Source organism: Streptomyces chattanoogensis (assembly GCF_001294335.1).
Lineage (GTDB): Bacteria > Actinomycetota > Actinomycetes > Streptomycetales > Streptomycetaceae > Streptomyces > Streptomyces chattanoogensis.
This window is the reverse complement of sequence record NZ_LGKG01000001.1, coordinates 567,878-624,826: the sequence shown is the minus strand read 5'-3', so window position 1 is coordinate 624,826 and position 56,949 is coordinate 567,878. Positions and strand designations below refer to the sequence as shown.

Annotated in this window: 50 protein-coding genes, 1 pseudogene and 2 riboswitches (2 of these 53 only partly in view); of the genes and pseudogenes, 14 read left to right on the top strand and 37 right to left on the bottom strand. The window is 71.2% G+C overall.

Annotated features, from left to right (window positions below):
* The 4 genes from ADL29_RS02745 to ADL29_RS02730 all read right to left on the bottom strand — a co-directional run.
* Positions 1-187, bottom strand: the 5' portion of a protein-coding gene (locus ADL29_RS02745; RefSeq protein WP_046925866.1) for a hypothetical protein. The gene continues 2 nt to the left of window position 1, outside the view; the window shows 187 of its 189 coding nt (coding positions 1-187); the start codon lies at positions 185-187; its stop codon straddles the left edge of the window (only 1 of its three bases is visible, at position 1).
* A 214-nt stretch (positions 188-401) separates the two neighbouring features.
* Positions 402-995, bottom strand: coding sequence for a hypothetical protein (locus ADL29_RS02740; RefSeq protein ID WP_053922128.1), 594 nt, complete (start codon positions 993-995; stop codon positions 402-404).
* 97 nt (positions 996-1,092) lie between these two features.
* Complete coding sequence (locus ADL29_RS02735) at positions 1,093-3,399, bottom strand: MMPL family transporter (protein WP_053922127.1); 2,307 nt, start codon at positions 3,397-3,399, stop codon at positions 1,093-1,095.
* A 226-nt stretch (positions 3,400-3,625) separates the two neighbouring features.
* The gene (locus tag ADL29_RS02730) at positions 3,626-4,102 is read right to left on the bottom strand and encodes an ATP-binding protein (RefSeq protein WP_053922126.1); all 477 of its coding nucleotides are present in this window, start codon (positions 4,100-4,102) and stop codon (positions 3,626-3,628) included.
* A gap of 112 nt (positions 4,103-4,214) precedes the next feature.
* Here ADL29_RS02730 and ADL29_RS02725 point away from each other — a divergent pair, with 112 nt between their 5' ends.
* The 3 genes from ADL29_RS02725 to ADL29_RS02715 are packed head-to-tail and all read left to right on the top strand — an operon-like array spanning position 4,215 to position 5,932.
* Entirely contained in the window at positions 4,215-5,036 is an 822-nt protein-coding gene (locus ADL29_RS02725; RefSeq protein WP_053922125.1) for a helix-turn-helix domain-containing protein, read from the top strand.
* Positions 5,033-5,257 carry a DUF397 domain-containing protein gene (locus tag ADL29_RS02720; protein WP_053922124.1) on the top strand — a complete coding sequence of 75 codons (225 nt, stop codon included), beginning with the start codon at positions 5,033-5,035 and terminating at the stop codon, positions 5,255-5,257. Before ADL29_RS02725 ends, ADL29_RS02720 begins: the two co-directional genes overlap by 4 nt.
* A 39-nt stretch (positions 5,258-5,296) precedes the next feature.
* On the top strand, positions 5,297-5,932 hold the full coding sequence (locus tag ADL29_RS02715; protein WP_053922123.1) for a TIGR03086 family metal-binding protein: 636 nt from the start codon (positions 5,297-5,299) through the stop codon (positions 5,930-5,932).
* Between the two features lie 19 nt (positions 5,933-5,951).
* Here ADL29_RS02715 and ADL29_RS02710 read toward each other — a convergent pair whose 3' ends face one another.
* The 13 genes and pseudogenes from ADL29_RS02710 to gdhA all read right to left on the bottom strand — a co-directional run bounded on the left by ADL29_RS02710 (position 5,952) and on the right by gdhA (position 21,526).
* Positions 5,952-6,857, bottom strand: coding sequence for an LLM class F420-dependent oxidoreductase (locus ADL29_RS02710; protein ID WP_078970670.1), 906 nt, complete (start codon positions 6,855-6,857; stop codon positions 5,952-5,954).
* Between the two features lie 133 nt (positions 6,858-6,990).
* Entirely contained in the window at positions 6,991-8,499 is a 1,509-nt protein-coding gene (gatB, locus tag ADL29_RS02705) for an Asp-tRNA(Asn)/Glu-tRNA(Gln) amidotransferase subunit GatB (RefSeq protein ID WP_053922121.1), read from the bottom strand.
* Between the two features lie 32 nt (positions 8,500-8,531).
* Positions 8,532-8,774, bottom strand: a complete 243-nt coding sequence (locus ADL29_RS02700) for a membrane protein (RefSeq protein ID WP_046925874.1) — start codon at positions 8,772-8,774, stop codon at positions 8,532-8,534.
* A complete protein-coding gene (gatA, locus tag ADL29_RS02695; protein ID WP_053922120.1) occupies positions 8,771-10,264 on the bottom strand; it encodes an Asp-tRNA(Asn)/Glu-tRNA(Gln) amidotransferase subunit GatA in 1,494 nt (497 codons plus the stop codon). The genes ADL29_RS02700 and gatA overlap by 4 nt, the downstream gene beginning before the upstream one ends.
* 5 nt (positions 10,265-10,269) lie before the next feature.
* The gene (gatC, locus tag ADL29_RS02690) at positions 10,270-10,566 is read right to left on the bottom strand and encodes an Asp-tRNA(Asn)/Glu-tRNA(Gln) amidotransferase subunit GatC (protein WP_006602950.1); all 297 of its coding nucleotides are present in this window, start codon (positions 10,564-10,566) and stop codon (positions 10,270-10,272) included.
* Positions 10,567-11,023: 457 nt separating this feature from the next.
* Positions 11,024-13,131 (bottom strand): annotated as a pseudogene (locus ADL29_RS02685) (putative bifunctional diguanylate cyclase/phosphodiesterase).
* 156 nt (positions 13,132-13,287) lie between these two features.
* Positions 13,288-15,504, bottom strand: coding sequence for an NAD-dependent DNA ligase LigA (ligA, locus tag ADL29_RS02680; RefSeq protein WP_053922119.1), 2,217 nt, complete (start codon positions 15,502-15,504; stop codon positions 13,288-13,290).
* 31 nt (positions 15,505-15,535) lie between these two features.
* On the bottom strand, positions 15,536-16,549 hold the full coding sequence (locus ADL29_RS02675) for a methionine synthase (protein ID WP_053922118.1): 1,014 nt from the start codon (positions 16,547-16,549) through the stop codon (positions 15,536-15,538).
* Between the two features lie 121 nt (positions 16,550-16,670).
* The gene (locus tag ADL29_RS02670) at positions 16,671-18,083 is read right to left on the bottom strand and encodes an MFS transporter (RefSeq protein WP_078970668.1); all 1,413 of its coding nucleotides are present in this window, start codon (positions 18,081-18,083) and stop codon (positions 16,671-16,673) included.
* 144 nt (positions 18,084-18,227) lie between these two features.
* Positions 18,228-18,605 carry a MarR family winged helix-turn-helix transcriptional regulator gene (locus ADL29_RS02665; protein ID WP_053922251.1) on the bottom strand — a complete coding sequence of 126 codons (378 nt, stop codon included), beginning with the start codon at positions 18,603-18,605 and terminating at the stop codon, positions 18,228-18,230.
* A gap of 130 nt (positions 18,606-18,735) precedes the next feature.
* Positions 18,736-19,425, bottom strand: coding sequence for an SDR family oxidoreductase (locus ADL29_RS02660; RefSeq protein WP_053922117.1), 690 nt, complete (start codon positions 19,423-19,425; stop codon positions 18,736-18,738).
* Between the two features lie 55 nt (positions 19,426-19,480).
* Complete coding sequence (locus tag ADL29_RS02655; protein ID WP_053922116.1) at positions 19,481-20,023, bottom strand: LOG family protein; 543 nt, start codon at positions 20,021-20,023, stop codon at positions 19,481-19,483.
* Positions 20,024-20,149: 126 nt separating this feature from the next.
* Positions 20,150-21,526: an NADP-specific glutamate dehydrogenase gene (gene gdhA, locus ADL29_RS02650; protein ID WP_211274229.1), complete on the bottom strand. Its 1,377-nt coding sequence runs from the start codon at positions 21,524-21,526 to the stop codon at positions 20,150-20,152.
* A gap of 496 nt (positions 21,527-22,022) precedes the next feature.
* On the opposite strand from gdhA, the gene ADL29_RS02645 reads away from it, so the two are divergent.
* Positions 22,023-23,216: a Cmx/CmrA family chloramphenicol efflux MFS transporter gene (locus tag ADL29_RS02645; RefSeq protein WP_053922249.1), complete on the top strand. Its 1,194-nt coding sequence runs from the start codon at positions 22,023-22,025 to the stop codon at positions 23,214-23,216.
* Positions 23,217-23,256: 40 nt separating this feature from the next.
* On the opposite strand, the gene ADL29_RS02640 is transcribed toward ADL29_RS02645, so the two are convergent.
* Positions 23,257-23,952 carry a VC0807 family protein gene (locus ADL29_RS02640; protein ID WP_053922248.1) on the bottom strand — a complete coding sequence of 232 codons (696 nt, stop codon included), beginning with the start codon at positions 23,950-23,952 and terminating at the stop codon, positions 23,257-23,259.
* A 521-nt stretch (positions 23,953-24,473) separates the two neighbouring features.
* Between ADL29_RS02640 and ADL29_RS02635 the strand changes: the two genes are divergently transcribed.
* The 3 genes from ADL29_RS02635 (at position 24,474) to ADL29_RS02625 (ending at position 26,086) form a co-directional block, all read left to right on the top strand.
* Positions 24,474-25,031 (top strand): GntR family transcriptional regulator, encoded by a 558-nt coding sequence (locus ADL29_RS02635; protein WP_063788371.1) that lies wholly within the window; start codon positions 24,474-24,476, stop codon positions 25,029-25,031.
* Positions 25,032-25,361: 330 nt separating this feature from the next.
* A complete protein-coding gene (locus tag ADL29_RS02630) occupies positions 25,362-25,661 on the top strand; it encodes a hypothetical protein (RefSeq protein WP_245689101.1) in 300 nt (99 codons plus the stop codon).
* Positions 25,658-26,086: a type II toxin-antitoxin system VapC family toxin gene (locus tag ADL29_RS02625; RefSeq protein WP_053922114.1), complete on the top strand. Its 429-nt coding sequence runs from the start codon at positions 25,658-25,660 to the stop codon at positions 26,084-26,086. The genes ADL29_RS02630 and ADL29_RS02625 overlap by 4 nt, the downstream gene beginning before the upstream one ends.
* 39 nt (positions 26,087-26,125) lie before the next feature.
* On the opposite strand, the gene mnmA is transcribed toward ADL29_RS02625, so the two are convergent.
* Complete coding sequence (gene mnmA / locus ADL29_RS02620; RefSeq protein WP_053922113.1) at positions 26,126-27,256, bottom strand: tRNA 2-thiouridine(34) synthase MnmA; 1,131 nt, start codon at positions 27,254-27,256, stop codon at positions 26,126-26,128.
* 45 nt (positions 27,257-27,301) lie between these two features.
* Here mnmA and ADL29_RS02615 point away from each other — a divergent pair, with 45 nt between their 5' ends.
* Complete coding sequence (locus ADL29_RS02615) at positions 27,302-28,117, top strand: N-acetylmuramoyl-L-alanine amidase (RefSeq protein WP_078970699.1); 816 nt, start codon at positions 27,302-27,304, stop codon at positions 28,115-28,117.
* 31 nt (positions 28,118-28,148) lie between these two features.
* Here ADL29_RS02615 and ADL29_RS02610 read toward each other — a convergent pair whose 3' ends face one another.
* The gene (locus ADL29_RS02610) at positions 28,149-29,318 is read right to left on the bottom strand and encodes a cysteine desulfurase family protein (protein ID WP_053922112.1); all 1,170 of its coding nucleotides are present in this window, start codon (positions 29,316-29,318) and stop codon (positions 28,149-28,151) included.
* Between the two features lie 140 nt (positions 29,319-29,458).
* On the opposite strand from ADL29_RS02610, the gene ADL29_RS02605 reads away from it, so the two are divergent.
* Positions 29,459-30,307 (top strand): alpha/beta fold hydrolase, encoded by an 849-nt coding sequence (locus ADL29_RS02605; protein ID WP_053922247.1) that lies wholly within the window; start codon positions 29,459-29,461, stop codon positions 30,305-30,307.
* A gap of 21 nt (positions 30,308-30,328) precedes the next feature.
* On the opposite strand, the gene ADL29_RS02600 is transcribed toward ADL29_RS02605, so the two are convergent.
* The 5 genes from ADL29_RS02600 to ADL29_RS02580 all read right to left on the bottom strand — a co-directional run bounded on the left by ADL29_RS02600 (position 30,329) and on the right by ADL29_RS02580 (position 38,892).
* Positions 30,329-34,303 (bottom strand): SAV_2336 N-terminal domain-related protein, encoded by a 3,975-nt coding sequence (locus ADL29_RS02600; protein ID WP_053922111.1) that lies wholly within the window; start codon positions 34,301-34,303, stop codon positions 30,329-30,331.
* A complete protein-coding gene (locus tag ADL29_RS02595) occupies positions 34,300-35,322 on the bottom strand; it encodes an AAA family ATPase (RefSeq protein ID WP_078970666.1) in 1,023 nt (340 codons plus the stop codon). The genes ADL29_RS02600 and ADL29_RS02595 overlap by 4 nt, the downstream gene beginning before the upstream one ends.
* Before the next feature lie 43 nt (positions 35,323-35,365).
* Complete coding sequence (locus ADL29_RS02590) at positions 35,366-37,486, bottom strand: VMAP-C domain-containing protein (RefSeq protein ID WP_245689100.1); 2,121 nt, start codon at positions 37,484-37,486, stop codon at positions 35,366-35,368.
* Positions 37,487-37,494: 8 nt separating this feature from the next.
* On the bottom strand, positions 37,495-37,920 hold the full coding sequence (locus ADL29_RS02585; protein WP_053922108.1) for a CU044_2847 family protein: 426 nt from the start codon (positions 37,918-37,920) through the stop codon (positions 37,495-37,497).
* 123 nt (positions 37,921-38,043) lie between these two features.
* Positions 38,044-38,892 carry a thioesterase family protein gene (locus ADL29_RS02580; RefSeq protein ID WP_053922246.1) on the bottom strand — a complete coding sequence of 283 codons (849 nt, stop codon included), beginning with the start codon at positions 38,890-38,892 and terminating at the stop codon, positions 38,044-38,046.
* A gap of 115 nt (positions 38,893-39,007) precedes the next feature.
* Here ADL29_RS02580 and ADL29_RS02575 point away from each other — a divergent pair, with 115 nt between their 5' ends.
* A complete protein-coding gene (locus ADL29_RS02575) occupies positions 39,008-39,634 on the top strand; it encodes a trimeric intracellular cation channel family protein (protein ID WP_053922107.1) in 627 nt (208 codons plus the stop codon).
* Positions 39,635-39,666: 32 nt separating this feature from the next.
* On the opposite strand, the gene ADL29_RS02570 is transcribed toward ADL29_RS02575, so the two are convergent.
* The 9 genes from ADL29_RS02570 to ADL29_RS02530 form a co-directional block, all read right to left on the bottom strand.
* Positions 39,667-41,094, bottom strand: coding sequence for a M1 family metallopeptidase (locus ADL29_RS02570; protein ID WP_053922106.1), 1,428 nt, complete (start codon positions 41,092-41,094; stop codon positions 39,667-39,669).
* Positions 41,095-41,205: 111 nt separating this feature from the next.
* On the bottom strand, positions 41,206-42,258 hold the full coding sequence (locus ADL29_RS02565; RefSeq protein ID WP_053922245.1) for an ABC transporter ATP-binding protein: 1,053 nt from the start codon (positions 42,256-42,258) through the stop codon (positions 41,206-41,208).
* Between the two features lie 29 nt (positions 42,259-42,287).
* A complete protein-coding gene (locus ADL29_RS02560; RefSeq protein ID WP_053922244.1) occupies positions 42,288-43,370 on the bottom strand; it encodes an ABC transporter ATP-binding protein in 1,083 nt (360 codons plus the stop codon).
* 74 nt (positions 43,371-43,444) lie between these two features.
* Entirely contained in the window at positions 43,445-44,455 is a 1,011-nt protein-coding gene (locus tag ADL29_RS02555; RefSeq protein WP_053922105.1) for an ABC transporter permease, read from the bottom strand.
* 78 nt (positions 44,456-44,533) lie between these two features.
* Complete coding sequence (locus tag ADL29_RS02550) at positions 44,534-46,282, bottom strand: ABC transporter substrate-binding protein (protein ID WP_046925893.1); 1,749 nt, start codon at positions 46,280-46,282, stop codon at positions 44,534-44,536.
* Positions 46,283-46,395: 113 nt separating this feature from the next.
* Positions 46,396-47,394, bottom strand: coding sequence for an ABC transporter permease (locus ADL29_RS02545; protein ID WP_046925894.1), 999 nt, complete (start codon positions 47,392-47,394; stop codon positions 46,396-46,398).
* Positions 47,395-47,833: 439 nt separating this feature from the next.
* Positions 47,834-48,673, bottom strand: a complete 840-nt coding sequence (locus ADL29_RS02540; protein ID WP_078970665.1) for an enhanced serine sensitivity protein SseB C-terminal domain-containing protein — start codon at positions 48,671-48,673, stop codon at positions 47,834-47,836.
* A gap of 60 nt (positions 48,674-48,733) precedes the next feature.
* Positions 48,734-49,606, bottom strand: a complete 873-nt coding sequence (locus tag ADL29_RS02535) for an enhanced serine sensitivity protein SseB (protein WP_053922242.1) — start codon at positions 49,604-49,606, stop codon at positions 48,734-48,736.
* An 86-nt stretch (positions 49,607-49,692) separates the two neighbouring features.
* Positions 49,693-50,397 (bottom strand): AAA family ATPase, encoded by a 705-nt coding sequence (locus ADL29_RS02530; RefSeq protein WP_053922104.1) that lies wholly within the window; start codon positions 50,395-50,397, stop codon positions 49,693-49,695.
* A gap of 221 nt (positions 50,398-50,618) precedes the next feature.
* Positions 50,619-50,714, top strand: a riboswitch (glycine riboswitch).
* Positions 50,715-50,832: riboswitch (glycine riboswitch) on the top strand.
* A gap of 33 nt (positions 50,833-50,865) precedes the next feature.
* On the opposite strand from ADL29_RS02530, the gene gcvT reads away from it, so the two are divergent.
* The 4 genes from gcvT (at position 50,866) to ADL29_RS02510 (ending at position 55,582) form a co-directional block, all read left to right on the top strand.
* Positions 50,866-51,993: a glycine cleavage system aminomethyltransferase GcvT gene (gcvT, locus tag ADL29_RS02525; protein ID WP_053922103.1), complete on the top strand. Its 1,128-nt coding sequence runs from the start codon at positions 50,866-50,868 to the stop codon at positions 51,991-51,993.
* Between the two features lie 108 nt (positions 51,994-52,101).
* Positions 52,102-52,479 (top strand): glycine cleavage system protein GcvH, encoded by a 378-nt coding sequence (gcvH, locus tag ADL29_RS02520; RefSeq protein ID WP_053922102.1) that lies wholly within the window; start codon positions 52,102-52,104, stop codon positions 52,477-52,479.
* A gap of 49 nt (positions 52,480-52,528) precedes the next feature.
* On the top strand, positions 52,529-53,788 hold the full coding sequence (gene glyA / locus ADL29_RS02515; protein ID WP_046925898.1) for a serine hydroxymethyltransferase: 1,260 nt from the start codon (positions 52,529-52,531) through the stop codon (positions 53,786-53,788).
* Between the two features lie 411 nt (positions 53,789-54,199).
* Positions 54,200-55,582, top strand: coding sequence for an L-serine ammonia-lyase (locus tag ADL29_RS02510; RefSeq protein WP_053922101.1), 1,383 nt, complete (start codon positions 54,200-54,202; stop codon positions 55,580-55,582).
* A gap of 67 nt (positions 55,583-55,649) precedes the next feature.
* Here the strand turns inward: ADL29_RS02510 and ADL29_RS02505 are convergent, their stop codons facing one another.
* The 3 genes from ADL29_RS02505 to ADL29_RS02495 all read right to left on the bottom strand — a co-directional run.
* Entirely contained in the window at positions 55,650-56,120 is a 471-nt protein-coding gene (locus ADL29_RS02505; protein WP_053922100.1) for a nuclear transport factor 2 family protein, read from the bottom strand.
* A gap of 88 nt (positions 56,121-56,208) precedes the next feature.
* The gene (locus tag ADL29_RS02500) at positions 56,209-56,514 is read right to left on the bottom strand and encodes a hypothetical protein (RefSeq protein WP_053922099.1); all 306 of its coding nucleotides are present in this window, start codon (positions 56,512-56,514) and stop codon (positions 56,209-56,211) included.
* Positions 56,515-56,690: 176 nt separating this feature from the next.
* Positions 56,691-56,949 carry the final stretch of a phosphatase PAP2 family protein gene (locus ADL29_RS02495; protein WP_245689099.1) on the bottom strand. 437 nt of this gene lie beyond the right edge of the window, so 259 of the gene's 696 nt are visible here — the last part of the coding sequence; its start codon lies off the right edge, out of view; the stop codon is at positions 56,691-56,693.

Below are 56,949 nucleotides of genomic sequence, written 5' to 3'. Positions count from 1 at the left end.
AGACGGCGGCGCGGCGTACCCGCAGCCACCGGCCCCGCCGACTACTCACCCGCCCTTCGGGTTCGTTCTCCCCGGAACGGGCACCGGCCGGGCGCCCCTCGACCGCCTGGCGGACCAGCCGCTGCCGGTCGGCCTCGCGGCGCAGTTCCTCGTAACGGACCCTCAGTTCCAGCTCGGAACGGAACATGGTGTCTCTCCTGACGACTCGGTGGAACGGCTTGCTGACGCTTGCTGACGTCCTCAAGCCTCGTCGCCAAGGGGGGTCCACCGCATCGGGAGAGTTCCCGATCTTCGTGCCCGTACGAGACTCAGAAACCCGCGGGGCGGCCCGCGCGGTCCTTAGAAACCGTTGGGGCCGCCCTTACGGGCCTTAGATTCCGGCACCGTCATGCGTACGGGGCTCAGGCACCGGGCGCGGCGCCCTTAGGGATGGCGGGCATGCTCGCGAACAGGTCGAGGTACATCCCCGCCGCGATGAACAGGCCGAGGACGCCGAGCACCAGTCCGCCCCAGGCGACGGCCCGTACCCAGGTGGTGCGCGCCTGGGTCAGCGCCACACCGGCGACGATCATGGCGAGCAGCGCGAAGACGCCGTTGACCAGGGCGGTGGTGTGCCAGGGGGTGCCGTAGGCGGCGGCGATCGGGTCGGTGACCTTGCCCGACTGGAGCCCGATCTGCCCGACCAGCTTCTGCCGCTCGGACATCAGCGTCCCGAGCCAGGTGCCGGTGACGGAGGCGAGGCCGAGCCCCGCGGCCACCACGGCCCCGGCGCCGGCCGCGACGCCGGTGGGCCGGGCGGTTTCCGGAGAGTCCTCGGTGTCGTCCTGGGTGTCGTCGGTGGTGTCCTGGAGATCGCCGGAGCCCTCGGCGGGGCCCCCGTCCTCCGGTTCGGTGCTCGTGCCGGTGGCGGCGGTTTCCTGGGCCGCGTCCGCCTCAGGGGCGGTCTCGTCGTCGGCGCGCTTGTCCGTGGTCGTCGTTCCAGTCGTCGTTCCCATGGGCGCGACCGTAGGTGCCGTGTCTGAGAGTCCGATGAGAACGACGGCGAACGGCCGGCGACGCACCCGCGACACGCCCTGGGGCGGGCCCTTGGCCCTACGCTCTCACCAGCGGGTTCTCGCCGTCCCGCGGGCCGGGCCCGGCGGCCGGACGCTCCCCCTCCGGCGGCGGTTCGATGCTGATCCGGGGCAGCCGGCGGTCCAGCCAGGAGGGCAGCCACCAGTTGGCTCCGCCGAGGAGATGCATCAGGGCGGGGACCAGCAGCGTACGCAGCACGAAGGCGTCCAGGGCGACGGCCGCAGCCAGCCCGATCCCGAACATCGCGATGATCCGGTCGCCGCTGAGGATGAACGCCGCGAACACCGCGATCATGATGACCGCCGCGGAGTTGATCACCCGGCTGGTCTCGGCGAGGCCGACCCGTACCGCCCGGCGGTTGTCCCGGGTCAGCTGCCACTCCTCGTACATCCGGGACACCAGGAACACCTGGTAGTCCATGGACAGTCCGAAGAGCACCGACACCATGATGACCGGCAGGAACGGCTCGATCGGCCCGGCGCTGCCCAGCCCCAGCAGTTCGCTCCCCCACCCCCACTGGAAGATCGCGACCACGATCCCGAAGGACGAGGCGACCGCCGCGACGTTCATCAGCGCGGCCTTGACCGGGATGCCGATGCTGCGGAAGGCGAGCAGCAGCAGGACCGAGCCGAGCGCGATGACGACGCCGACGAAGAGCGGCAGCTTGCCGACGATGACGGCGGCGAAGTCGTCGTAGCCGGCGGTGATGCCGCCGACGTACACCCGCATCGTCGTACCGTCCGCGGCCTCCGGGAGGACGTCGGAGCGCAGCCGCTGTACCAGGTCGGAGGTCTGCCGGGACTGCGGGGAGCCGTCCGGTACGACCGTGATCACGCCGGTGCTGCGGCTGCCGTCGAACTCCGGCCCGCCGACCTGGGCGACGCCGGGCGTCTGCCGCAGCCGGTGCGGCAGTTCGTCGAACGCCAGCCGGTCCTTGGAGCCGTCCAGACTGCCGACCAGCGTCAGCGGCCCGTTGAACCCGGGCCCGAAGCCGCTCGCCTTGTTGTTCCCCTTGTTGCCCCCCTCCGCACCGTCGCCCGCCAGCAGGTCGTACGCCTTACGGGTCGTCGAGGTGGCCGGATTGTTGCCCTGGTCGGAGGTGCCCAGGTGGAGGCCCAGCGTCGGCAGCGCGAGGACGATCATGACGGCGGCCGCGGCCATCCCCAGCAGCTTGGGGTGCCGTTCGACGAAGGAGGACCAGCGGGCGGCGATCCCGGCGGGGTGTTCGGGCCGCGGTCCGCGCTCCGCCAGCCGCCGGCGCTCGCGGCGGCTGAGGGCCCTGTTCCCGATCAGTCCGAGCAGGGCGGGCAGCAAGGTGACGGAGGCGGCGACCGTCAGGACGACGGTGAGCGAGGCGGCGAGGGCGACACCGTTGAGGAAGCTCAGCCGCAGGACCAGCATGCCGAGCAGCGCGATGCAGACGGTGGCGCCGGCGAAGACGACGGCGCGCCCGGACACCGATACGGCCCGTTCGGCGGCCTCCTGGACGGACAGTCCCGACCGCAGGCCCTTGCGGTGCCGGGTGACGATGAACAGCGCATAGTCGATGCCGACACCGAGGCCGATGAGCATGCCCAGCATGGGGGCGAAGTCGGCGACGGTCATGACGTGGCCGAGCAGGGTGATTCCGGCCGAGGCGGTGCCGACGGCGGCCAGCGCGGTGATGATCGGCAGCACCGTTGCGGCGAGCGAGCCGAAGGCGAGGAACAGCACCACGGCCGCCGCGCACAACCCGATGATCTCCGGCAGCTGGGCGCGTGGCGCCTCGGTCAGCGCGATCCCGGCGCCGCCCAGCTCCACCTGGAGCCCGTCCCCGGAGGCGGCCTGCGCGGTGTCCACGACCTTTCTGACCTGGCCCGCGTGCAGCTCGTCGGTCGGCCGGTCGAAGACGACGGAGGCGTAGGCGGTGTGCCCGTCCTCGCTGATCTGCCGCGCGCGCTGCGCCGCGTCACCCGGCACGTCACCCCTTGCGCCGTCACCCCGCGCGCCGTCTGCGACCCGCCCGTAGGGGCTGTGCACCTCGGAGACCCCCGGCAGCCCGGCGACCTCCCGCAGCGCATGCGTCATCCGCTTCTTGACCGCCTTGGCCCGCACCGACCCCGCGTCCGTGTGCCACACGATGGTGTCGCTGTCCCCGGACTGCCCGGGGAACGCCTTCGCCAGCAGCGCACCGGCCCGCCCGGACTCGGTCCCGGGGACCTCGTAATCGGTCGAGTACGCCGATCCCGCCACCCCCGCGGCCACCGCGACCCCCGCAAAGGCGGCGAGCCAGAGAACGATCACCACGATGCGGCGCCTGAAGCACCAGCGAGCCAGAGCGGTCACGGACCTCGTCGTCTGCTTCCCGGGTTGGGCGTCGATAACTCCCGGGGTGACGGGTGGTGCCGAGCGCGGATGTGCGGATGTGCGGATGTGCGGATGTAGGGGACGGGGGCCCAACGGTCTGCCGGGCCCGCCTCGGGGAGCAGGGTGCCAGCCCGAAAAGATCCTTAGGTCGGTTTGTGGACTTCCCCACAAGGGACTGGAGGCGAGAACTGCCTTTAATTCCCCCCTAATTGATACTAACCGGAACAAAATCGAGAAACTCCCCCAAATCCACCCAACTGGCACCGTCTCGCGGCGGCCACCACTCGCACCACACGATCTTCCCCGGCCCGCGCTCCTCGACTCCCCACTTGTCCGCGAGCGCGGACACCAGCATCAGCCCCCGCCCGGACTCCTCACTCGCCGCACCGCCCCACTCCGGCACCCGCGGCACCCCGTCACCACTGTCGTGCACCTCGACCCGCAACGGCCCCTCCGCCACCCCCATCGCCAGCCACAGCCGGTAGCCACGCCCCGGCGGGGCACCGTGCAGCAGGGCGTTGGTGGCCAGTTCGCTCACGCAGAGCACGACATCGTCCGCCGTGTACGGGAAGTCCCAGTCGGCGAGCGCGGTACGGGCGAACTCCCTGGCCAGCCGCACGGTTCGGCGGTCGCGCCGGTAGAACGCCGTGCGGATCCGGACGGCCTGAATCTCCTTTTGCATGGCGCCACTGTCACACCCTGTCATTACGCTGGACCACAGCGTGAAGTCGTACAGATCCGTTGTACGACTTCGCGCCGCATCAGACCGTCACGACGGGGGGAAGGCAACGCGCATGCACCCGGCGAACAAACCGAAGAGGATCACGTCCTGGCATGTGATCGGAGCCCAGCTGAGCCACTTCCGGAAGGCGGCCCGGCTGACGCAACCGGCGCTGGCGGAGGCGGTGGGGCTGCACGACGACACCATCGGCTCGATCGAGCAGGGGCGCCGGCCCCTGAAGATCGATCTGGCCGAGACGTTGGATGAACTCCTCGACACCAAGGGGGTGTTGGCGGTTGCGGTGTCGAAGGTGCCGGAGCGGGAGAAGCTGCCGGCGTTCGTTCATGACCTGGTGGAGCATGAGGAGGAGGCGCTCACCCTGCTCTGGTACGAGAGTCAGGTTGTGCCGGGGCTGCTCCAGACCGAGGCCTACGCGCGGGCGCTCTTCTCCTATCTGTACCCGCCGATCAGCAATGGGTTGGCAGAGGAACGACTCTCGGCACGCCTCAGCCGCCAGAAGGTCCTGGAACGCGATCCCGCGCCGCCGATGATGAACTTCGTCTTGGAAGAGGTGATCCTGCATCGCCCCGTCGGCGGCCCTGAGGTAATGCGCGAGCAGATCCGACACTTGCAGAGGTGCGCCGAACTGCCCTTCCTCGGGCTACAGATCATGGCGACCAGACGAACCCATGCAGGGCTCGCTGGACCGATGATTGTGCTGGAAACACCGGAGCACGATCACGTCGCCTACATCGAGACGCAACGCGTCAGCTTCCTGGTCGATGACCCAGATGAGGTCAGTGTGTACCAACAGAAGTATGGGATGCTGCGTTCACAGGCCCTGACCCCCGACGAAAGCATGGGTCTGCTGGACGATCTGCTAGGAGAGTCATGACCAACGCAGCGGCCCCGAAAGCTGTCGTCGACACCCTCGTTTGGTTCAAGTCCAGCTACAGCAGCGATGAAGGCGGCGCCTGCATCGAGGTCGCCACCTGCTCCTCCCCCCACCCCACCATCCACATCCGCGACTCCAAGAACCCCAACGGCCCGACGCTCACCCTGGGCGCCACCGCCTGGGCCGCCTTCGTCGCAGACATACAGCACGGCGTCCGATAGCCGCCAGCCCTGCCCGCCGCTCCCGGACATGCTGGGCACATGATCGATTCCACCGAAGGGCTCATCGACCGGTTCCTCCTGTCCAGCGCCGGGTTCGAACGGCGGCTGCGAGCAGTGCAGTCCGGGCAATGGATCCGGCCAACTCCCTGCTCGGAGTGGAACGTTCGGGACCTGGCCAACCACATGACCCGCGGCAACCTCAACTACATCGGTCTGCTGCAGGGCGGCACCCGTACGGACTTCCTGCGCCTGCGGGACGTCGACGCGCTGGGCGACGATCCGGTGGGCGCGTACGCCCGGTCCGTACGGGACTGCGCCGCGGCGTTCGACGAACCCGGTGCCTTGCAGCGGGTTCTCGACTACCCCCTGGGGCGGGTGACCGGGCGGCAGGCGCTTGCCGTACGGCTCACGGACAGCACCGTGCACACCTGGGATCTGGCGCGGGCCCTCGGCACGGACGACACCCTCGACGCCGGTCTGGTCGCATGGATCGACGACCATCTCGCCGAGATCTACGCAGGCCTGGCGGTGTTTCCCACCGCGGCCGAAACCACCCACCGGTTCTTCGCCGCTCCCGAGGGCGTACCCGATCAGGACACATCGCGGCAGGACCGGCTGTTGCACCGGATGGGCAGGCGAGCCGACTGGCCCCACGCGCCTGAACACCGTCACTGAGGCCCGCACACCGCGCCGGTCACCCCTCCAGCAACGCCGGTGCCAGCTCCCGGAGTTGGCCGAGGCCCAGGCCGCGGTTGGCGGCCACCGGCTGGATGGCCACATGGTCGGCGCCCGCGTCGTGGTGTTCCTGCACCCGGCGCCGGATCGCGTCCGCGTCGCCCCAGGCCACGATCGCGTCGACCAGCCGGTCGCTGCCGCCGCCGGTGAAGTCGTCGTCCTCGAAGCCGAGTCGGCGCAGGCTGTTCACGTAATTCGGCAGGGCGAGATAGAAGCCGAGGTGGTGCTCCCGGGCCAGCGCACGGGCCGCCGTCGGGTCGGACTCCAGCAGCACGGCCTGTTCGGGGGCGAGCAGCGGCCCGGCTCCAAGGACCTCGCGGGCCTGAGCCGTGTGCGCCGGGGACACGAAGTACGAGTGGACGCCCGCGGCCCGCTCGGCGGCCAGTTCCAGCATCTTGGGGCCGAGCGCCGCCAGGACGCGCGCGAACGGCCGCTCGCCCACGGGAGCGCCGTACGGGGCCGCGTCCATCGCGCCGAGATAGTCCCGCATCGCGGCGAGCGGCTTGGCGTACGCATGGCCGCGTCCGTTCACCTGCGGGGCGTGGCTGGCCCCGAGGCCCAGCAGGAAGCGGCCGTCGTACGCCTCGGCCAGGGTGTGCGCGGCGGCGTTCATCGCCGTGGCGTCCCGTACCCAGATGTTGGCGATACCGGTGGCGACGGTGATCCGCTCGGTGGCCGCCAGGAGCAGACCGGCGTGACTGAACGCCTCCTTGGTCGCCTGGGCCTCGCCGAACCACAGGGCGCCGTAGCCCAGTTGCTCGATCTCGGCCGCCGCCTGACGTGCCGTGGCGGCCGAAACCAGGCCGAGTCCGCCGTGCCAGACGCCGACCCGGCCGATCTGCGAAGCGAGAGCGTGCTGCTGCACCGTTCCTCCAGTGTCCCGGGGATGAAGATCCATCCCCCTTCACAGCGCTGGGTACCGGCACGGCATTCCCGTACGACAGAGCGGCCGCCCCTCCGAGGAGGGACGGCCGCTCGGCGCAACAGGGAGGCGAGGGTCAGCCCTCGACCCCCAGCTTCTCCAGGATCAGCTCGCGCACCCGCGCCGCGTCCGCCTGGCCGCGCGTGGCCTTCATGACCGCGCCGACCAGGGCGCCGGCCGCGGCGACCTTGCCGCCGCGGATCTTGTCGGCGATGGCGGCGTTGGCCGCGATGGCCTCGTCGACGGCGGTGCCCAGGGCACCCTCGTCGGAGACGACCTTCAGGCCGCGCTTCTCGACGACGGTGTCCGGGTCGCCCTCGCCGGCGAGCACGCCCTCGAAGGTCTGGCGGGCCAGCTTGTCGTTGAGGGAACCCTCGGCGACCAGCGCGGCGATCCGCGCGACCTGCTCCGGCGTGATCGCCAGCGCGGCCAGTTCCACGCCGTCCTCGTTGGCGCGGCGGGCCAGCTCGCCCATCCACCACTTACGGGCCGCGGCGGAGTCCGCACCGGCGTCGACGGTGGCGGTGATCAGGTCGACCGCGCCCGCGTTGAGGATGGACTGCATGTCATGCTCGCTGATCCCCCACTCCTCGCGGAGCCGGTTGCGGCGGAGGCGCGGCAGCTCGGGCAGGGTCGCGCGCAGTTCCTCGACCCACTCACGGGAGGGGGCCACCGGCACCAGGTCCGGCTCGGGGAAGTAGCGGTAGTCCTCGGCCTCTTCCTTGACGCGGCCGGACGTCGTGGAGCCGTCCTCCTCGTGGAAGTGGCGGGTCTCCTGGATGATCGTGCCGCCGGACGACAGCACCGCGGCGTGGCGCTGGATCTCGAAGCGGGCGGCGCGCTCCACGGAGCGCAGGGAATTGACGTTCTTGGTCTCCGAGCGCGTACCGAACTTCTGGGTGCCGTTCGGGCGCAGCGACAGGTTCACGTCGCAGCGCATCTGGCCCATTTCCATCCGGGCCTCGGAGACGCCCAGCGCCTTGATGAGCTCGCGCAGCTCGGCGACGTACGCCTTGGCGACCTCGGGGGCCCGCTCGCCCGCGCCCTCGATGGGCTTGGTGACGATCTCGATGAGCGGGATGCCGGCGCGGTTGTAGTCCAGGAGGGAGTGCCGGGCACCGTGGATACGGCCGGTGGCACCGCCGACGTGCGTCGACTTGCCGGTGTCCTCCTCCATGTGGGCGCGCTCGATCTCGACGCGGAAGACCTCCCCATCCTCGAGCTGTACGTCGAGGTAGCCGTCGAAGGCGATCGGCTCGTCGTACTGCGAGGTCTGGAAGTTCTTCGGCATGTCCGGATAGAAGTAGTTCTTCCGGGCGAAACGGCACCACTCGGCGATGGTGCAGTTCAGGGCCAGGCCGATCTTGATGGCGGACTCGACGCCGGTCGCGTTGACGACGGGCAGCGAGCCGGGCAGGCCCAGGCAGGTGGGGCAGGTCTGCGAGTTGGCGTCCTGCTTGAGCTCGGTGGAGCAGCCGCAGAACATCTTGGTCTTGGTGCCGAGTTCGACGTGCACCTCGAGCCCCATGACGGGGTCGTAGGCGGCCAGCGCGTCCTCGTACGACACCAGGTCGGTGACAGTCACGGTGAAACTAACCTCTCAGGTCCGGCGCCGGGTCAGTCCGCGAGGACGTCGTCGTCGCTGAGACGGCGCAGTTCGCGGATGAGCAGGGCGACACCGGTGACGATGGCGGCGGCGGAGACGACGGCGTCGACCAGCTGGAGCGTGTCCTGCTCCGTCCTGGCCTTCTTCGCCTGCTTGACGACGCTCACCGCGCCGAACAGCGTGGTGCCGATGGACAGATACGTACCGGGCTTGGACTTCTTGAAGCCCTTGGCCTTGGCAAGCTTTCCACTCACAGTGCAGGTGCCTCCTCGAGCAGCGGGTGGCCCCAGCGCTCGGTGAACGCGGCCTCGACCGCGGCACCGACCTTGTAGAGCCGGTCGTCCTTCATGGCAGGGGCAATGATCTGGAGACCCACCGGCAGCCCGTCCTCGGGAGCCAGGCCGCAGGGCAGCGACATGGCTGCGTTGCCGGCCAGGTTGGTGGGGATCGTGCACACATCGGCGAGGTACATCGCCATCGGGTCGTCGGTGCGCTCGCCGATCGGGAAGGCGGTGGTCGGCGTGGTCGGCGAAACGATCACATCGACCTGCTCGAAGGCCTTCTCGAAGTCGCGGGTGATCAGCGTCCGCACCTTCTGGGCGCTGCCGTAGTACGCGTCGTAGTAGCCGGAGCTGAGCGCGTACGTACCGAGCATGATGCGGCGCTTGACCTCGGGGCCGAAGCCGGCCTCACGGGTGAGCGCGGTGACGTCCTCGGCGGACTTCGTGCCGTCGTCGCCGACCCGCAGGCCGTAGCGCATGGCGTCGAAGCGGGCCAGGTTGGAGGAGCACTCGGACGGCGCGATCAGGTAGTACGCGGACAGCGCCAGGTCGAAGGACGGGCAGTCCAGCTCGACGATCTCGGCGCCCAGCTCCTTCAGCAGCGCGACCGACTCGTCGAAGCGCTGGATCACGCCGGCCTGGTAACCCTCGCCGCGGAACTGCTTGACGACGCCGACCCGCATGCCCTCGACGCTGCCGTTGCGGGCCGCCTCGACGACCGGCGGTACGGGGGCGTCGATGGAGGTGGAGTCGAGGGGGTCGTGTCCGGCGATCGCCTCGTGGAGCAGCGCCGCGTCCAGGACCGTACGGGCGCAGGGGCCGCCCTGGTCCAGGGAGGACGAGAAGGCGACCATGCCGTAGCGGGAGACGCCGCCGTAGGTGGGCTTGACGCCGACGGTGCCGGTGACGGCGGCGGGCTGGCGGATGGAGCCGCCGGTGTCGGTGCCGATGGCGAGCGGGGCCTGGAAGGAGGCGAGGGCGGCGCTGGAGCCGCCGCCCGACCCGCCGGGGATCTTGGTCAGGTCCCAGGGGTTGCCGGTCGGCCCGTAGGCGCTGTTCTCGGTGGAGGACCCCATGGCGAACTCGTCCATGTTGGTCTTGCCGAGGATGATGACGTCGGCGGCCTTGAGCTTCTTGGTCAGGGTCGCGTCGTACGGGGGGAGCCAGCCCTCGAGGATCTTGGAACCCACGGTGGTGGGCACGCCCTCGGTCGTGAAGATGTCCTTGAGCGCGAGCGGGACGCCGGCCAGCGGGCCGAGCTTCTCGCCGCGGGCCTTCTTCTCGTCCACGGCGCGGGCCTGCGCGAGCGCGCCCTCGCGGTCGATGTGCAGGAAGGCGTGCACCTTCTCGTCGACGGCCTCGATGCGGGCCAGGTGGGCCTCGGTCACCTCGACGGCGGTGAGCTCGCCGGAGGCGATCTTCGCCGCGATCTCGGCGGCGGTGAGCTTGATCAGGTCTGCCATGTCGGTCACTCCTCGCCCAGGATCTGCGGCACCTTGAAACGCTGCTGCTCCTGGGCCGGGGCGCCGGAGAGCGCCTGCTCGGGGGTCAGCGACGGACGGACCTCGTCCGGCCGCATGACATTGGTCAGGGGCAGCGGGTGGGAGGTCGGCGGTACGTCTTGGTCGGCGACCTCGGAGACGCGGGCGACCGCGCCGATGATGTCGTCGAGCTGTCCGGCGAAGTGGTCGAGCTCTTCTGCCTTCAGCTCCAGACGTGCCAGCCGGGCGAGGTGGGCGACCTCCTCGCGCGTGATGCCAGGCATGCAGCGATCCTCTGGTGTTCTGGGCGGAGTGTTCCGGGCGGAGCGTTCCAGGAGTGTTCCGCGTGGAGTGGCGGAACGTCCGGGCGACTGCTCCCGTGCTCCGCTGCTCCGCTTACTCCTGTGAACGTTTTCCGGCCCAATCCTATGGCGTGCGGGAGAGCGGTCCGAAACGCATTACGTGCGGCGGTGCGGAAAGCATGGGCGCGCCCGTACGGGGCCTAGGCGCCCTCGGGCGCCGGAGGGCCGGGCTCGGCCGCCGGAGGGCCGGGCTCGGCCGCCGGTGGGCCGGCCTCGGTGGGGTCGTCGGACCCGTCGGACCCGGCGTCCGTGGTGCCGGGGTCGGCGGACCCATCGGCCGGGTCCTGCGGAGGCTGGTCCTGCTCAGGCTGTTCCTGCTCAGGCTGTTCCTGCGAGGTTTCTTCGGAGCGGGGACACGGGACGGCCGATGGCCGGGTCGTCAGTTCAGGACCTGTCCCGAAGGGCTTTGTGCTGCCTTCTCCGCCGCCAGGGCGGCCGTCTCCGATTCGCGCTGCCAGCCGCGCTCGCCGCGGGCCCGTAGCCACGCCGTGGTTTCGTCCGGTGGCATCGCGGCGGCCACCAGCCAGCCCTGTACGGCGTCACAGCCCAGGTCCCGCAGCCGCTCCCAGGTCTCGTCGTCCTCGACGCCCTCGGCGACGACCAGGAGGCCGAGGGAATGGGCGAGGTCGAGGGTGCAGCGGACGATCTCGGCGTCCTCGGTGTCGACGGCCAGCCGGGCCACGAACGAGCGGTCGATCTTGAGCTCGCTGACCGGGAGGCGCCGCAGATGGACGAGGGAGGAGTAGCCGGTGCCGAAGTCGTCCAGAGACATCTTCACGCCGTGGGCGGTGAGGCCGGCGAGGGTGTCGGCGGCGCGCTGCGGGTCCTCCAGGAGGACATGTTCGGTTATCTCCAGCTGGAGCGCACCCGGTGGGACGCGATGTCGGGCCAGCCGGGCGGCGACCGCCCCGGCGAAGCCCGGGGAGTGCACATCGCGCGGGGAGACATTGACCGCGACCGGCACCTCGAGGCCCATCGCGCGCCAGCGCGCCACCTGGGCGAGGGCCGTCTCCAGGACGTACTCCGTCAGCCGGGGCATCAGCCCGGAGGACTCGGCGATGGCGATGAATTCGTCCGGCGGGACTCTGCCGCGGTCCGGGTGTACCCAGCGGACCAGTGCCTCCAGCCCGGCGACATGCCCGTCGAAGCCGACCTTGGGCTGGTAGTGCAGCTCGACGTCGCCGGCGTCCAGGGCGCGGCGCAGATCACCCAACAGGCCGAGCCGGTCGGGGGTGTTGCCGTCCCGCTTGGCCTCGTACAGCTCGACGCCGCTGCGGTCCCGCTTGGCCTGGTACATCGCCACGTCGGCGCGGCGCAGCAGCCCTTCGGCGTCCAGGGCGTGGTCGGGGAAGACGGCGACCCCCGCGCTGGCTTCCAGGACGAGGGTCAGGCCGTCGAGGTCCAGCGGGGACCCCAGGGCGGCCACGAGATGGCGGGCCACGCGCTGGGAGCTGGTGAGGGAGTCGGTGGTGGGCAGGAGGACGGCGAATTCGTCGCCGCCGAGCCGGGCCGCCTCGGAGCCGCGGGGCAGGGCGTGCCGCAGCCGGTCGGCGATCTGCAGGAGCAGGCGGTCGCCGGCGAGGTGGCCGAGGGTGTCGTTGACGGAGCGGAAGCGGTCCAGGTCGATCAGGACGAGGGCGGAGCGGGCACCGATGCGCTCGGCGTCGTCCAGCGCGGACCAGGTGCGCTCCAGGAGCCACTGGCGGTTGGGCAGTTTGGTGAGCGGGTCGCGCAGCTGTTCCTCGGCGCGGGCGCGGGCGATCCACAGGGTGGAGTCCAGGGCGATCAGCGGTACGGCGAAGAGCGGCAGCAGCAGCGGTGCGTGGACGGCGCAGACGGCGATCAGCGGGGAGATGCCGAGCAGCGCGATGCCGACGAGGACCTGGCGCACTACGGCCGTTCGGGCGACGGTGGGCAGCCCGCCGGTGCGCGGCGCCAGCGTGAACCAGAGCAGGGCGCGGCTGACGAGGAGGTAGACCCCGGCCGCGGTGAGCACTTCGGGCAGGACGCTCAGGTTCCATGCCTCGGGGTCCAGGGGCGGCGGACGGTGGCGTCGATGCCGAACACGGCCAGGCCGAGCGCGGCGGCGCCGATGCCGAGGATGTCCACGGCGCCGTGCAGCACGGCCTGCCGCCAGCGGTGCCGGCGGGCGGCGCCCACCAGGACGACGACCGCGAGGCTGACGAGGGTGGCGGGCACCCAGCCGTACAGGAGCAGCACGGCAAGGGCGAGGGCGGCGCCGGAGCCGGTGCCGCCCCACCAGCGGTCCCGGCCGAGGGCGACCAGGTGGCCGACGATGATGCCGGTGAGGATCGCCAGCGACCAGCCGACGGATCCTCCCGGGAACAGCGCATCACCGTCGCCGAGGGTACTGATGACGCCCGCGGCGAGCGCGAGGCCCGCCACGACGAGGATGCCCGCGGGCAGCGCGGGCACGACGAACCGCTGGAGCCGCGACGCCGGAGCGGCGCTGTCGGTCGGTTTCATTCCGATCCCTCTCACAGCCGGCTGTGCCCGCGCCACGGCAGGCGCACACCTCAACAGTAGGCCGCCTAAGGCCGCAACGGGCAGCGATCGGCAGCGGTTGCCCGAATGCGACCTGGCATCCCGGCGGGATCTGGTATGCGCCAGTGGGGTGATTTCTCACTCCTCCTCAGGCGGCGTGACTGCTACCGCTCGTGCGGCCTCGGGACCCTGTTCCAGCAGCACCGCGAAGCCGTCATCGTCCAGTACAGGCACCTTCAACTGCATGGCCTTGTCGTACTTCGAACCCGGGTTGTCACCCACCACCACGAAACCGGTCTTCTTCGAAACAGAACCGGTCACCTTCGCTCCGAGAGCCTGGAGGGTTTCTTTCGCGCCATCTCTGGTGTGTGACTGGAGTGTGCCCGTTACCACGACGGTGACGCCTTCCAGCGGACGCGGGCCCTCCTCACCCGTTTGCTCCTCCTCCATCCGGACACCGGCCGCCCGCCACTTCTCGATGATCTGCTGGTGCCATTCCTCGGCGAACCATTCCTTGAGCGCGGCCGCGATGGTCGGTCCGACGCCCTCGGTGGCGGCCAGCTCCTCCTCGGTGGCCTGCTCGATCCGCTCCAGGGAACGGAATTCGCGGGCGAGGGCCTGGGCGGCGACCGGGCCGACATGACGGATCGACAGGCCGTTGATGATCCGGGCCAGGGGCCTGTCCTTGGCCTTCGCGATGTTCTCCAGCATCGCGAGGGCGTTCTTCTTCGGTTCGCCCTTCTGGTTGGCGAAGACCGTGACGACCTTCTCGTTGCCCGTCTTGGGGTCGCGCTTGGGCAGTCCGCTGTCCTTGTCGAGGACGTATGCCTTGATGGGCAGCAGGTCCTCGATGGTCAGGTCGAAGAGGTCGCCCTCGTCGGCCAGCGGAGGGGTGGCGGGCTCCAGCGGTCCGGTGAGCGCCGCGGCGGCGACCTCGCCGAAGTTCTCGATGTCCAGGCACTCCCGGCCGGCGAGATAGGAGACCCGCTCCCTCAACTGGGCAGGGCAGGTACGCGCGTTGGGACAGCGCAGGTCGATATCGCCTTCCTTCATGGCCCGCAGCGGCGTACCGCACTCGGGGCATTCGGTGGGCATCACGAACTCGCGCTCGCTGCCGTCCCGCAGGTCGACGACCGGGCCGAGGATCTCCGGGATCACGTCACCGGCCTTGCGCAGCACCACCGTGTCCCCGATGAGCACGCCCTTGGCCTTGACGACCTCCTGGTTGTGCAGCGTGGCGAACTCGACCTCGGAGCCCGCGACGGTGACCGGCTCGACCTGTGCGTACGGCGTCACGCGGCCCGTGCGGCCGACGCCCACCTTGATGTCGACCAGCTTGGTGTTGACCTCCTCCGGCGGATACTTCCAGGCGATCGCCCAGCGCGGCGCGCGCGCCGTGGAGCCGAGCCGGCCCTGAAGCGGGATCTCGTCGAGCTTGACGACCACACCGTCGATCTCGTGCTCGACAGCCGTGCTGCGGGTCACCGGGTCGCCGTAGTGGGCGATGAACGCGCGCACCGCCTCCAGGGAGTCGACGACCTGGGCGTGCGCCGCCGTCGGCAGGCCCCATTCGTGCAGCAGCTCATAGGCCTGCGACTGGCGGTCGATGACGAAGCCCTCGCGGGCGCCGACGCCGTGGACGACCATGTGGAGCGGGCGGGTCGCCGTGACCTTGGGGTCCTTCTGGCGGAGCGAACCGGCCGCGGCGTTACGGGGGTTGGCGAACGGCGGCTTGCCGTCGGCCACCAGGCGGGCGTTGAGCTCGAGGAACTTCTCCATCGGGAAGTAGACCTCCCCGCGCACCTCGACCAGCTCGGGGATCCGGTCGCCCTTCAGGCGGTGCGGGATCTCGGCGATGGTGCGGACGTTGGGGGTGATGTCCTCGCCGGTGCGGCCGTCACCGCGGGTCGCGGCGCGGGTGAGCCGGCCGTGTTCGTAGGTGAGGTTGACCGCCAGGCCGTCGACCTTCAGCTCGCACAGGAAGTGGTATCCGGCGCTCTTGGGGGCGCCGCCCAGCTCGGTCGCGATCCGCTCGGCCCAGGCCGCCAACTCGTCGTTGTCGAAGGCGTTGTCCAGGGAGAGCATCCGCTCGCGGTGTGCGACCTCGGTGAATTCCGTGGCGTACGAGCCGGCCACCTTCTGCGTCGGCGAATCCGGCGTGCGCAGCGCGGGGTGCTCGTCCTCCATCGCCTCCAGGGCGCGCAGCAGCTTGTCGAACTCCGCGTCGCTGATGACCGGGGCGTCCTTCACGTAGTAACGGAAGCGGTGCTCCTCGATCTGCTCAGCGAGCTGCGCGTGCTTCTCCCGCGCCGCTGCGGGCACATCGGATACCGCTGCGTGCTGTTCGCCAGCCACCGTCTTGTCCTCCCGTGGTCCGTGAGTGCCGTCACTCAGGGTTGTCTGCGAGCGATCTCGCCGCCCGGACGCAGTGAGCGAGGACCGAGCGGGCATATGCGGGTGAAGCGCCCGCGAGCCCGCACGACGGAGTGACGACCACGGACTCGGCGAGAGTCCCCGGTGTCAGCCCCAGCCTGCGCCACAGCGTCCTGACACCCATGACGCTACCGGCAGGGTCTGACAATCGGCCGTCCACACCCGGCACCACGCCCGCGAACAGCGCCGTACCGCCCTCGACGGCCTCCCCGATCGCCTCCTCCTCACGCTCGGTGAGCAGTGCGAAATCGAACGAGATGCCCGCGGCACCGGCCCGCCGCAGCAGGGCGAACGGCACCTGAGGCGCACATGAGTGGACGACGACCGGCCCGCCCCCGGCGGCCCCGACAAGATCACGCAGCGCGCCCTCGACCACGGCCCGGTCCACGGCCCGGTGGGTGCGATAGCCGCTGGCGGTCTTCACCCGCCCCTGGAGCACCGCGGTCAGCGACGGCTCGTCCAGCTGCAGCACGACCTCGGCACCGGGCACCCGCCGCCGTACGTCCGCCAGATGCGCGCGCAGCCCCTCCGCGAGGGACGCCGCGAGATCCCGGCAGGCTCCGGGGTCGCCGAGCGCCGCCTCGCCGTTGCGCAGCTCCAGGGCGGTGGCCAGCGTCCACGGGCCGACCGCCGAGACCTTCAGCGGCCCCTCGTACCCCTGGGTGAACTCCTCCAGGGCGTCGAGGTCTTCGCCGAGCCAGGCGCGGGCGCGGCGGGTGTCGCGCCCCGGCCGGTCACTGATCCGCCAGCCGCTGGGCTCCACATGGGCGTAGACCTCGACGAGCATCCCGATGGTCCGCCCGATCATGTCGGCGCCGGGCCCCCGGGCCGGCAGCTCCGGCAGGTACGGGAAGGCCTCCAGCGACCCGGTGACGGTCTTCGCCGCTTCCCGCGCGTCGCCGCCCGGCATCGAGCCGATGCCGGTCGCCGCGCCGGCGGCCCACTTGTGCGTGCTGTTCGTGCTCACCCAGAGAGGGTATGCGGCGGGGCGGGGTGGGTGAGGAGGGGCGGGTGGGGCGGGGTGCTGCTCCCAGGCGGTCCGGTGCGCCGCCGGGCGACCCGCCCCCGCCCCGTACGCCGCCGGGCGCTCAGCCCCGCTCTCGTACGCCCAGCCACCCCACGACCGCCGCGGCCCCCAGCGCGACCGCCGTCAGCGCGAAGGCGACGGTCGCGCCCCGATAGCCGCCGCCCGCCCCGGTGAGCACCGCACCCATACCGGCGATGCCGACCAGCGAGCCGACCTGGCGGTTGGCGTTCAGCGTCGCACTGGCGATATCGGCGTGTTCCCGGCCGGCGGCAGCCATCAGGGCGCCGGTCATCGCCGGGGAGCTGATGCCGCTGCCGATGTTGGTGAGGGCCAGGACCACCGCGAGCGCCCAGTACGGCAGACCGGGCGAGAGGACCAGGAACAGCACCGTGTACCCCGCGGCGGAGACCGCCAGGGAGGCGGCGAGCGCCGTCCGGTTGCCGATGCGCAGCCCGAAGCGGGCGTAGAGCATGTTGCCGAGCGGGATGACCAGGACGGCCGGCAGCATCTGCGCCCCGGCCGTGACCGGGTCGGCGCCCCGGGCCGTCTGGAGGAACAGGCCGAGGACGAACAGCGCCCCGTAGAAGGCGAAGTTGAAGAGGAAGCCGATGGCGTTGGCGGCGGCGAAGCGCCCGTCCGCGAAGAGTGCGACCGGCAGGATCGGGGTCCGTGCGGCCCGTTCCCGTACGGCGAATCCGGCCGCGGCCAGCACCGCTACCGCGAACGCCGCCAGCACCCAGACCGAGGTCCAGCCCCGCTCGGGCCCCTCGATGAGCCCGTAGCTGAGCGAGCCGAGCGCCAGCAGCCCCAGGACGTGTCCGCCGGCGCCCAGCGCGGAGCGGCGTCCCGGTACGGCCGCGATCACCCGCGGGGTGAGCAGCAGCGCGACGATGCCGATGGGCAGGTTGACCAGGAAGATGCTGCGCCAGCCGAGGGTGCCGACCAGGAGGCCGCCGATGGAGGGGGCCAGCCCGATGGACGTCGAGACGATCGCCGACCAGATGCCCAGGATCTTCGCCCGGCGGGCCGGCTCGGGGAAAGCGTTCATCAGCAGGGACAGCGAGCTGGGCATGAAGAGCGCCGCACCCACCCCCTGGGCGAAGCGGGCCGCCACCAGGACGGCACCGTTGGGCGCGGCGGCGCCCAGCAGGGACGCGGCGGTGAACGCCGCGAGCCCGACGAGATAGATCCGCCGGGCCCCGAACCGCTTGGCCAGCGACCCGGCGAGCAGCAGCAGCGCCGCGAAGGCCAGCACATAGCCGTCGACGACCCAGGTCAGGTCCGACATGGACAGGCCGAGGCGGGCGCCCAGGTCGTGCGAGGCGACGTTCATGATGCCGGTGTCCAGGCTCGCCATCACGAACCCGAGGGCCAGGACGAGGAGTTGGAGTCCGCCGCGGGGCGTTTCGCGGGCCGGTCGGGAGGGGTGCGCCTGGGTCGCCGCCGTGCGCGCGGCCGCCGTCTTGGTGATCATGTATTTAGTTAAAGCTGTAGCTATCTCCGCCCGCAATAATTACAGCTATAACTTTACTGAACCCATACGAAAGGAACCCATACGAAAGAGGCCCCGGGGCGCACCCCCAGGGCCTCCGTCGGTCACACCGTCACCGTCGGCGGGTCACTCGCCCCGCCCCAACGCCTTCAGCAGGTCATCGCGCAGCGCGGCGCGCTCCTCGTGCGAAAGATGATCGAGCGGCGACTCCGTACCCATCCGCCGCAGCAGATCCAGCCGCAACTCCCGCCCCGCCTCGGTCAGTACGAGCTGCTTGGCCCGCCCGTCCAGCGGATGCGGCCGGCGCTCCACCATGCCCTGTTTCTCCAGCTTGGAGATGACATAGGTGACATTGGGAGGCTCACAGCACAGCACCCCGGCCAGCTCCCGCGCGGTCCTCGGTTCACCGAGCTCCTCCAGCGCCTTCGCCTGCGTCGGCGTCAGATCGAGCTCGGCGATCCGGCTGCGCTGATGGGCGTCCAGCCGGCGGCTCAGCTCCGTCACGAGCCCCCGGATCTCCCGGAACCCGCACCCCGCCGCCGCGGTCGCCTTCGCTTCTTCGGTCACCCATGCAGCGTACGTCGCCGCGCGCGGAAAGCGACGGGGCCGGCCGCCGGGACCGGCCCCGCGGGGCTCAGCGCCCCGGCCGCACCGTCACATCGTTGATCTCCGCATCCCGCGGCAGGTCGATGGCGGTAAGGATGGTCGTCGCCACCGACTCCGGGTCGATCCACCGGGACGGGTCGTACTCCTTGCCCTCCTGCTGGTGGACGCTCCCCTGCATCGGCGTCGCCGTACGACCCGGATAGACCGAGGTCACCCGCACGCCGTTGCCGTGCTCCTCCGCGCGCAGCGAGTCGGCCAGCGCCTTGAGGCCGTGCTTGCTCGCCGCGTACCCGCCCCACTGGGCATGCGCATTCAGCCCGGCACCGGAGTTGACGAAGACGACATGCCCCTTGGCGATCCGCACCATCGGCAGCAGCAGCCGGGTGATCTCGGCGGGCGCGACGAGGTTGACCGCGAGCTGACGCTGCCAGGCCTTGGGCGGAAGGTCGCCGACCGCGCCCAGCTCCACGACGCCCGCGATGTGCTGGAGGGAGTCGATACGGTCCGGGAGCGGCTGGTGGCCGAAGGCCCAGGCGAGCTTCTCGGGGTTGGTGAGGTCACCGACGAGCGTGCGGGCACCGGGGAACTGCCCGGCCAGCTCCTTGGCCCGTACGGCGTCCCGCGCCAGCAGCCACAGGTCCTCCCCGCGCTCCGCGAGCCGCCGTGCGACCGCCGCTCCGATGCCCGACCCTGCGCCCGTGATCAAGTGCGTACCCATGGGGCCGATCCTAACGAGGGCCGGGCAAACCGGGCCGGCTGCGGGGCTCGGGCGCTCAGCCCTGTACGCCCGCCTTCTCCTCCAGGTACGCGAGCGCGCCCACGCCGTCCTCCGCGAAGAACACGAGATCGGTGAGCGGAAGGGGCAGGAACCCCTCCGACTCCATCCGCAGGAACTGCTCCTTCAACCCGTCGTAGAAACCGGCGGTGTTCAGCAGGACGACGGGCTTGTCGGTCATACCGTGCTTGCGCAGCTCGAGTATCTCGGTGGCCTCGTCCAGCGTGCCCGTACCGCCGACCATGATGACGATGGCATCGGCACGCGCCAGCAGCTGCGCCTTCCGCTCGGCCAGGTCCTTGGTGACGACCATCTCATCCGCGCCCTCGTAGGCCTTGTGCGCCAGGAACTCCACCGAGACCCCGATCAGCTTCCCGCCCGCCCCGCGCACGCCGTCGGCCATGACCTTCATCAGCCCGGTGTCCGAGCCGCCCCAGACCAGCGCATGGCCGCCCTTGCCGATCAGCTCGGCGAACTGGCGGGCGGGCGTGACATAACGGTCGTCGAGATCGGCGGCGGAGCAGAAAACGCAGATGTTCATACGGTCACGATACGGATCGGGTGGCGGGCGCGGGGCGGTGGACGGGGGCGGTCGTCGGTGGTCGGGGGCGGTGGTCGGTAGTCGGTGGTCGGTGGTCATCCAGATCGGGCCGTTGGGTCAGCCTCCTCAGATCAGTCCCTGGTCCAGCATCGCGTCCGCGACCCGCTCGAACCCGGCGATGTTCGCGCCCGCGACATAGTCACCGGGCCGCCCGAACCGCTCGGCCGTCTCATCACAGGTCTTGTGGATCCCCCGCATGATGGCCGCGAGCTCCTCCTCCGTCCGCTCGAACGCCCATGACTCCCGCGACGCGTTCTGCCGCATCTCCAGCGCGCTGGTCGCGACCCCGCCGGCATTGGCGGCCTTCGCCGGGCCGAAGGCCACCCCGGCCTCCTTCAGCAGCGTCACCGCCTCCGGTGTGGTCGGCATGTTCGCCCCCTCGGAGACCGCCTTGACGCCATGGCGGATCAGGATCCGGGCGGCGTCCGCGTCCAGCTCGTTCTGGGTGGCCGACGGCAGCGCCACGTCGCAGGCCACGTCCCACACCCGACCGCCGGGCACATAGGTGGCCGACACCCCGCGGCGCTCGGCGTACTCGGCGACCCGGCCCCGCTCGACCTCCTTGATCTGCCGGAGCAGCGCCAGGTCGATGCCCTTCTCATCGACGACATAGCCGCCCGAGTCCGAACAGGTCAGCACATGCGCACCGAGCGCCTGCGCCTTCTCGATCGTGTAGATCGCGACATTGCCGGACCCGGAGACCACGACCTGCTGGCCGTCGAGCTCCTCGCCGCGCCGCTTGAGCATCTCCTGGGTGAAGAGCACATTGCCGTAACCGGTGGCCTCCGTACGGGCCTTGGAACCGCCCCATCCCAGGCCCTTGCCGGTCAGCACCCCGGCCTCCCAGCGGTTGGTGATCCGCCGGTACTGGCCGAAGAGATAGCCGATCTCCCGGCCGCCGACCCCGATATCGCCCGCCGGGACGTCCGTGTGCTCGCCCAGATGGCGGTGCAGCTCCGTCATGAACGACTGGCAGAACCGCATCACTTCGGCATCCGACCTGCCGTGCGGATCGAAGTCACTGCCGCCCTTGCCGCCGCCGATGCTCAGCCCGGTAAGGGAATTCTTGAAGATCTGCTCGAAGCCGAGGAACTTCACGATCCCCAGATTCACCGACGCATGGAATCTCAGGCCGCCCTTGTACGGGCCGAGGGCACTGTTGAACTCGACCCGGAAACCCCGATTGATGTGAACGGCGCCGGAATCGTCCTGCCAGGGGACCCGGAACATGATCTGCCGCTCCGGCTCACAGAGCCGCTCGAGCACTCTCGCCTCGACGAACTCCGGACGGGCCGCCAGCACGGGGGCCAGCGTCTCCAGCACCTCGAGCGTGGCCTGGTGGAATTCCGGCTCCCCGGGATTCCGCCGCACCAGCTCCGCGTGCAGTGTCGCCGGCCCGGCCGTATGAGCGCCGGGACCGACCTCGCTGTGAACACTCGACATGACTTGCGTTCCCTTCGTGGCCGTACGAAAAGCCGCTCCGCCGACCTTACTTGCCGGACCATGGCCGGTCGGTCACCCCACCCGCGCCGTCCGAATCGTTCATCAGTGGAACCCCGGCCGGTGAGGATTGGTTGCATGCCATAAATCCATGGACACGGCGCCGCTGCCGTCGTTACCGTGCGCCCGTGTCCAGCCCCGAGTCCTCAAGACGCTAGCCACCGGTTGTCCGGTGGCCTGTCTCCCCGCAACGCCGCGCCGAAGCGCACAGCTCCGCGCCCTCTTCCGATGAGGCCGTGAAGCCGTGCGGTCGTTTGCGCCGTCGGCGTCGCCCGCTGCCACCGGAACACCGCTCGCCTCACCGATCACCTCGCCGATCGCCTGACTGATCGCATCCCACCGATCACCTCGCCGATCGCTTCACCGATCGCCTCCCGTGGCTGCGGAGTCTTGGAGTCTCGCTGTGCCTTTCGCCCGTGCGGTGCCTGCCGTCCGTGCTGTGCCCTTCACCGTCCATCTGCTGGCCCTGGCAGTCTTCGCCCAGGGCACCTCTGAGTTCATGCTGTCCGGCCTCGTCCCGGACATCGCGCGCGACCTGCACGTGTCCATCCCCGCCGCGGGCGCGCTGACCTCTGCGTTCGCCGTCGGAATGATCATCGGCGCCCCGCTGATGGCCCTCGCGAGCCTGCGCTGGTCACGCCGGCGCGCGCTGCTGACCTTCCTGGTGACCTTCCTGCTCGTGCATATCCTCGGCGCGGTCACGACCGGCTTCGCGGTCCTGCTGGCCACGCGGGTGGTGGCGGCGCTCGCCAACGCCGGGTTCCTGGCGGTGGCCGTGGCAACCGCGACCGCCCTGGCCGCTCCGGATGCCAAGGGCCGGGCCACCTCCGTACTGCTCGGCGGCGTCACCATCGCCTGTGTCGCCGGCGTCCCGGCCGGTGCCTGGCTCGGTCAGCTGTGGGGCTGGCGCTCGGCGTTCTGGGCGGTGGCCCTCGTGTCCGTACCGGCCGTGATCGCGATTCTCCGGTCCGTACCGTCCGACGGCCGCCCCCGCCCCTCCTCCCCTTCCGCCCGCGCGGAACTGCGCTCCCTGCGCAACCCGCGGCTCGTCGTGACCCTGCTCCTCGGCGCCTTGGTCAACGGCGCCACCTTCTGCGCCTACACCTACCTCGCCCCGCTGATCACCACCGTCACCGGGCTCACTTCGACCTGGGTGCCCGGCATGCTGGCGCTCTTCGGCCTGGGGTCGTTCCTGGGTGTCACGGTCGGCGGCCGCTTCGCCGACGCCCGGCCCCTTCTCCTCCTCGCCACCGGCGGACCGGCCCTGCTCCTCGGCTGGGTCACCTTCGCCCTCACGGCCACGCTCCCGGCGGCGACGACCGTACTCGTCCTCCTCCAGGGCACCCTCTCCTTCGCCGTCGGCTCCACGCTGATCTCCCAGGTCCTGTACGTGGCGAAGGAGGCACCCACCCTGGCCGGCAGCTTCGCCACCGCCGCCTTCAACGTGGGCGGCGCCCTCGGTCCCTGGCTGGGCGGCCTCCCCCTCACCGCCGGCCTCGGCTACCGGGCGCCGCTCTGGGTCAGCGCCCTCCTGGTGACGACCGCGCTCGCCGTGGCTGCCGTATCCCACCCGCTACGACGACGGACATCGGCACCCCCGCAGTCCCCGGCGCACCGGTCACCCAGCGGCTGACGCCCCGTACCGGCCCTTGACCGCCGGGCGCTCGGCGGCTTCAGTTGTCGGCCGCGGCCACTTTGGCAGTTGGCGCAACTACCTCCGTCTCGTCGACAGTTGTCGCTTCGGCGGCCCGCTCGATCTCGGCCTTGACCATCTTTTCCATCGGGTCGGCCGAGGTTCCCCCCGCGGCGAACATCGCCACCAGGATGGCCACCACGGTCAGTACGGTGCCGAGCCAGACCATCGTGTGGACCGGCACCGTGTAGGCGCCGATGACCTTGAGCACGCATTCGGTCAGCAGCGCGCTCCCCCATATCGCCGAGAACCTCCGCTCGGCCCGTCGGAAGGGCTCGGAGCCCGCCATCAACCGGTCCCACGCGGCGTTCCCGGCCGCGCTCCCCTTCGTCACCCACGGCTTGAGGCCCGCGGTCATCAGCGGCCGCTTCATGCGTACGGAGATCAGCAGCGCTATTCCGACAGTGCTGCTCACGGCGCTGTCCTTCGCCAGCATCAGCCGCGCATCGCCGGCCATCGTGCTCACTGCCAGCCCCACGACGTTGACGATCAGGATCACCAGTGCCAGGCCGTTGAGACTCCGGTTCTTGACCAGGTCCCACACCGTGCGCAGCGCCGGCACCACGCTGCTCCAGCCCAGTGCCGCCACCGTGCTCAGCCCGAAGCCGTCGCTGAGGACGTAATACGAGGCCACCGGGATACCGGCGTCCACGATCAGTGGTGTGAGGCTCTTCAGAAGGGGGTTGGCGGGTTTGGCATCGGCAGCGGCCGAACCCCGCCGCTCCCCCTCGCTCTGACTCCGACTCTGGCTCTGGCTCTGGCTCTGACTGGTGGTCTGACTCACCGTGAACTCCCCCGAGTTGGGCTATGACCTGCTGCGTCACCGTTCTTCGACGCGTTCAGCTTCGCCCACCGCCCCCACCCCACAACAGAAGCGACTGTCCCGAGATATCCATGACATTTGTCATTGCCCCGGCCCTGCACGACGCAGAACCGCATCCGCGCAGGTCACACCGGAAGCCGTCCGGCGGGAAGGCGGTGGAACGGCACCAGGTTCCGACCGGCCGCCCGGCGGTGCGTCGGACGGCTAACCAAAGAAACCCGGTAGAGAACTCCCACCTACCTACCGCCGCCCCGACAGCGCACATCAGCGAATGCATCAGCGCTGTGCCACCACAACTGGACATGAAACGGCCCCCGGCGGGACTGCCATCCCAACCCGAGGGCCTGATCACGAGGAAGAAATGAGCTTCCCTGATGACTTCTGCGGATTCTAACGCGCCCGCGCGCGTTTCCAGCGGCGTCACACACATCCGTGCGCGCCAGACTGCACACTTCACCATCCTCGCCAACCGCCTTGCGCAGCGCGCCGGTAGCGCGGTCACGGTCGGCGTCGCCGCGTACATCCTGTCGCTCCCGGATGGCGCGCCGATCTCCATTCAGGCGCTGTGCACGCACTTCGCCGAGGGCAAGGTCGTGATCTCGGCGGCGTTACGGGAGTTGGAGGCGGAGGGCTGGCTGGAGCGCCGCGTCGAGCGGGGGCCGCGGGGGCGGGTCGTGACGCGGACCTTTGTGTACGACCTGCCGGGAGCGATGCCGGACGACCAGCCAGGAGCGGTGCCTCAGCCCGGGCCGGAACCCGTCGCCGAGCCCGAGCCGCACCAGGAGCTCGCCCCGAGCCACCGACGGCGCCCGCGCCCCAGGCCACCGACCTCCTGGCCCGTCTCCACCACCGCGACCGCCGCCTCCTCCTCTCCGAGCGGGAGATCGCCGCGCTGGCCCCGGCGGTCACGGAGTGGCTCGACCGGGGCGTAGCCCCCCAGGAGATCACCGCCGCCCTGACCGATCGCCTCCCCGAACCCATCAGGTTCCGCCCGGCCCGCCTGCTGGCTCACCGGCTGGCCGTCCTGCGCCCTCCGACCCATACGAGCCCGCCCCCACGCCGCGACCGTCCCTCCGTCATCCCGCTCCAGAACTGCGACGGCTGCGACCGCGCCTTCCGCGCCGATCGCCCCGGGCGCTGCCGCGGCTGCCGGGCCGACCGGGCGCACGCCCGACCGGCCGCATCACCGACCCACCCAGGCCGCAAGGCCGTAGCCTGAACGGACAGAGATGAGTACTGCACTCGCCGAGAAGGGGTCGCCCATGACGTCTTCACCACCTCATGACGAGCCGCACCCGGGCGGCGCCCGGAAGGCGTCGCATCCGTTGCACACCATTCAGGACATCCGGGAGGCGCTCCCAGAGGATCAGCGGCGGCACTTCGAGGCCGAGCTGGCGAAGACGGAGATCGACGCCCTGCCTGAGATGCTCCACCGGTGGATCACTTTGGGCTTCGACGGCTTCGAGGAATTCCTGCTGTCGACACCGTTCGAGGGACTGGAATTCGGCGCCCGGTCCTACGATGAGCCGAAGTGGGACCAGGAGCAGGAGCAGAGCAAGTGAACTTCCTGTTCGACACCAACGTCATCGCCGAGCTCACCACCCGCGCCAAGCCCGATGAACGCGTCCTGGCCTGGTTTCGTTCGACGCCACGCCCCAATCGCTACGTCAGCGTCATCACCATCGCGGAGATCGAGGCGGGAGTCGCAGCCGCGCCCGACGCCTATCTGCACGAGCGCTACGCCCAGGCGCTGGCCGACGTACGGCACATCTACCGGAGCCGCAGCGCCGTCATCGACGAACCGGAAGCAATCGCGTACGTCAAGCTGCACAACGAACTCAAGGCGGCCGGGACCAGCATCGACCCGCCGGACGCCCTGATTGCCGCAACAGCATTGGCCAACAACTGGACCGTGGCCACCCGGAACGTCAAACACTTCGAGCACACCGGAGCCGCCGTGGTCAACCCCTGGGAGTACTCCGCGTAACAGCCCGGGAGCCGACAGCCGGGCGGCCGGGCGGCCGGGCTACGCTCCCGCAGCCACCCGCCGCTCCGTAGTGGCGATCGTCGCCGACCCGACCACCCGGGTCCCGTCGTAGAGGACGATCGCCTGGCCGGGGGCCACGCCCCGTACCGGCTCCGTGAAGGTGACGCGGAGCTCGGTGCCGTCGACCAGTTCCGCCGTGACGTCCGTCTCGCCGCCGTGGGCGCGGAGCTGTGCGGTGTACGTGGCCGGGCCGGAGGCCGGGGGGCGGCCGCACCAGCGGGGGCGGATGGCGGTGAGGCCGGTGACGTCGAGGGATGTGGCGGGGCCGACGGTCACGGTGTTGGTGACCGGGGAGATGTCCAGGACGTAGCGGGGCTTGCCGTCGGGGGCCGGATGGCCGATGCGCAGGCCCTTGCGCTGGCCGATGGTGAAGCCGTACGCGCCTTCGTGGGTGCCCAGGACCGTACCGGACTCGTCGACGATGTCGCCCTCGGCGGTGCCCAGGCGCTTGGCGAGGAAGCCCTGGGTGTCGCCGTCGGCGATGAAGCAGATGTCGTGGCTGTCCGGCTTCTTGGCGACGAACAGGCCGCGGCGGGCCGCCTCTTCGCGGATCTCCGGCTTGGTGGTGAGGGTGTCGCCGAGGGGGAACATGGCGTGGGCGAGCTGCTTGTCGTCCAGGACGCCGAGGACGTAGGACTGGTCCTTGGCCATGTCGGAGGCGCGGTGGAGTTCGCGGGTGCCGTCCGGGTTGAGGACGACCGTGGCGTAGTGGCCGGTGCAGACGGCGTCGAAGCCGAGGGCCAGGGCCTTGTCCAGGAGGGCGGCGAACTTGATCTTCTCGTTGCAGCGCAGGCAGGGGTTGGGGGTGCGCCCGGCCTCGTACTCGGCGATGAAGTCGTCGACGACGTCCTCGCGGAAGCGTTCGGCGAGGTCCCAGACGTAGAAGGGGATGCCGATGACGTCGGCGGCGCGGCGGGCGTCGTGGGAGTCCTCGATGGTGCAGCAGCCGCGGGCGCCCGTACGGAACGACTTCGGGTTCTCGGAGAGCGCGAGATGCACGCCGGTCACGTCATGGCCGGCCTCGGCGGCGCGGGCGGCGGCGACGGCGGAGTCGACGCCGCCGGACATGGCGGCGAGTACGCGGAGGCGGCGGGGGGCGTCATCAGTCATAGCCAGTCCAGGGTAAGCGGAACTCTCGGCGGGCCGGAAAGCGTTATGCGGGACGTGGGGAAAGACGGGGAGAAGGACAAGGGCGGGGAGAGCGGGGGCGGCGGGGAGGCAGAGTCCTCCGGGCCTGCGTCTTCCGGGCCTGCGCGGCGGCGGGCCCTGTGGATCGGGGCCGGGGCCGTGGTGGCTGCCGGTGCGGCCGCGCTGGGTGCTTCGGGTGAGCTGTCTCACTGGTGGTGGCGGCTGCCGGGCAACGAGAAGCCGCGGAAGCCGGGGGCCGTCGATCACCGGGGCGCGCAGTGGGTCGCGGCGTCCCCGGAGAACTACCGGCGGGCGGACCGGCCGGCGGATTACGAGATCGACCGGGTGGTGGTGCATGTGGTGCAGGGGAGCTTCGCCACCGCGCTGAGCGTCTTCCAGGACCCGGAGCACGAGGCCGCGGCGCACTACGTCATCCGCAAGGACGGGCATATCGCGCAGACGGTGCGCGAGCTGGATGTGGCATTTCATGCGGGGAACCGCAGTTATAACGAGCGGAGCGTCGGGATCGAGCACGAGGGGTTCGTGGACCGCCCGGAGTCGTTCACGGCTGCCATGTACGCGTCGTCGGCGCGGCTGACGGCCGGGATATGCCATCGCTACGGGTTCCCGGCCGACCGGGAGCACATAGTGGGGCATGTGGAGGTGCCCGGGGCGGATCACACCGACCCGGGGCCGCACTGGGACTGGGACCGCTATGTGGGTCTGGTGGTGCGGGAGCTCTGGAGGCTCCAGGCGCGGGCCGGCCATCCGTCCCCGAAGGGCGGGGCCGGGGAGGGCCGGGCGGCCGCTCCCCGGGGTGCGGGCGGGGGCGGCACTCCCTAGGGCCGTCCGGCCCTGATGCGCCGGACGGGCCCTAGCTCAGGCCGGCGCTGCGGGCCCGTTGCACCACCGGGCCGATGGCGTCGGCGAGGGCCGCCACGTCCTGTGCGGTGGAGGTGTGGCCGAGCGAGAAGCGCAGCGTGCCGCGGGCGAGGGCCGGGGACATGCCGGCCGCCAGGAGGACATGGCTGGGCTGGGCGACGCCGGCGGTGCAGGCGGAGCCGGTCGAGCACTCGATGCCCTGCGCGTCCAGGAGCAGGAGCAGGGAGTCGCCCTCGCAGCCGGGGAAGGAGAAGTGGGCGTTGGCGGGGAGGCGGCCCGCGGGGTCCGGGTCGCCGCCGAGGACGGCGTCGGGGGCGGCGGCGCGTACGGCCTTGATCAGGTCGTCGCGGAGGGCGCCGATGTCGCGGGCGAATTCCGCGCGGTGGGCGACGGCATACCGGCCCGCCGCGGCGAAGGCGGCGACGGCGGGGGTGTCCAGGGTGCCGGAGCGGACATGGCGCTCCTGGCCGCCGCCGTGCAGCACGGGCACGGGGGCGTATTCGCGGCCGAGCAGCAGCGCGCCGATGCCGTACGGACCGCCGATCTTGTGGCCGGAGACGGTCATCGCGGCGAGCCCGGAGGCGCCGAAGTCGACGTCGAGCTGACCGAACGCCTGGACCGCGTCGGCGTGCAGCGGGACGTCGAACTCCCTCGCCACCGCGGACAGTTCATGGACCGGCTGGATGGTGCCGATCTCGTTGTTGGCCCACATGACGGTGGCGAGGGCGACGTCGGAGGGGTTGCGGGCGATGGCCTCGCGCAGGGCGTCGGCGTGCACCCGGCCGTAGGGGTCGACCGGCAGCCACTCGACGGTGGCGCCCTCGTGCTCGGCGAGCCATTCCACCGCGTCCAGGACGGCGTGGTGCTCGACGGGGCTGGCCAGGACGCGGGTACGGGCCGGGTCGGCCGCCCGGCGCGACCAGTACAGGCCCTTGACCGCGAGGTTGTCGGCCTCGGTGCCGCCGGCCGTGAAGACGACTTCGCTCGGGCGCGCGCCGAGCGAGGCCGCGAGGGATTCCCGCGCCTCCTCGACGGTACGCCGGGCCCGGCGACCGGCGGCGTGCAGGGAGGACGCATTGCCGGTGACGGTCAGCTGGGCGGTCATCGCCTGCACCGCCTCCGGGAGCATCGGAGTGGTGGCGGCGTGGTCGAGGTAAACCATGGTGCGCACGATTCTACGAGCAGGTGCGCGGGGGCCTGGGGGCGCATGCCGGGCGCGCGGGAGGGCCACCGGAATCCGGGTCGGCGCCCCTATGGACGCCCCTATGGACACCTCTGTAAGGAGTGTCTAGCCTTATGCTCATGACACAGTGGCTGCTGGATCGTACGTTCCGCACCTCGTCGGGCGATGAAGTGCGGTGGGCCGTCCTCGGGGAGGAGCCGGCGGCGCCGCCGGTGGTCCTGCTGCACGGGACGCCGTTCTCGTCGTATGTGTGGCGCGGGGTCGCGCGGGCCCTCGCGGCGCGGCACCGGGTGTTCGTCTGGGACATGCCGGGTTACGGCGCCTCGGAGAAGCGGGCGGGCCAGGATGTGTCGCTCGCCGCGCAGGGGCGGGTGTTCGGCGAGCTGCTGGCGCACTGGGGGCTGGCGGACGGGCCCGGACCAGCCGTCGTCGCCCATGACTTCGGGGGGTGCGTCGCGCTGCGGGCCCATCTGCTGCACGGTGCGCGGTACGCGCGGCTGGCGCTGGTCGACCCGGTGGCGCTGGGGCCCTGGGGCTCGCCCTCGTACCGGCTGCTGGGTGCGCACTCCGAGGTCTTCGGGCAGCTACCGCCGGAGCTGCACCGGGCGTTGGTCCGGGAGTACCTCTCCTCGGCGAGCCATCCGGGGCTGCACCCGGCCGTCTTCGACCGACTGGTCACGCCCTGGTGCACGGAAGAGGGGCAGCCCGCCTTCTACCGCCAGATCGAGCAGAACGATCAGCGGTTCACGGACGAGGTGCAGGGGCGGTACGGGGAGATCGAGGTGCCGGTGCTGGTGTGCTGGGGCGCGCAGGACACCTGGATTCCCCTCGCCAAGGGCCGTGAGCTGGTCTCCCGGATTCCCGGCGCGCGGCTTCGCGTCGTCGAGGGGGCGGGGCATCTGGTGCAGGAGGACGCACCCGCGGAGCTCACGGCGGCGTTGGCGGGCTTTTTGCGGTCGGACGGGTAGAGCGGGCCGCCAGGGGTGCGGTTACGGGGCGAGGCGGCGGGTGAGGCTGTGGACCGTGGCGGCGGCGTCGCGTACGTCGGGCGCCGCCCCCGCCAGGGCGTCGTCCGAGGCCGCCGTCTCCAGGGACGTGCGCACGCGCTCCAGGCCGGAGCGTGGGGGGCGGCCCGTGCGCGTGAAGTCGGCCAGCAGGGCGGCGAGTTCGGCCTCGATCGCCTCGAAGCCGTTGTCCCGGCCGGCGAGGGGGGCACCTCCCTGCTCGAGCGAAGTCGAGAGCTTGGGGGAGAGCCGCAGCCGGTCCCGGAGGGTGGCGACGGCGGCCGTCAGATCGCGCAGGACCGTTCCGGTGGTCGCCCTGTCCGCCGAGCGCGAGACGCCCGGCCGGCGCGCGGCGGATGCCGGCGGCCCGGCCTTGTCCCGTAGCAGCGCGCGCAGGCCCTCGGCCTCCGGGGCGCCGAACTCCTCGTAGACGGCGAGCGCCTCGCGCCAGTGCGCCTGGGCGCCCTGCTTGCGGCCGAGAGCGGTCTCGGCGTGCCCCAGCACGGCCAGCGCATCGGCCCGCCAGCGCTCGCCGCCCGGCACCAGCAGCCGCTTCGCGGCGTCCTGTGCGGCGGCCGCGGCCTCACTGGGCCGGATCAGCGCGGCCATCGCCTCGGCCGTACGGCAGCGGGTGCGGCCCGCCCACAGGTGCTGGCGGTCCTTCTCGAAGAGGGGCAGCGCTTCGGAGAGCGCATGGAGCGCATCGGTGTGCCGGCCCGCCGACGACAGCGCCTCGGACAGGGCGTACAGGCCGTGGGCGAGGCGCGGGGTGCCGCCGCCGGACCGGCGGTAGATGCCCACGCTGCGCTCGGCGAACAGGACGGCTTCCTCGCTGTTGCCGGTCGCCACCCACACCCGGGCCAGCGCGGCGAGTGCGGCGGCCTCGCCCAACTGGTCGTGGTGGGTGCGGCAGCACTCCCAGGCAGCGGTGAGGTGGCGCTCCGCCGCGTTGTGCTGTCCTTGGTGAAGGGCGATGATCCCGCGGGCGTACGGGGCACGGAAGCGCGCCAGGGGATCCCCGGAACGGCGGGCCAGGTCTTCTGCCGTCCGCGCCTCGGGCTCGGCCCGGTCGAACCTGCCCCGCGCGATGTACGCGTCGGCGAGCGCGACCCGGGCCCGGGTCTCGGACTTGTGGTCGCCCTCCCGGGCCGCCTGTACCGCCACGGCCCGCGCGGCCGGTTCGTACGCGGCGGACAGCGCCCCGGAGTCCGCCGCCACCTGAGCGAGCAGCAGGAGGTAGGAGGCGAGCCGCATACTGCGCCCGGGCCGGACCGCGGTCTGCCGGATCACCGCGAGTGCCTGGGGCAGCTCGTCCGCCCAGGCGGCCAGGGCCCGGTCGGGGTCCGTGGCGGACGGGGAAGCGCGGGCGCGGGCGCTCCACCAGCCGTCCCCCGGATACCGGCTCTCGTGCAGAGCACGGCCGGTGGCCAGGTAGCAGGTCAGCAGCCGGGTCAGCAGCTCGTCGCGCCGGTCCCCGGGCAGCTCGCGGTCGGCGATGCCCCGGGCGAAGGACCTGAGTTCTCCGGTGTAGCGGTAGTGGCCGCAGGCCGTGGTCCGCAGCGCGCCGATCGCCAGCAACTCGGCCAGCCCGTCGCGGGCCTGGTCCGCCGTCGTATCCAGTACGGCGGCCGCGGCAGGGAGCGACAGCTCGGCGCCGTCCGGTACGGCCAGCAGGCAGAAGGCGCGCCGCGCGAGCGGGGTGAGCCGGTCGTCGAGCCACCGGAGCAGCAGATGCTCGGGCAGGGCGCGGTGGGCATCGACGGCCGTCATCCCGGCCAGCTCGATGCTGCCGGTGAGGCCGTCGAGCCGGGGGCGCCGGAGGCCGGTGACCAGCACGGCGCCGGAGCGGGCCCGACGTTCCGGGAGAAGGGCGGCCAGCGCCTCGCCGTCCTCGGGGACATCGTCCACGACGAGGAGGACCCGGCGCCCGGCGAGGAGCGAACGGTACTGCGCGGCGCGGCCCGGCCCGCCGTCGCGCAGGCCGACGAAGTACTGCCCGTCCGGGAAGTGTCCGGCCACCTCGTGCGCGACCCGCAGGGCCAGCGCCGTCTTCCCGGCGCCGGGCGGTCCGTGGACGGCCCAGCACGGCGCCGGACCGTCCGCACCCGTCAGCCCGGCCACCAGCTCGGCGATCTCCTCCGTACGGCCGAAGAAGTGCTCGGGTGCCGGGGGCAGCGCAGTGACCGGCCCGGGGTCCGGCGGCGCGGCCACCGGGCGGCGCGGCTGCGGCAGCGCGCCGTTCCCCGGCTCCGGCGCCGCTCCCCCCATCCGCTCCAGCACCGGACTGGCCAGCACGGCGAACGCCCGCGCCGACGCATCCAGCCGCAGCTCCCCCTCCTCGTCCCCCATCAGGACGGGGAAGTCCGGCAGCCGCCCCATGTACGGCTCCAGGGAACGGCCGACCGCCTCGACGACCTCCACGGCCTGTTCGGCCCCGAGGCCGCTGAACAGCAGCTCACGGACGCCGGGGCGGAAGTCGTAGACGGGCTGGACCTGATGGCCCGGCGGCAGCGGGCCCAGGGCGCGGTCCAGCGCCTGCGCGGCGGCCGCGCCACGGGCCCGGTCGGTGCGTTCCAGGAGGCCGCCGAGCAGGATCTCCGCGACATGGGTGGGCCCGGCGTCGCGCATCGTGGCGACGCGTACCAGCTGCATCAGGGGTGTGGTCAGGGGGCGGATGGCGGAGAGGCGGACGGCGAGGCGGTATGCCTCGGGCGAGAAGGCGCCCCGGAAGTGAGCCAGCAGTTCCTCGGCGGTGCCGTGCGGCCGGGGCGGCGGGGCATGCAGCGGCGCCTCGTCCAGCAGCGCCGTTTCGATCAGGTGGGGGACGCCGGGGCGGGTGAGCAGTCCGGCCCACTGCTCCAGGGCGGAGGCGGTGGGGTTCAGGACGGGCAGCGCGAGGAGACCGTCCGCCTCCGGGTCGCGTTCGCCGCTCAGCGCGTCGCAGACGATGAGCCGTCCGACGGGGTCGAACTCCCCCGGTGCGGCGAGGAGTCGGGGCCGTGCGTCCAGGGCCGTACCGCGCCACAGCCGCCGGGGCAGCGGGTTCAGTACGGCCACCGGGCCGCCGCGGCCCCAGCCGGTCAGGGCCCGTACGGCCTGCGGACTGCGCCAGCCGGGATTCGTACCGTCGGTGAGGAGGAAGGTCAGCGACGCGTGGGCGGTCCCGCGGCCGCGCAGCGGGCAGGCCGGGTCCCGGGGGTCGATCAGATGGACGTCGACGGAGCGGAAGACCGTGCTCCGGGCGAGCAGCGCGCGCAGTTCGGCCGCCAGCGAGCCCCAGACCTGCATGGACGGGGAACAGTCCACCAGCAGCACCGCCGACCAGCGGTGTTCCTGGTCCGGGCGGGAGACGACGTCGAGGAAGCCGGTTTCGGCGGCCAGCCGGACGGTGGCCTCGACGTCGGTGACGGTGCGGTGCGGGTGGTCCCGGGGGCGGCGCAGCGGGCGGAGCGCGCGGCCCAGCTGCTGGGCGTCGGGCAGCGCGCGGCCGCCGGGTACCCGTGCGGGGCGGGCGCGGTCCGCGGCCGGGTCGCCGCCCTGGCTGCCCATGGCGTACAGGGCGCGACGGGGCGGACCGCCGGGAGTCACGGGTGCGGAGGGGCCGGCCGGGTCGGTGGAGTCGGAGGGGCCGGTGGAATCCGTGACGTCCGTGGCATCCGTCGCGCCCGTGGCATCTGCGGCGGTGGCGGGATCCGCACGGTCACCAGGCTCTGCGGCCGCACCGTCCTCCCCGGCCGCGCCCGGGGGCTCACCGGGCCTCCCGACGGTTTCCCCCTCGGCACCCGTAGCCCCGAAGTCCCCCTCGGCCCCCGCCTCATCCACGCTCTCCCCCGGCTCCCCCGTCACCTGAGGCGCCCCGCGCCCCTCCATCACCCGCGCCAGCCACAGCACATCGAGGAGTTCGGTGGCCCCGAGGTCGTAGCCGGCGGCCGACATCGCCTGTCGCAGTGCGTCGATCATGGCGACATGGGCTCGTCGAGGCGGTGCAGTACGGCAGCGAGGAGCTCTTCCTTGCTCAGGTCGGCGCCGCTGATGCGCAGATGGACGGCGGCGAGCAGCTGGTCGGTGGCCAGGGTCTGGGTCTTCGCGCGCTGGTGGAAGACCTCGATCAGGTCCTCGGCCGCGGCGACCGCCTGCTCGCCCAGATTGTGTTCGATGATCTTCCGCAGCCGGTCGCCGGTCGGTTCCGGCAGGTCCAGCCGTACGCAGCGGCGCATGAAGGCGGGCGGGAAGTCGCGTTCGCCGTTGCTGGTCATGATGACGATCGGGAAGTGGGCGCAGCGCACCACCCCGCGGTGTACCGCGACCCGCTCGCGGCTGCCGCTGAGCAGGACCTGCACCTCCTGCTGGTGCTCGGGCAGCCGGGCCAGCTCCGGAATCTCGAACTCGCCCTCCTCCAGGACGACCAGGAGGTCGTTGGGCAGATCGATATCGGCCTTGTCGAGTTCGTCGACGAGCAGCACCCGGGGGCGGTCGGCCGCCAGGGCGCTGCCGAGCGGGCCCAGGCGCAGATACTGGCCGATGTCGCCGGCCGTGGCGGTGCGCCGGGCCCTGGGGCGGCGGCCGGAGCCGCGCGGCGCCTCGCGCTCGCGGCGCAGCGAGGCCTCGCGCAGCCGGCCCACGGCGTCGTAGCGGTAGAGGGCGTCCTGGAGCGTGGAGCGGCTGTTGACCGACCAGCGCAGTACGTCACCCAGGCCCAGCTCCTCGGCCACGGCGCGGGCCAGCGAGCTCTTGCCGGCGCCGGGGCGGCCGGTCACCAGGAGCGGGCGGTGCAGATGCAGGGCGGCGTTGACGACGGAGATCTCGTTGCGCTCGAGGAGGTACGGGGCGCGGGGTGCCGCGGGGCCGGTGGCCGGGGAACCCGGGAAACGCCGCCAGGGCGGCGGGGCGGGCAGGTCCGCCGGGCCGCGGAACACCCACCAGTCCTCGGGCTTCGCCGCCGGGTCGTCGTAGGCGCCCACTGCGCTCTGTCCGGTCACCGCTCGTTCTCCTCGTTCATGGCGTGCGTCCACTCACAGGTGTTCATGGCTGCGTCAACACCCAGGCATCGGGGGCGAGTTGCGGGGGCCGGTGATCCGGCGCGTCGTACAGCAGGGAGAGCCGGCGGCCGTGGTGGCCCGCGCTCTCGGGCTCGGCCATCGCCTTGGCCCGCTCCAGGCGTACCGCTTCGGGGACCTCGGCGTGGTCCGTACCGTCCACCAGGGCCAGCAGGTCCTGGGCGATGCGCTCGCCGTGCTCCGCGCGGTGCCACAGCACGGTGTGGACGCCCGCCTGGACGCACTGGCGCAGCAGCGTGCCGTGGTGGTGCGGCGCGCAGCACACGATCACCGTTCCGGCGTCGCGATGGACCTCCAGCTGGGCGCGGGCCACCTTGCGGTCGGTGTGCCGGTGGTCGAGGACCAGGTGTTTGGCGTGCGGCAGGGCGGCGGTGCGCTGTTTCCAGCCGGCGTAGCTCTCCCGGGAGCGTTCGGTCGTACGGACCACCACCCGGCGGGTGATACCGGGTGCGAACGGCCCGTCCTCGTCGCTGTCCGGCGACTCCCAGGAGTCGACGTCGAGGCCGAGCCAGGCGGACGGCAGGAAGTACTCCACCAGGGCCGTCTCCGGGTCCTCCCGGACCTCGGTGCGCAGCACCCGGCGGATGTCGTCGACCACCTGCTCGCTGCCCGCCTCCGCGTCATGGACCAGCGCCAGGCGGTGCGGCTGGCCGTCGGCGAAGGTCCAGATCTGGTACGTGAAGCGGCGGCCGGTGGCGGTGGGCAGCAGTTCCACCTGGACGCGCGGGGCGACGGGTGCGTGGGCGCGGGATCCGGTGGCCGCAGGGCCCGCCGGGGCCGGCGCCGCGGCGGCCTCGACATCGGCGCGGAACTGGCTGACCGCCGCCTCGTCCACCCCCGACCGGGCGGCCACCCGCTCGGCCCAGGCGTCCAGGTCCTCGGCGGGATAGGGACCGGCCGCGCGCTCCTCGACGGCGATGCGCACCACCCCCTGCAGCAGCGGCGGTACGGGGGCACCGGCGGCGGAACCGAAGCCCTCCAGGGCGTCCATGGCATCGGCGAGGCCGGTGACGGCGGGCAGCTCCGGGGCGTGCGGCAGGACGCGTTCCAGGAGGGTGCGGGGGTCCGTACGGGAGCAGTGGGCCAGCAGGCCGGCGAGGTCGCGGCGCTGACGGGTGGTCAGATATTCGCCGGGGCGGACCGTACGGGCGGCGCGGCGCAGGCGTTCCCAGTCCTCGCGGGCGCCGTACGGCTCGTGGTCCCGTACGAGATCGAGGAGTTCGGGCAGGCCGCGGCGGACGCTCGCCGCCAGGCCGACGAGCCGGTCCAGGTCGGCCGCCGGGCCGGCCGAGGGTCTGCCGAGGCGGGCGGCGAGCCGTTCCTCGCAGGCCAGGACGGCCTCGCGGCCCTTGAGGACCCGCTCCAGCGCGGTGAGCAGCTGCTGCACCCCGCGGCGGGCGGTGGGCACCGCCGAGGGCGGGAGCGCGGGGAGTTCGGCCTCGATGGCGGGGACGCTGATGGCGTACATCGTCGTCGGCCGGTCGCCGGGTGCCGCCGTCTCCGGGGCGCGGTGCACGGCCGCCACCAGGCCGACCACGGCCTGCCGTTCGCGGTCCCACAGCGGTCCGCCGCTGAAGCCCTCGGTGACCTGCGCGCCACCGAGCACATCCAGCGCGATCCAGGGCGGCGCCGAGACCCGGGGCACGGCGCGCACCGTGGGCAGCGGATTGCCACTGGCCCATAAGGCGATGACCTCGCCCGCGTGGTTGTGCTGGAGGAACGGCGCGGGCTCGGCGCCCTCGGGCGGGGCGTCCGTCAGCTCCAGGACGGCGAGGTCGCCGTGGTACGGCAGCCGCCCCGGCTCCACCGGTTCGCGCCCGGCGGCCCCGGCCCGCGGGGGCACCCACATCTCCCGTACGACCCGGGCGGACAGATCTCGGGCAGGTGCGACGTGGGGCAGCCGGAGGGTGACCAGATCGCCGGGTGCGGGGGTGTCCTGGCCGAACCGTCCCCGCCCCAGTGCGCTGTTGACGACATGGGCGCAGGTCAGGACCAGGCGCTCGGCGACCAGCACACCCGCTCCGACGGCCCGTTCGCCGTGCCGCACGGAGGCGAAGGACAGCTGGAGCGGGGTGTCCGGACCCACGCCCGCGATCATGGCGTGGTCCCGCCGGGTTCACCCGCGCCGAGGTTCCACTTGGCCGAGACCTTGAAGCTGGCGTCGCCCTTGCCGGAGAAGACGCCGAGGCGCAGATCGGAGCCGAGCGTGACGCCGAACTCGACGGTGACCTCGTCGGGGCGGTGGCTGCCGCCGGCGATCGAGCGGTGGATCTGGGAGAGGACGCCGCCGAGCGGACGCAGGGCCTCCTCCAGGGCCTCCCCGCCGCGGGTCAGCGCGCGGCTCATCCGGCTGTCCACGCTGACCGGCTGGGCGGAGCCGAAGGCGTCGGGCAGCTCCAATTCGGCGTCCGGGGCGGGGGCTTGGCCGGGAACCGCACCGGAGTGGCCGTCGGCGGGGGGCTCCTCGGCCCGCAGCCATACGACGGTCCCGTCCTCCAGCTTCAGCGGCACGTCCCCCATGACGGCCAGTCTGACATGAGCCGCACCGTCACCGCCCGCGTTTTACGTCACACTTTCCGCAGCCGTACCGGGAGCCACCTGCGAAAAGGGAGCGCTCCCGGGGCGCTTGGGCACCCGTCCCCGTCACCCGTGCAGCACAGTGCGCGCCAACTGCCGTGACTGGGCCACCAGTCGGTCCTCGGAGTCCCACACCTCGGCGTCCTCCTCCAGGAAGCCGCCCGCCAGGTTGCGGGTGGTGATGGCGACCCGGAGCGGGCCGGGGGCCGGGCGGTGGCGGATGTGGGCGGTGAGCTCGACGGTGGGGACCCAGCCGGACAGTCCCATCTCGAAGGCGGTGGGCGGGAGGGCGTCGACCGCCAGGAGGAGCGAGAGGGGGTCGGGGTCGCGGCCGTCGGCCAGGCCGAACCAGGCCCGCATCTCGCCCTTGCCGGACGGTGCGCCCACGGCCCAGCCGGCGGTCGCCGGGTCGAGACGGAGGGCGAGGCGTTCGGTGATGGCCGTACTGCCGGAGATGGCCGGGCGGCCGCCGGGCGCGCTGTCGGCGCCGGGGCAGATTTCGTAGGGCGGAATGGCCGGCGGCTTGGCGGTCGTCCGGACATCGTCGGGGAGGGCACTCAGATCGCCGTACGAGGCGAGCACGCGCAGCCGCTCGACCTCGGTGCCGTCCTCGCGGAACTGGACGAGGCTGGCGGTGCCGGTGGACATCGAGCGCCCGGCGCGGACCACCTCGGTGCGGATGACCGCGGGGCCCGGGACGGAGGCGGTCAGATAGTGGGCGGTGACCGAGAAGGGGTCGGGGTGCGGGAGGGCGTCTCCCAGCGCGCGGCCCATGAGGGCGAGCAGATAGCCGCCGTTGACCGCCTGGATGATCGTCCAGCCGGCGGAGAGGTGTGCGTCATAGACGCCGGGGGCGCGGCGCGTGACCGCCGTGTCCCGGTCGAACTCACTGCTGCCGATGGTCACCGTTGCCATGGCGGCACGGTACACGGATAAATTACCGACCGGTAGTGTCAATTTTCGCAGCCCTCGGCGGCCTCGCGGTGACCTCGGGCGGAGGCAGGCATTCCGGGCCTGCGATGATGCCGCCATGCTGCATGCGCTCTACCTGGTCGGCATCGCCGCCTTCGCCGCGAGCGGGGTGCTGGCCGCCTACCGGGCCAACATGGACCCGTTCGGCGGCCTGGTGCTCGCCTTCGCCGCGGCGGTCTCCGGCGGCACGCTGCGGGACACCATCCTCAACCGGGATCCGGTGTGGACACACGACTGGGTGCTGCTCACGCTGATCATCTGCGTCGGCGTCGGCACCATCATCTATCTGCGGTTCTGGCAGCTGCCGCATAAGTCGCTGCTGGTCGTGGACGCGGTCGGGCTGTCCGTGGTCACGGTGATCGGGGCCCGCGCGGGGATCGAGGCGGGCGTCACGCCGCTGGCCGTGATCATCCTCGCCGTACTGACCGGGGTCACCGGAGAGGTCATCCGCGACGTGCTGTGCGGGGAGTTCCCGCCGCTGCTGCTGCGCGAGGACGTGTACGCCATCGCGGCCCTGGCGGGCGCCTGCTGCTATCTGGCGCTGCACCACCTCGGGGTGGGAGCCACCCCCGCCGCGGCGGTCTCGGCGGGGGTGGTGTTCGCGCTGCGGATGGGCGCGGTCTACCTCGGGGTGCATCTGCCGCGGCCGCAGCAGCTCGGCAAGCGCGGCGGGGACACCGGCTAGCCGGGTCCTTCCCCCTACTTCCTACTTCACTTCTACTTCCCGGGCAGGGCCGGCCTGGTGTCCGTGTACAGCCAGGTCTGGAACAGGTCGTCCAGCTGCTGCCCCGAGATCTTCTCGGCGAGCGCGATGAACTGGGAGGTCTCCGCGTTGCCGTAGCGGTGCGCGGCGGTCCAGGCCGGGAGCAGCTTGAAGAACGCCTTGTCGCCGATGCGTTCGCGCAGCGCCTGCAGGGTCATCGCGCCCCGCTTGTAGACCGCGCGGGAGAACATGGTGTCCCGCTGCGGGTCACCGACCTTGATCTTCCAGAAGGCGTCGTCCGCCGGAATGGCCGCGTACTGCTTGCGGAAGGCATCGTGGGCGCTCCGGGTGCCCTTGTGCTCGTCCCACAGCCACTGCGCGTAGCTGGCGAAGCCCTCGTTGAGCCAGATGTTCTGCCAGTTCTTGACGGAGACCGAGTCGCCGAACCACTGGTGGGCCAGCTCGTGGACGATGGTGGTCTCGTCGCGTACGGCCGAGTAGACCGGCTTGGACTGCACCTCGAGCGAGAAGCCCGCCTGCGGCATGTCGTCGACGATCGCGCCGGTCTCCTCGAAGGGGTACTTGCCGAAGACCTTGGACCAGTAGTCGGTGGCCTCGGCGGTGATGCCGTAGACGTCGACGTTGCCGGTGGGCAGGGTGGGGTCGGTGGCGACGTAGATGGGCGTGCCGCCGGGGGTGGTGCCCGTACGGACGTCGAACTTCCCGATGGTGGCGGTGGCCAGGTAGGTCGCCATCGGCTTGGTCTCGCGCCAGTGGGAGTACGAGCGGCCGCCCTTCTCGTGGGAGCTGACCAGCCGGCCGTTGGAGATGCCGGTCAGGCCCTTGGGGGCGTCGATGCGGATGTCGTAGGTGGCCTTGTCGCCGGGGTGGTCGCTGGAGGGGAACCACGTCGAGGCGGCGTTGGGCTCGCAGGCGACGAAGACGCCGTCCTTGGTCTTCATCCAGCCGTAGGGGGAACCGAAGATGATGGGACCGCCGAGCGCCTCGGGTATGCCGGCGTAGGCGACGGAGACGCTGAACCGCTGCCCCTTGCGCAGGTGGGCGGCGGGGGTGACGGTGAGCTCGTCGCCGGACCTGGTGAACGCCGCCTTCTCGCCGTTCACCTTGACCGACTCCACCCGGAGCTTCTGCAGGTCCAGGTCGAAGGCGCTCAGGTTCTTGGTGGCCTTGGCCTTGATGGTCGTACGGCCTTCCAGGAGGCCGCTGTCGGGGTCGTAGCTGACACCGAGGTCGTAATGCAGGGCGTCGAAGCCGCCGTTGCCCAGCTCGGGGAAGTACGGGTCGCCGACTCCGGGGGCGCCGGGCGAGGCGGGAGGCGCGGACGCCGTGGCGGGGCCGGCGGCGAGGGTGGCGGCGGAGGCCACCGCCGTGGCGAGGGCGAGCCAGCGGGAGGTGCGACGGGCGGAGCGAGAGAGTGCCATGAGCCGTCCCTTCGGGACCATCGAACACACGAATGATGAACAATCGTGCTGACTCTGCACTCTCCCGCCCCTGTTTGCCCAGGACTTTACCAATTCCTCAGGCGTAACAGCTCAGTTGGTGCTGTCCTTCTGCTCCGCCGGCGCGTTCTCCGGGTGGTGGCAGGCCACTTGGTGGCCGGTGCGCAGCGCGACCAGCGGCGGCTCGGTGGTGGCGCACTCCTCGGTCGCCTTCCAGCAGCGGGTACGGAACCGGCAGCCGGAGGGCGGGTTGATCGGCGAGGGCACATCGCCCGTGAGCAGGATCCGGTCGCGCTGGGTACGCCGCTTGGGATCGGGCACCGGCACCGCGGACAGCAGCGCCTTGGTGTACGGATGCATCGGCGAGTCGTAGAGCGCCTTGCGGTCCGCCAGCTCGACGATCTTCCCGAGGTACATGACCGCGATCCGGTCCGAGACATGCCGGATGACGGACAGATCGTGCGCGATGATCACATACGTCAGGCCCAGCTCCTCCTGGAGGTCGTCCATGAGGTTGACGACCTGGGCCTGGATGGAGACGTCGAGGGCCGAGACCGGCTCGTCGGCGACGACCAGCTTGGGCTTGAGCGCCAGCGCGCGGGCGATGCCGATGCGCTGGCGCTGGCCGCCGGAGAATTCGTGCGGGTAGCGGTTGTAGTGCTCCGGGCTCAGGCCCACCAGCTCCAGCAGCCGCTGCACCTCCTTCTTCACACCGCCCTCGGGCTCGACGCCCTGGAGGCGGAAGGGGGTGGAGACGATCGCGCCGATGGTGTGCCGCGGGTTCAGCGAACCGTACGGGTCCTGGAAGATCATCTGGACGTCGCGGCGCATCGGACGCAGCCTGCCCGGGGACAGATGCGTGATGTCCTGGCCCTGGAACTCGATGGAGCCGCCGGTCGGCTCGTCGAGCCGGGTGATCAGCCGGCCCATCGTCGACTTGCCGCAGCCGGACTCGCCGACAACGCCGAGCGTTTCCCCGGGCCGTACGTCGAAGTCGATGCCGTCGACCGCCTGGACGGCCCCCACCTGGCGCTTGAGCAGGCCCTTGGTGATCGGGAAGTGGCGGACCAGACCGCGGACCTTGAGCAGCGGCTCGGCGTCCGCGGACCCGCCCTCGGGGGTCTCGCCCGTCTTCTGGAGCGGGATCGTGGTGTTCTGCTCGTCAGTCGTCTCGGTCACAGCTTCGGCGCAATCTCTTCGGTCCAGATACGCTCCCGCTCCTCCTGCGCCATGTGGCAGGCGGAGAAGTGCCCGCCGTCGACCTGGCGCAGTTCGGGGCGCACCGTGCGGGTGAGGTTGTCCTTGGGGACGTCCGCGTACGGGCAACGGGGGTTGAAGGCACAGCCGGACGGCACGTTGATCAGGCTGGGCGGCGAGCCCTTGACGGGGATCAGCCGGTCGGTCTGGTCGCGGTCGATGCGCGGCATGGAACCGAGCAGACCCCAGGTGTACGGGTGCTGGGGCGCGGCGAAGACCCGCTCGGCGGGGCCTCGCTCCACACACCGGCCGCCGTACATCACCAGCAGGTCGTCGGCCAGTTCGGCCACCACGCCCAGGTCGTGGGTGATGATGATGACCGCCGAGCCGAACTCCTTCTGCAGATCGCGGATCAGGTCCAGGATCTGCGCCTGGACGGTGACGTCCAGGGCGGTGGTCGGCTCGTCCGCGATCAGCAGCTCGGGGTTGTTGACCAGCGCCATGGCGATCATGGCGCGCTGGCGCATACCGCCGGAGAACTGGTGCGGATGGTCGTCCACCCGCTTGTCGGGCTGCGGAATGCCGACGCGGTCGAGCATCTCGATCGCCCGCTTGCGCGCGGTCTTCTTGTCGACGTCGTGGTGGACGCGGTAGGCCTCCACGATCTGGCTGCCGACCGTGTAGAAGGGGTGCAGCGCGGACAGCGGATCCTGGAAGATCATCGCCATCTGGCGGCCGCGCAGCCGGCGCACCTCGTCCGGGTCGGCGCCGACCAGCTCCTTGCCGTCCAGCCAGATCTCGCCGGACATCGTCACCTTGCTGCGCTGCCGGCGCGAGGCGCGGTGCAGCCCCATGACGGCGAGCGAGGTGACGGACTTGCCGGAGCCGGACTCGCCGACGATGCCGAGCGTCTTGCCCTTCTCCAGGCTGAAGGTCAGCCCGTCGACGGATTTCACCAGGCCGTCGTCGGTGGGGAAGTGCACCTTGAGGTCGCGCACTTCGAGGAAGGCGGCGGGCTTGCCGGGCCCGGCGGGGGCGGGCGCCGCCCCGGTCTCCGCCACGGGCCCGGCCTCGGCCGCTGCCCCGGCGGTGTCGGCGGCCTCCGCCGCCCCGTTCTTGTCCTCGGAGGAGTCGGTCACGAGAGCCTCACCCGCGGGTCGACGGCGGCGTACAGAACGTCCACCACAAGGTTGCAAATGACGATGAAGAACGCGGCGAGCAGGGTGACGCCGAGAATGTTCGGGAGGTCGTTGGCGTTGATCGCCTCCACCGCGAAGGCGCCGACTCCCTTGAGCGAGAAGACCTGTTCGGTGATCAGCGCGCCGCCGAGCAGCAGACCCAGGTCCATGCCGAAGACGGTGATGATCGGGGTGAGCGCGGCCCGCAGACCGTGCCGCAGCACGACCTTGCGTTCGTGCAGGCCCTTGGCGCGGGCCGTGCGGATGTAGTCCTCGTTCAGCGTCTCGAGCATGCCCGCTCTGGTGAGACGGGCGTAGAGCGCGGAGTAGAGGAAGGCCAGCGTCACCCAGGGGAGCACGAGGGTGCGCGCCCAGAGCAGGGGATCCTCCATCAGCGGTACGTAATCGCTGCGTTCGAAGATCGGCCACTGGTAGGTGAACAGGGCCAGCGCCAGGGCGCCGGTGAAGAACATGGGGAGCGAGACGCCGGCCAGGGCGACGCCCATGGCCATCCGGTCGAAGAGCGAGCCGGGACGCAGCGCGGAGAGCACACCGGTGGCGACACCGGAGACGACCCACAGCACCGCCGCACCGGCGGCCAGCGACAGCGTCACCGGAAGCCGGGACTGGATTTCGGGCCAGACCTCGATATGCGTCTTGAAGGAATAACCGAAGCACGGCACATGACACTTGGCCGCGTCCGGTCCGAATTTGTAGTCGACGCCGACGAAAATGCCCTTGAGGAACTCCCAGTACTGCTCGTACACGGGCTTGTCCAGGCCGAGATTCTTCTTCACCGCGGCGATGTCCGCGGCCGTGGGGGCCTTTCCGATGTACTGCTGGGCAAGCTGGTCGGTGGTCTGCCCGGCCATTTTCGGCAGCAGAAAGAAAATGCCGAAGGTGACCGCGCTGACGATCAGCAGCAGGATCACTGCGCTGATCAACCTGCGGATGATGTACGAGAACACGGGGATGCGGCGCCGGTACCGCGGGCCGGCCGGAACCGGCCCGCGGACACCAATGCCTTCACCTGCCTTCCAGGGCTGCTACTTCTTGACGCCGATGTTGAGGTAGTCGTACTCGCCGCTGAAGGCCGAGGTGGACACCAGGTTGGTGGCCTTCGGCGAGCGGTACATCAGGACCTTGAAGTAGGTGAGCGGGACCAGCGCCGCCTGCTCCATCGCCTTCTTGTCGATCTCGGCGTACGCCTTCTCGCGGGCGGCCTTGTCGGTGTTGGCGATGGCGGTGTCGAGCAGCTTGTTGATCTCCGGGTCGTCCAGCTCGGAGAGGTTGGTGTTGCCGGACTGGCTGATCGCCTTGCCGTTCAGGATCTGCTGCAGATAGCCGTAGCCGGTCGGGAAGTCCGAGCCCCACTGCATCATGATCAGGCCGACGTTGTTCTTCTTGTTGAACTTCGGGACACCCGCGTAGTCCGAGAAGTACTTGCTGGTCGGATAGGACTGGATCTTGGCGTTGACGCCGATCTTCTTCAGCGAGTCGATGACCGTGGTCGCCGCGTCCACCTCGTCCTGACGGTCGTTGCGCGCCAGGATGGTGGTGTTGGTCTTGCCCGCACCGCACTTGTCCCAGTGCTTCTTCGCCTCGGTCAGGTCCAGATTGTCGCCCTTGTACTTCTGCGGGTACAGGTCGTACTTCTGGTAGCCGTCGATGTCGGTGGGCAGCGTCGTGGAGGCGATGGCACCGCGGATCGGGCCGCCCAGGGAGGTCTGTACGGCCTTCTTGTCGATGGCGTACTCGACGGCCTTGCGGCACTCGATGTTGTCGAACGGCTTCACCTTGGTGTTGATCGCCGTGTAGACGAGGCGCTGGCCGAGCGCGTTGTCGGTGTTGCCCTTCTCCTTGGAGTCCATCAGGAGCTTGGCCTGCGTCTGGCCGTCGACACCGCGGCCGGCCATGTCGACGTGGGTGTTGCCGGCCTGGAGGTCCTTGTCGATGGTCGACTGGGCGACCTTCAGCTTCAGGACGATCTTCTCCGGCAGCTGCTTGCGCAGCGGGTCGGTCTTGGCGGACCAGTTCGGGTTGCGTACGAGGGTGAGCTGCTTGCCCTCCTCGTAGCTCTGGAACTTGTAGGAGCCGGAGGAGACCACGGCCTTGGTGTAGTCCGCGCCCTTGTCCTTGGCCTGCGGGACGGGAGCCGTCTGCGGGGCGCTGACCAGGTAGTCGAACTCGGCGAACGGCTTCTTCAGGTGGAAGACGACCGTCTGCTCGTCCGGCGTCTCGATGGACTTCAGGCCGTCCTTGGACTTGTCCTTGTACGGGCCCTTGTAGCCGCCGTCGTTGTCCTTGAGGAACTGCTGGAAGTAGTTCGGGCCCAGCGACAGCGTGTCGCGGGCGAAGTTGCTGCGCTCGACCGCGTACTTGACGTCCTGCGAGGTGATCTTGGAGCCGTCGTCGTACTTCAGGCCCTTGCGGATCTTGTACGTCCAGGTCTTGCCGCCGTCGGAGGGCTTGCCCATCGACTCGGCGAGGTCCGGGACCAGCTCGTTGCCCTTCTTGCCGGGGCCCGGCTTGAAGGTGGTCAGCGGGCGGGCGTAGAGCCGGCTGAAGTTGTAGACGAAGGCGTAGTAGGTGTTGCCGGGGTCGAACGACTCGGGAGCATCGCTGATCGCGTAGTTGAGCGTGCCGCCCTTCTCGTCCGAGGCGTTGACGACGCCCGTGGTGGCGGCGTTGGCCTTGCCGTCGCCTTCGGCGTCCTTGCCCCCGCTGCACCCGGACAGCAGCAGGCCCGCGCTGGTGATGGCCGCTATCGCGGCGACCGGATATGACCTTCGCATGGTGGTGGGGATCCCCTTCGTTCGTCGGAAAAGTCACTCGCTACGTCATCGAGGCTTTGAGGGTTTGAGGCTTTGAGGCTGTTGCGGCTGCTCGGCGCGGATGCCGGCGGAAATCAGCGGCTGCGCGGGTCCAGCGCGTCCCTCAGACCGTCACCGAGCAGGTTGAACGCGAGCACGGTGACGAAGATCGCGAGGCCGGGGACGATCATGTACTGAGGGTCGACCTCGTAGTACTTGACCGCCTGGTTGAGCATGCCGCCCCAGGACGCCTGGGGCGGCTGGATGCCCACGCCCAGGAAGCTCAGCGCCGCCTCGAAGAGGATGTTGGAGGGGATCAGCAGCGTCGAGTAGACGATGATCGGCCCCACCAGGTTGGGCAGCAGTTCACGGAAGAGGATGAACGGGCCGCGGGCGCCCATGCCGCGGGCGGCGTCCACGAATTCGCGCTCCCTCAGCGACAGCGTCTGGGCACGCACGATGCGTCCCATGTACGGCCAGTTGAAGAAGCCGATCACGAAGATCAGCACGGAGATGTGCAGCGGCAGGCCTTCCATGCCGAATGCGCCGCCCTGCAGCGATGCGGAGATCGCAATGGCGAACAGCAGCAGCGGGAAGGCGAGGAAGACATCCATCATGCGGCTGATGAACGCGTCCACCCGGCCGCGGTAGAAGCCGGCGACCACACCGAGCACGGTGCCGATGGCGACGGACAGCAGCGTCGCGCCGAAGGCCACGATCAGCGAGACCCAGGAGCCCTCGATGATGCGGGCGAGCAGGTCCCGGCCGAACTTGGGGTCCACGCCCAGCGGGTGATCGGCGCTCATCCCGCCGAAGTCGCCCTTGGGCAGCGTGGTGTTGGGGTCGATGAGGTGTCGGTTGAGGCTGTCCGGGTCCAGGCCGAGCAGGGCCTGGAGGGGGCGGGAGAGCGCCGCGAGGACGACGAGCAGGATGACAACGATGGCGCCCGCCACCGCGACCTTGTCGCGCCGGAAACGCAACAGCGCGATCTGGCCGAGCGAGCGCCCTTCGATGCGCTTGCCCTCCACGCCTTTCAGCACCGCTTCCGGCTGCGCCTCAGCAGCCGCCCCGGTGGTCTCGATCGGTGCGGTCACGGTGCCTTTGACCCCTCTCGGCCGATGGTGATCGGCCCATGCCCGCCGCGGTAGCGGCTTGGTTCACATCACTGGTGCAACGGCCGCAGCGGACGCGGCCGGGCAAGTCGAGCGGGCAGCACGGGAATTCCCCCACAGGAATAGCCGGGGATTCGCGTAATGCCGGTTCGGATGATCGGTCGTACAAAGAGCCGAAGCTCTGTGGTGTCCGGAGTCTTCATCCGATTAGCGATCACTCACCAGTCCTGGAGGTGAATGGATGCGTAACTGTGATGTGGTCCGAGGTGTTCCGTTATACGGACGGGAGTTCCGCCTGAGCGGGGCGAATGCCGGGAAAAAGGGAAGTCAACCGCGGGGCGCATGGGGTGAATTCGCCCCAACACCGGCGCCGGGATGACGGCGCCCGGTACTGACGAAGATGTCAGTACGGGCGCGGCCGTCAGTAAGGACGCGGGTAGCCGTAGCCGTACGTGGGCGCGGGGCCGGGCGGCGGACCCGGCAGCTGACCGGGCAGCTGGGCCGGCATCTGGCCCGGCGCCTGGCCGTAGCCGTCGCGGTCGAAGAAGGGGCGGGCGCAGGCGCGCAGCCACATGCCGACGGGGTCGTATTCGTCGTTCATGGCGACGGTCGATACGGGCAAACCATCCGGAACGGCGCCGATCGACTGCTGCATCATCAGGCGCACCGAGTCCACGGCGTGCTGCCCGGTGTCGTACAGATCCAGGCCGATCGCCAGATACGGGGCACCGAGGGCGGGTTGCACCCAGGCCCGGCGCAACGACCGTACGGCGGGCGTACGGTGGGCATTCTGGGACAACAGGGCATAGAACTGCGGGATGTCGATGACCGGTTCGGAGATCCGCAGCGGTCCGGCGGGGAGCCGGTCGAGACCGCCCGCGATGCGCCGCAGATCCAGCCAGGGGATGCCGACGCCGCCGCCGGGAGCGTGCGGGTTGAGCCACAGGCCCCAGCGGTCGGGGAAGAGCGAGGCGGCGATCTCGGGTCCGGTGACGAGTTCGTGGTCGCGGTTCCAGCCGGAGGCGGCGAGTTCGGCCGCGGAGGTCACACAGGGCGCATAACCCAGGCCCTCGACCTCCATGTTCCCGTACTGCGCATCGGGCATCCCGGCGCGGCCCTGCCACAGCAGCATCCAGACCTGACCGCCCGCGAGCGCCTGCAGCAGCGCCTCATAGGCGTCGTAGCGACCGGGCGAGACCTGCGCCAGCATCTGCTCGACCTGACCGGCCGCGGCCGCTCCCTGATGCGCACCCGCGCTCACGTGGTCCGTCCCTTCTCCGTGGCCGGGCGTGTGGGGTCGCCCGCCCGTCGTCCCACCAGCTTACGAGTGGTCCCGGGCGTAGAAGGGCCGCACGCGCTCCACCATCCAGTCGGCGACCGGATCGCCCTGCGCGATGTCGAGCATCACCAGCTGCACGGGCCAGGGCACCGGCACCGCACCGAGCGCACGTCCGAGGGCGTTCAGCACCGCGTCGCGGGCGGAGCCGTCCTGCAGCGCGGAGGGGGCGGCATCGGCCTGAACTCCGACGAACAGCGCGGGCGTGTCGCCCTCGACACTTGCCAGGGCACGACGGGCAGTCAGGACAATTCCGGCACCGGAGAACTCCAGTCCGGCCGCGGCCAGGAAGTCCACCGGCTCTTCCTGCCAGTCCGGTTCGAAGAGCCGCACCCGGCCGCCGCCGGGCAGCCCGGCGTCCGCCTCGCCGCGCTGCACCCGGCACAGTTCGGCCACCGCGGGCGGCGGCAGCGGGACACCGGCGGTGCCGTCCGGGTTGACCGCGATGCCCATCGTCGGCGGCAGGCCGCGGGCGAACTCCCGGGCGGGGGCGACGGTGAAGGACATATGCGGCCCGACGGCCTTCATGAACTCCTGCTCGGAGCTGAAGACCGGGACGTAAACGACGCCCCCGATGTCGACGGTGGGCAGGTCCAGCCCGCGGCCGCCGGGCCCCGCACTCTCCGGACCGCCGCCGTTGGGCAGCGGCACCCACACCCGGCTGCGGCCCAGGACCTCCACGATCCGGCCGCCCGCACCCGGATGCCCGACCGCGGCCGTCAGCACCTCTTCGAGCTCGTTCGCGGGCCAGGACAGCTGGGGTATCCCGTGGTCCTGGAAGCCTCCCTGCCCCGGAAAGTCCCCCTGCCCCGCAAGGTTCCCCTGCTCCGGAAAGTTCCCCTGCTCCGGAAATGTCATCTGCATCCACCCGTTCCGAACCGCCGTGCGCTGCGCTCGGCTGCAACCCTACGTGGTGGCCTTCCGGCGCCGGGCAGGGTCGGGCATCAGCCGAAGCGGAAGGTCTCCAGCGCGCTCGCCGCCCGCCGGTCCAGCAGCACCGCCGAGCCGACTCCCTTGGGCAGCCGTCCCGATGCGGCCGCCCCGACCAGCCGGCCCACCGCGCCCCGGTGCCGCGCAAAGGCGTACCCCGAGACCCCGCGCCCCCGCGACTCCTGCCCGGACAGCGCCACCTGAGGCGGCACGTCCAGCAGCACCAGATGCAGCCCGCGGCCCCCGCGCCGGGCCGACCGCGCGAGCCAGCGCCGCACCCAGGCGAGCGTCCCGCAGTCGTGCACCACCACACTGTCGCCGGAGCGGAGCGCGCGGTGCAGCCCGGCATAGTGCGCGGCGCGGACCAGCGGGCGGTAGATCCCGTACGGCAGTGCGCGCAGCCTGCCGCGCTCCCAGAGTTCGCGGACGTCCTGCGAATCGATGCGGTGCACCGCGGCGCCGCGCCCGTCCAGCGACGGCACGATGCGGTGCATCAGGGTGCTCTTGCCGCTGCCCGGGAGCCCGGAGACCACCACCAGGTCGCCCGCCGGGAAGTGCAGCTCGGCGGGGTGGCCGCCGGTGTCCCTGAGGTCCAGGACGTCGGCACCGCGGCCGGGCCGTACGACTCCGGGGGACGCGGCCTGTGGCCTGTGGGCAGCGGCCTCCGGCCCGTGGGGAGCGACCCCTGACGTTGTCGCGAATGCGGTTTCGCTGTGCACCGTGATCGCACCTCCGGTCCGGTTCGGGGCCGGTTCGGCCCCGTTCCCTCCCCGCAGAGTGTCAAGAAACGGTAATTCCCATCAAGACGATTGCCGGATCTGCCCAGCTGGTGAGCCGGGTGACGGCCGCCCCTCCTCGTTCGGGCGATCCCGTGCAATGATGTCGGCGCCACGTGCGCATCACTGCTCACTTGTGCGCAGCCAACTGCATACCGGCCGCTTGAATCCGCGCGGGAGAGTCCCCGGCCGCCACGGCGGGGCGCCGAAGGAGCAAGTCCTCCCTTGAATCTCTCAGGCCCCTATACCGCGCGGGCGAGGCAGATCTGAAAAGCGAGCCACTGCCCGGCTGAAGGGGCGGCTCCACCCAAGGTGCAAACCGGGTCCGTTCGCGGGATCCCGGTGAACCTCTCAGGTTCCGATGACAGATGGGGAGAACGTCTTGTCACCCATGCCTGGGAGCCCAGAACCATGACTGATGCCCCCCGCCGCACCGCGCTGGATGCCACGCACCGCGCGCTCGGCGCGACCATGACCGACTTCGCCGGCTGGGACATGCCGCTGCGCTACGGCAGCGAGCGCGACGAGCATGTCGCCGTCCGCACCCGCGCCGGCCTCTTCGACCTCTCCCACATGGGCGAGATCACCATCACCGGCCCGCAGGCCGCCGAACTCCTCGACTACGCGCTGGTCGGCAACATCGGCGGCGTCACGACCGGCCGCGCCCGCTACACCATGATCTGCAACGCCGAGGGCGGCATCCTCGACGACCTGATCGTCTACCGGCTCGCCGACCAGGAGTACATGGTCGTCGCCAATGCCTCCAACGCCCAGGTGGTGCTGGACGCGCTGATCGAGCGGCAGGCGGGCTTCGACGCCGCGGTCCGCGACGACCGCGACGGGTATGCGCTGCTCGCCGTCCAGGGACCGGAGTCCCCCGGCATCCTCAAGCGCCTGACCGACGCCGACCTGGACGGCCTCAAGTACTACGCGGGCCTGCCCGGCACCGTCGCCGGTGTGGACGCGCTGATCGCCCGTACCGGCTACACCGGGGAGGACGGCTTCGAGCTGTTCGTCCGGCCGGCCGATGCGGTCGCCCTCTGGGAGGCACTCAGCGAGGCGGGCAAGGACGCCGGGCTGGTCCCGTGCGGGCTCTCCTGCCGCGACACGCTGCGCCTTGAGGCGGGCATGCCGCTGTACGGGCACGAGCTGACCACCGCCACCACGCCGTTCGACGCGGGCCTGGGCCGGGTCGTGAAGTTCGAGAAGACCACCAACGACGGTGACTTCGTGGGCCGGGCAGCGCTGGCGGAGGCCGCCGAGCGCGCCGAGACCGAGCCGCCGCGCAAGCTTGTCGGCCTGATCGCCTCGGGCCGCCGCGTCCCGCGCGCCGGCTACCAGGTCGTCGCGGCCGACGGCACGGTCATCGGCGAGGTCACCTCGGGCGCCCCCTCCCCCACCCTCGGCAAGCCGATCGCCATCGCCTACGTGGACGCGGCGTACGCCACGCCGGGCACCGAGGGTGTCGCCGTGGACATCCGTGGAACCCATGAGCCGTACGAGGTCGTCGCGCTGCCCTTCTACAAGCGGCAGAAGTAACGGTTCACCGCGGGAGCCGCGCGGAAGCGCCACCCGCTGCCGTCTCACTGTGCAAGACGCGCACCACCCCTTTCACGATCACACCCTCGCGTACAGGAGAATCGAGCCATGAGCAACCCCCAGCAGCTGCGCTACACCGAAGAGCACGAGTGGCTGACGGCCGCCGAGGACGGCGTGTCGACGGTCGGCATCACCGAGCACGCCGCCAATGCGCTCGGCGATGTCGTCTTCGTCCAGCTTCCGGAGGTCGGTGCCACGATCACGGCGGGCGAGTCCTGCGGTGAACTGGAGTCGACCAAGTCGGTCAGCGATCTCTACGCGCCCGTCAACGGCGAGATCGTCGAGATCAACGAGGACGTCCTCGCCGACTCCTCGCTGGTGAACTCCGAGCCGTTCGAGGGCGGTTGGCTGTTCAAGGTGAAGATCAGCGGCGAGCCGAACAAGCTGCTGTCGGCCGACGAGTACGCCGCCTTCATCCAGGTCTGAGCCCTTCCGGCCCCGCCACCGCGCCCCCTGACCCCTCCAGGAAAGACTCATGTCGCTTCTCAACAGCTCCCTCCACGAGCTCGACCCCGACGTCGCCGCCGCCGTCGATGCCGAGCTCCACCGCCAGCAGTCCACCCTCGAGATGATCGCGTCGGAGAACTTCGCCCCCGTCGCCGTCATGGAGGCCCAGGGCTCCGTCCTGACCAACAAGTACGCCGAGGGCTACCCCGGCCGCCGGTACTACGGCGGCTGTGAGCACGTCGACGTCGTCGAGCAGATCGCCATCGACCGGATCAAGGCGCTCTTCGGCGCCGAGGCAGCCAACGTCCAGCCGCACTCCGGCGCGCAGGCCAACGCCGCCGCGATGTTCGCGCTGATCAAGCCGGGCGACACCATCCTGGGTCTGAACCTCGCGCACGGCGGGCACCTGACCCACGGCATGAAGATCAACTTCAGCGGCAAGCTCTACAACGTCGTCCCCTACCACGTCGACGAGAAGACCAACCTGGTCGACATGGAGGAGGTCGAGCGCCTGGCCAAGGAGCACCGCCCCAAGCTGATCGTGGCCGGCTGGTCCGCCTACCCGCGGCAGCTGGACTTCGCCGCCTTCCGCCGGATCGCCGACGAGGTCGGCGCGTACCTGATGGTCGACATGGCGCACTTCGCCGGTCTGGTGGCCGCGGGCCTGCACCCCAGCCCGGTCCCGCACGCCCACGTCGTGACGACCACCACCCACAAGACGCTGGGCGGCCCCCGCGGCGGTGTCATCCTGTCCACCCAGGAGCTCGCCAAGAAGATCAACTCCGCGGTCTTCCCCGGTCAGCAGGGCGGCCCGCTGGAGCACGTCATCGCGGCGAAGGCGGTCTCCTTCAAGGTCGCGGCCTCCGAGGAGTTCAAGGAGCGCCAGCAGCGCACCCTCGAGGGCGCCCGGATCCTGGCCGAGCGTCTGGTCCAGCCGGACGTCACCGAGGTCGGCGTCTCCGTCCTGTCCGGCGGCACCGACGTCCACCTGGTCCTGGTCGACCTGCGCAACAGCGAACTGGACGGCCAGCAGGCCGAGGACCGCCTCCACGAGGTCGGCATCACGGTCAACCGCAACGCCATCCCGAACGACCCCCGCCCCCCGATGGTCACCTCCGGCCTGCGCATCGGTACGCCGGCGCTGGCCACCCGCGGCTTCCAGGCCGAGGACTTCCGCGAGGTCGCCGACATCATCGCCGAGGCGCTCAAGCCGTCGTACGACACCGAGGCCCTGAAGGCCCGGGTCACCGCGCTGGCGGAGAAGTACCCGCTGTACCCGTCGCTGTGACGCGACAGGGCCGGTGACCCGGCCCGTCCCGGTGTGACACGGCAGGTGTGTCCGCGGCCCGTGCGCCGCGGGCACACCCGTCGCGGGCCGCCGCCACCCTCACTCTCCGCCACCTCCTCGTAGCTCCGCGTTCCTGCGGCGGCTTTGCCGTGCCCCGGCCCGGCCGTCTCCGGGCGCCCGTCCGGCCTGCGTGCCGGTGCGGCCGTGCCACCCGGCCGACGTGACGACGGCCACCCTCCGTTGACCGTGACGACGGCCACCCGACGCTTCCTGTGCGGCGCCCCGTACCGCCGTCCGGGTTACGCTCGAAAGTCGGTGCAGAAACGTGCCTGCTGCCGGCTGGGCTCCACCCCCCGCCCCCACCCCCACAGCTCCACCGTCCACCACAAGCAGACAAGGGAGTCCGCCACTGTGGCCATCTCCGTCTTCGACCTCTTCTCCATCGGCATCGGCCCCTCCAGCTCCCACACCGTCGGCCCGATGCGCGCCGCCCGGATGTTCGTCGGCCGGCTGAAGAAGGACGGTCTGCTCTCCCAGACGGCCTCCGTGCGCGCCGAGCTCTTCGGCTCCCTCGGCGCCACCGGTCATGGTCATGGCACCCCGAAGGCCGTGCTGCTCGGCCTGGAGGGCCACTCCCCCCGCACCGTCGACGTCGAGACCGCCGATGACGAGGTGGAGCGGATCCGTACCACCGGGCGGCTGCGGCTGCTCGGCGCGGAGATCGGTGCCGCGCACGAGATCGACTTCGACGAGAGCCGCGAGCTGATCCTGCACCGCCGCCGCGCGCTGCCCTACCACGCCAACGGCATGACCCTCTTCGCCTACGACGCCTCCGGCGCCCCGCTGCTGGAGAAGACCTACTACTCGGTCGGCGGCGGCTTCGTCGTCGACGAGGACGCGGTGGGCGAGGACCGCATCAAGCTCGACGACACGGTGCTCAAGCACCCCTTCCGCACCGGTGACGAGCTGCTGCGGCTCTCCCAGGAGACGGGGCTGTCCATCGCCGCGCTGATGCTGGAGAACGAGAAGGCCTGGCGCACCGAGGAGGAGATCCGGACCGGTCTGCTGGAGATCTGGCGGGTCATGCAGGGGTGCGTGGAGCGCGGTATGGAGCGGGAGGGCATCCTGCCCGGTGGGCTGAAGGTGCGCCGCCGGGCCGCCAATGCCGCCCGCCAGCTGCGCGCCGAGGGCGACCCGGCCGCGCGCGCCATGGAGTGGGTGACCCTTTACGCCATGGCCGTCAACGAGGAGAACGCGGCCGGCGGGCGGGTGGTGACCGCGCCCACCAACGGCGCGGCCGGCATCATCCCTGCCGTACTGCACTACTACGTCAACTTCGTGCCCGGTGCCAACGACGACGGCGTGGTCCGCTTCCTGCTGGCCGCCGGTGCCATCGGCATGCTGTTCAAGGAGAACGCGTCCATCTCCGGCGCCGAGGTCGGCTGCCAGGGCGAGGTCGGTTCGGCCTGCTCCATGGCGGCCGGCGGCCTGGCCCAGGTGCTGGGCGGCTCCGCCGAGCAGGTGGAGAACGCCGCCGAGATCGGCATGGAGCACAACCTGGGCCTGACCTGCGACCCCGTCGGCGGCCTCGTCCAGATCCCGTGCATCGAACGCAACGGCATGGCCGCGGTCAAGGCCGTCACCGCCGCCCGCATGGCGCTGCGGGGCGACGGCCGCCACCACGTCTCCCTCGACAAGGTCATCAAGACCATGAAGGAGACCGGCGCCGACATGAGCGTCAAGTACAAGGAGACGGCGCGGGGCGGGCTGGCCGTCAACATCATCGAGTGCTGAGGGTGTAGGTCGTCTGTAGGCCCTGCCCAGCGCGTTCGTACCTTTCGGCGCGGTCCGGGCCGGCCCGCTACGAGATCAACCGCCCGGCGGCTCGGCGTCCTTGGAGCCCGGCGCAGGCATCCGCGATGGCCTGGGTGTCCCAGTAGAACGGGCGGATTTCGGTGATCCGGCCGTTCCTGACCGTGAGCGTCTGGAGGACGGGGAAGGCGAGTTCGCGGCCGGTGGCGCGGGCGCGGGCGCGGACCTGGGTGAGCACCACCGCGGTCTCGCCGGTGGCGAGGAACTCCTGCTCCACCATGTCGAACGCTTCCCACACCCGGCTCATCGCGAGGAAGAAGCGCGTGATGCCCGCATGCCCCCGCCAGGTTCCCCCGTAGGGGAGGGCATCGGCCTGATGCAGTACGACATCGGGCGCGAAGTAGGGGGCAAGCAGGTCGAACGACGCCTTGCCCGGGCCTCCGGCGGCCAGATACTCCGCCTCGGCCGCGTACATGCCGGTGAGGACGGTCACCGGGTCCGTCATGGATGAATGCGGCATGCGGCCAGCGTGACCGTTCGGGCGGGACCGTGCTGGCGGTGATCAGACGTCGATCTTGGCCGCCGCCGGAGGGCCGCCCCGGCTGCCGCTATCTGCCGATCTCCCAGGCGAAGGGCGGGAGTTCGCGGGCCCGGGAGTAGATCTCCAGGGCGTGGGCCGCCGGGACGAAGGGATGGACGCGGGCGCCGTCGAGGCCGGCGAGGATGCGGGCGCAGTGGTGGATGCAGCCGGCGACCTCCTTGCCGTGGCGGTCGACGATGGTCGCGGCGTCGTGCGGTCCCTCGCAGCGGGTGGGGTCCTGGGCGGCGGCGGCCGCGCAGCGGCCTTGAGCCGTGCCCGGCGTGGCGGCCGGGGCGGTCGGGGGGGTTGGTGCGTGATCGAGTCGTCGTTCCATGGCGTCCCCCTGGCGGTGCGGTGATCGCTGATCGCTGTTCCCTCGGGCTGCCTGTCGGCGCCCAGGACAGTGGTGCTCGGCGGGGGGCCGGTCCATGCCCGCTTGGCGAAGAACTGGTCCGATCGTCATCTCTTCATGGGGCGCATTGCCGTTCGTGCGCGGGCCGCGCCGTCGCTTCACGGCGTGCCACGGAGGCGTACGGGCGTGGGGGAGTCCGCTGCGCCGGGCGGCGGGAGGGCGACGGGTTCGGCCAGGAGGGCCAGGGACAGCACGGTGGCGGCCAGGAGCCAGCCCGCCAGGACGTCGCCCGGCCAGTGGATGCCGAGGTAGACGCGGGTGACGCCGACGGCGCAGGCCCACAGGATGAGCACCGCGCACCAGGTGCGGGCCACGCCGGGGCGGGCGCGGTGGGCGATGCCCCAGGCCAGGAGGCCG

Bases quoted from the DNA above. Each gene is read 5' to 3' on its own strand.
- ADL29_RS02575 (WP_053922107.1), top strand. From the start codon at position 39,008: ATGCTGCATGCGCTCTACCTGGTCGGCATCGCCGCCTTCGCCGCGAGC.
- gatA (WP_053922120.1), bottom strand. From the start codon at position 10,264: ATGGCAGACCTGATCAAGCTCACCGCCGCCGAGATCGCGGCGAAGATC.
- ADL29_RS02740 (WP_053922128.1), bottom strand. From the start codon at position 995: ATGGGAACGACGACTGGAACGACGACCACGGACAAGCGCGCCGACGAC.
- ADL29_RS02660 (WP_053922117.1), bottom strand. From the start codon at position 19,425: ATGGGTACGCACTTGATCACGGGCGCAGGGTCGGGCATCGGAGCGGCG.
- ADL29_RS02615 (WP_078970699.1), top strand. From the start codon at position 27,302: ATGCGGGACGTGGGGAAAGACGGGGAGAAGGACAAGGGCGGGGAGAGC.
- ADL29_RS02720 (WP_053922124.1), top strand. From the start codon at position 5,033: ATGACCAACGCAGCGGCCCCGAAAGCTGTCGTCGACACCCTCGTTTGG.
- ADL29_RS02585 (WP_053922108.1), bottom strand. From the start codon at position 37,920: ATGGGGGACGTGCCGCTGAAGCTGGAGGACGGGACCGTCGTATGGCTG.
- gcvH (WP_053922102.1), top strand. From the start codon at position 52,102: ATGAGCAACCCCCAGCAGCTGCGCTACACCGAAGAGCACGAGTGGCTG.
- ADL29_RS02635 (WP_063788371.1), top strand. From the start codon at position 24,474: ATGACTTCTGCGGATTCTAACGCGCCCGCGCGCGTTTCCAGCGGCGTC.
- gdhA (WP_211274229.1), bottom strand. From the start codon at position 21,526: ATGTCGAGTGTTCACAGCGAGGTCGGTCCCGGCGCTCATACGGCCGGG.
- ADL29_RS02655 (WP_053922116.1), bottom strand. From the start codon at position 20,023: ATGAACATCTGCGTTTTCTGCTCCGCCGCCGATCTCGACGACCGTTAT.
- ADL29_RS02580 (WP_053922246.1), bottom strand. From the start codon at position 38,892: ATGGCAACGGTGACCATCGGCAGCAGTGAGTTCGACCGGGACACGGCG.
- gatC (WP_006602950.1), bottom strand. From the start codon at position 10,566: ATGCCTGGCATCACGCGCGAGGAGGTCGCCCACCTCGCCCGGCTGGCA.
- ADL29_RS02670 (WP_078970668.1), bottom strand. From the start codon at position 18,083: ATGATCACCAAGACGGCGGCCGCGCGCACGGCGGCGACCCAGGCGCAC.
- gcvT (WP_053922103.1), top strand. From the start codon at position 50,866: ATGACTGATGCCCCCCGCCGCACCGCGCTGGATGCCACGCACCGCGCG.
- ADL29_RS02630 (WP_245689101.1), top strand. From the start codon at position 25,362: ATGACGTCTTCACCACCTCATGACGAGCCGCACCCGGGCGGCGCCCGG.
- mnmA (WP_053922113.1), bottom strand. From the start codon at position 27,256: ATGACTGATGACGCCCCCCGCCGCCTCCGCGTACTCGCCGCCATGTCC.
- ADL29_RS02505 (WP_053922100.1), bottom strand. From the start codon at position 56,120: ATGCCGCATTCATCCATGACGGACCCGGTGACCGTCCTCACCGGCATG.
- ADL29_RS02605 (WP_053922247.1), top strand. From the start codon at position 29,459: ATGACACAGTGGCTGCTGGATCGTACGTTCCGCACCTCGTCGGGCGAT.
- ADL29_RS02570 (WP_053922106.1), bottom strand. From the start codon at position 41,094: ATGGCACTCTCTCGCTCCGCCCGTCGCACCTCCCGCTGGCTCGCCCTC.
- ADL29_RS02715 (WP_053922123.1), top strand. From the start codon at position 5,297: ATGATCGATTCCACCGAAGGGCTCATCGACCGGTTCCTCCTGTCCAGC.
- ADL29_RS02610 (WP_053922112.1), bottom strand. From the start codon at position 29,318: ATGGTTTACCTCGACCACGCCGCCACCACTCCGATGCTCCCGGAGGCG.
- glyA (WP_046925898.1), top strand. From the start codon at position 52,529: ATGTCGCTTCTCAACAGCTCCCTCCACGAGCTCGACCCCGACGTCGCC.
- ADL29_RS02600 (WP_053922111.1), bottom strand. From the start codon at position 34,303: ATGATCGACGCACTGCGACAGGCGATGTCGGCCGCCGGCTACGACCTC.
- ADL29_RS02535 (WP_053922242.1), bottom strand. From the start codon at position 49,606: ATGACATTTCCGGAGCAGGGGAACTTTCCGGAGCAGGGGAACCTTGCG.
- ADL29_RS02550 (WP_046925893.1), bottom strand. From the start codon at position 46,282: ATGCGAAGGTCATATCCGGTCGCCGCGATAGCGGCCATCACCAGCGCG.
- ADL29_RS02730 (WP_053922126.1), bottom strand. From the start codon at position 4,102: ATGCAAAAGGAGATTCAGGCCGTCCGGATCCGCACGGCGTTCTACCGG.
- ADL29_RS02500 (WP_053922099.1), bottom strand. From the start codon at position 56,514: ATGGAACGACGACTCGATCACGCACCAACCCCCCCGACCGCCCCGGCC.
- ADL29_RS02725 (WP_053922125.1), top strand. From the start codon at position 4,215: ATGCACCCGGCGAACAAACCGAAGAGGATCACGTCCTGGCATGTGATC.